Here is a 57122-nt window from a genome sequence, read left to right on the forward strand (position 1 = left end):
CTCTGCGTCACGACGTTAAGAGCGGACGCAGAGCGCCCAGAGCGGCGTTCCCACGCGGAGTGGGAACGATCATCGAGGGCAAGCCCTCTCCCACATTGTGATCTCTCCTTGGATCAGAGGCCGGTGATCAGGTGGACCACTCCTCCCGCCAACACCATCACACCCTGCACACCCGTCGCTTTCAATGCCGCCTCATCCAACCGGCCCGCATCCTGCAAGTGCACCCTCACCCGCTGTTGCGATTCTGATCGTTCCCCACGCTCCGCGTGGGAATGCATCCGGTGACGCTCTGCGTCACGACTTTAAGAGCGGACGCATAGCGTCCAGAGCGGCGTTCCCACGCGGAGCGTGGGAACGATCATCGAGGGCAAGCCCTCTCCCACATTGTGATCTCTCCTTGGATCAGAGGCCGGTGATCAGGTGTACCACTCCTCCCGCCAACACCATCACACCCTGCACACCCGTCGCTTTCAATGCCGCCTCATCCAACCGGCCCGCATCCTGCAAGTGCACCCTCACCCGCGTCAGCGCCACACGCTGTTGCGATTTGAGGTTATTCGCACCGCCCAACGCACTCAGCACATCGGCCGACAAGAGCCCCAGCGTCGGTGTCGCCACCGTTTCGGCGACCAGATCCGGGGTCAGGGCTTTCCAGAACGCCCGCTGCAATTTCTCGAACATGTTCAGTGCTCCATGACAGGTGAGGTTTCAACGGCGGTTGCCTGATACAGGCGCAGCGCCTCGCGCACCTGACTGGCACCCTCCAGGCCCAGCACGTGGGTTGCAAGGGTTTGGCAGCCATGCAGATCAAGGTCGCGCACCGCGGCCTTGATGGTGGGAATCAGCGGCACACTGACCGACAGCTCATCCACCCCCAGCCCGACCAGCACCGGCACCGCCAACGCTTCGGAGGCCAGGGCGCCGCACACGCCGACCCACTTGCCATGGGCGTGGGCGGCCTTCACCGTGGTAGCGATCAGGCGCAGCACCGCCGGGTGAAAACTGTCGGCCTGGCCGGCCAGGCGCGGATGATCGCGGTCCATGGCCAGGGTGTATTGGGTCAAGTCATTGGTGCCGATGGAGAAAAAGTCCACGTAGGGCGCGAACACGTCGGCCATCAGGGCGGCAGATGGCACCTCGACCATGATCCCCAGTTTCGGCAGTTCTTCAAGCCCGAGGGCCAGCGCTTCCTCCTCAAGGATTTGGCGGGCCAGGTGCAACTCCGACAGCAGGCTGACCATCGGCAACATGATGTGCAGGCGTGCGAAACCGGCGCAGGCGAGGATCGCGCGCATCTGTTCGCGCAGCAGCTGCGGACGTTCCAGGCACAGGCGAATGCCGCGCAAACCCAGAAAGGGGTTGGCCTCGGCCGCCATTGGCACGTAGGCCAACGGTTTGTCGCCACCGACATCCAGAGTTCGCACGACCAGGTTGCGCTCGCTGCCCAGAGCGCGCGCGATGGCCGTGTAGGTGCCGGCTTGCTCCTGCGGGCTGGGCGCACGGTTACGGTCCAGGTAGAGAAATTCCGAGCGCAGCAACCCCACGCCGTCGCCGCCCAAGGTCAGGGCCTGCTCGACTTCCTGCAACGAGGCGACGTTGGCCGTGACTTCAAAGTGATGGCCGTCTCGGGTAATGCTGGGTAGCGCAGCCTGTGCCATTTCACGCTCGCGCCGTTGAATCTGCCGTTGGCGCGCCGCTTCCAGTTGTTCGATGTCGGCCAGGTTCGGCTGCAGATGCAACTCACCTTTGTCTGCGTCGAGCAAAACCTGTTGGCCATCGGGCAGCGCCAGTACCCGCGCAGGCACGCCGCAGATCGCCGGCAGGCCAAGGGCACGCGCCAGGATCGCAACGTGGCTGGTGGCGCCACCGCCGACGGTGACGAAGCCGAGCACCTTATGGGTGTCGAGGCTGGCGGTCTGCGAGGGGGTCAGTTGTTCGGCGATCAGAATCGCGCGTTCCGGCAGCTCCCAGGCGCGATCCTGGATACCGAGGATCAGTTTGAGCACCCGCTGGCCGACATCGGCCAGGTCGGCTGCACGCTCGGCCAGCAGGGCATTGCCCAGGCCCAGGAACAACTCGGCGGTGGCGAGCGTGGCGCGCTTCCAGGCGAATGCGGCACTCTTGCCTTCGGCCAGTAGCCCGTAGGCTTGCTCCAGCAGGGTCGGGTCTTCAAGCAGTTCCTGATGGGCCCGGAAAATTTCCGCCTCCGCAGCGTTGGCGGCCTTGGCTTGCAGCGTTTGCAAGGCCTCGGTGGCCGCCCGCAGGCCTTGTTCCAACATCGCGCGTTCGGCCACTTGACCGGTGCCGTGTTCAACAATGTCCAGCTCCGGCTCGGCCACTTGCACCACTTGGCCGAACGCCGAGCCCGGCGACGCGCAGACGCCCTGCAGCACGCCGGCTGACGATAAGGATGCGACCGGCTCAATCCCAGCGGCCACAGTGGCAACCTGTTCTCCACAGCCTTCAGCCAACAGCGCCACCAATGCCTGGATCGCCGCCGCGGCCTCTTCACCTGCCGCGCTCACCTGCAGCGTATCGCCCTGCACCGTCTGCAACGCCATGATCGCCACCAGCGACTTGGCATTTGCGCTCTGGGTCTGCTTGTGCAGATAAATACTCGCATTGAAGCCTTTAGCCGCCTGGGCCAACACCGCCGCCGGGCGCGCATGCAGGCCGTTGGCGTTGGGCAGCGTCAATGGCTTGGAAAACAACGCATTGCCCTGCGCGTCGATTGCGGCCTCAGCTGTGTCGACAGGCGATACCTGCATCAGCGGCTGGCCCGCCTCCACCAGCCCGCTCGCCAGCAGGCTGAACGGCTCGCCACTGACCACCAGCATCAGGGTCAGCAAACTGCGGGCGTGGAGCGCCACGTAGTCGGCATCGAACTCGATCAACGGCTGCCCCGCCTCCACCCGCTGCCCCTCCTCAACCAGGCGGGTGAAGCCTTTGCCTGCCAGGTTCACGGTGTCCAGGCCAATATGCATCAGCACCTGCACGCCGCTGTCGGCGGTGATGCTGACCGCATGCCCGCTGTCCTGGATAGTGCTGATTACGCCGGCCAGCGGCGCGCACAGAGTCTGCGAGGTGGGATCAATGCACAGGCCGTCGCCGATCATGCGGCTGGCGAACACCGGGTCCGGCACCTCGTCCAGTGACAGCAGGACACCCGCTAAGGGCGCCAGCAGTTCCAGGGGTTCAATTGCGGTCATGACTTCACCTGCTTTTTGTTCTGTAAAAATCATTGGGTGGATGCACATCCCACGGATGGCGGTTATTTCCACCAGTATTCGACTTGCACGCCCACATTCGACCCATGCCGCGCGGTGCCGTAGGAACCGGTGTCGGACAACGCCGAGCCCGCCGCCAGTTCATTCGCGGCGCGTTTGGCCGCTTCGTTCCAGGTCGCATAGGTGTAGTACACACGCACTTCCGGCCGCGCCCAGAAATCCGGGCCTTTGGGCGACCACGTGGGCGCGAAGGTAAATTTGCTCAGCTTGCGCGTACCGCCGCTGGCGTCGACCTGATCATGACCAAGCTCGGTAACCAGTTTGAATTGTTCACTGATGGCATACGCCGGGCGCACGCCAAGGGACATCCAGGTCTGGTCCTGGCTGCCGGGGCGAATGTCCTTCTGGTACACCGCTTCGATCTGCCCACCAAAGCGCGGCGTTACCTGCCAATCGAAGAACTCCACGGCGCGATAACTTTTGCTGCTGTCATCCAGGAAAGTGTTGCCGGTGTAGCCCAGGCCGGTGCCGGGGCCTTCGCCGTACTGCAAGGCGAATTTGTTCTTGCCACCGAGGAAAGGCGTTTGCACATGCTGCGCGGTGAGTGCCCAGCCGCTGTGGGTGTCACGCCCGCCGGCCTTCTCGATGTAGCTCAAGCCCAGCTCCAGCTCGCCACCAGGGTTGGTCTTGAAGCCCGCAACGTTGAAGTCGTGACGGGTGGCATATTCCTTCTGGTAGAGATTGTCTTTGCGCGAAATGGCGTAGCTGTACTTGAGGTCGCCGATCCGCACGTCCTCGATGCCGCCGCCAGTGGCACTCTGGTTCCAGTAGTAGAAGTCGGAGATATGGATGTCATTACGCTTGTAGTAACGGCGACCGGCCCACAGCGAACCACCGTTGAGGCTGGGCAGGTTGGACCACTGCGCATACATCTGCGGCATGCGCGCGGTGCCGTTGTTTTCGCCCTGGAATTTCAGCTCACGGTCGTACTTGTTATAGAGCGAGGCCATGGCATCGACGCTGAGCACCGAGCCGTCATCGAAGGTCAGCAGGTCCTGGCGCAATTCCAGCTCGGCGTATTGCTCGCATTCGTTACCCAGCCGGTATTTGGTCTGCGCCCCCGGCAATTGGAAACACTGCTGGGGACCGCTGCCGGTGGATGTGCCGGCACCACTGCGCAGGTAACCGGCAAATTCCAGAGCCTGGGCACCCAACGGCAGGCTCAGGCAAGACGCGACGACGCCCAGCTTTATTGTGGTTTTCATGAACGCTCCTTCTATTTTTATTGTTGTATTGCTTCTGTTGCACAACGCGGTTCGCTGGCGGGGAGTTTCAGTCGATCAGGTGCAGCACAAACGATTCGTAGGGGCGCAACGCAACCGTTGCGGTACGTGGCGGGCAGTCGGGGTAGTTACTGATCAGCAGGCGTTGCTTGCCCGCCGCGTGGAGCACGTCGTCGGGCAATTGGATTTCGCAGGGCCAGCCATAGAAGTTGTTCAGCACCAGCAGGCGCTCGCCCTGGCCCTCACGCAGATACGCCCAGACCTGACGGTGGTCCGCCAGCAGCTGGCGATAAACGCCGTGCTGGATCAGCGGTTCGCTACGGCGCAAGGCGATCAGTGCTCGATAGTGATGCAGCACGGAATCCGGATCTTGCCGCTGGTATTCGACGTTGATCTGCGCGGCATTGGCCGGCAGCCCGATCCACGGTTCGCCAGTGCTGAAACCGGCATTGGGTTGTGAATTCCACTGCATCGGCGTGCGCCCGTTATCGCGGGATTTCTGCATGATCGCCGCCATGCTCGACGCTTCGTCCTCTCCCGCATCCCGCTTGAGACGGAAGATGTTGAGTGTCTCTACATCGCGGTACTGCTCGATTCGGTCGAAGCCCGGATTGGTCATGCCCAACTCTTCGCCCTGGTACACAAACGGCGTGCCCTGCAAAAAATGCAGCGCCGTGGCGAGCATCTTGGCCGAAACCTCGCGGTACTCACCGTCGTTGCCAAACCGGGAGACCACCCGCGGCTGGTCGTGGTTACACCAGAACAGCGCGTTCCAGCCGCCACCGGCCTGCATGCCTTGTTGCCAGTCGGAAAAAATCCGTTTGAGCTGCAGAAAATCGAAGTCGGCCTTCACCCACTTTTGCAGATTGGGGTAATCGACTTTCAGGTGATGGAAATTGAAGGTCATCGACAGCTCTTTCGAGTCCGGGTTGGAATAGCGGATGCAGTGCTCAAGGCTGGTGGACGACATTTCGCCGACGTTGATCAGGTCATACCCTTCGAAGACCTCGCGGTGCATTTCCTGCAGGTATGCATGCACATTCGGACCGTCGGTGTAGAAGCGTCGACCGTCACTGTTGTCTTCGGGGAAATCGGCGGGCTTGGAGATCAGGTTGATCACGTCCAGGCGAAACCCGCCGACGCCTTTGTCGCGCCAGAAGCGCATCATCTTGAACACCTCGGCGCGGACCTGAGGATTGTCCCAATTGAGGTCGGCCTGGGTGTGGTCGAACAGGTGCAGGAAGTACTGCCCGGTTTGCGCCTCGTACTCCCAGGCCGAGCCGCCGAACTTGGACTCCCAGTTGTTCGGCTGGTCACGCCAGATGTAGAAGTCGCGGTAGGGGTTGTCGAGGCTACTGCGTGCCTGCTGGAACCATTCATGCTCGATGGAGGTGTGGTTGACCACGATGTCGAGCATCAGCTTGATGCCGCGCCTGGCCGCTTCGCTGATCAACCGCTCACAGTCGGCCATGGTCCCGTAGCTGGGGTCGATGGCGTAGTAGTCGCTGATGTCGTAGCCATTGTCGCGCTGCGGCGAGCGCAGGAACGGCGTGATCCACAGGCAGTCCACGCCCAGCCATTGCAGGTAGTCGAGTTTGTCCACGATGCCCAGCAGGTCACCGGTGGCGTTACCCGCGTGGCTATGGAAGCTTTTGGGGTAGATCTGGTAGATCACCGAGTGCTGCCAAGTCTGCATGGTGGGGTTCCTTCAATTAATGGTGTGCTGGCTTTGGGGCCGCCTCGGGCGGTAGATCAGGCAACCCTGAATCCGGGCCGAACGATCTTCATGCTCAACGCACAGGTCAGCACAAACGGCACGACCATCGCGATGACCATCCCGATCACAAACATCGCAATGGATTGCGGCACGATGGAGATAAATCCAGGTAAACCACCGACGCCGATGGCCGAGGCCTGCACCTTGTTCAGCGACAGGAAAATGCTGCCCAGCGCCGAGCCCACCAGGGCCGCGTAAAACGGAAACTTGAAGCGCAGGTTCACCCCGAACATCGCCGGTTCCGTGATGCCGAAGTAGGCGGAAATCGCTGAAGTCGAAGCCATGCTTTTATCCCGCGCATTTCGGGTGGTGTAGAACACCGCCAGCGCCGCGCTGCCCTGGGCCAGGTTGGACATCACGATCATCGGCCAGATAAAGGTGCCGCCCTGTGTGGAGATCAGTTGCAGGTCCACGGCCAGGAACATGTGGTGCATGCCGGTGATCACCAGCGGGGCATACAGAAGACCGAAAATCGCGCCACCGAGCATGGGCGCCAGGTCAAACAGGGTGACCATGCCCTCAGTGATCAGGATGCCGATGTGGCGCGTGACCGGGCCGATGATCGCCAGGGCAAGCACGCCGGTGACGACGATGGTGGTGATCGGTACGACCAGCAGTTGAATTGCATTGGGCACGCGCGCGCGCAGCCACTTCTCGATCACGCTCATCACGTACGCGGCCATCAGGATCGGCAGGATCTGCCCCTGATAGCCGACTTTTTCGATCTGGAACCAACCGAAAATATCGAAGTACGGCAGGCTCTGGCCATCGAGGCCGGCGACTGCCTTGCCGTAGTTCCAGGCATTCAGCAGGTCCGGGTGCACCAGCATCAGGCCAAGCACAATGCCAAGGATTTCGCTGCCGCCAAAACGCTTGGCCGCCGACCAGCCCACCAGCGCCGGCAGGAATACGAACGAGGTGTTGGCCATCAGGTTGATCAGGCTCCACAGGCCATCCAGATTCGGGTAGGCCTCCAGCAGCGTCTTGCCCTCGATGAACATGCCCTTGGCGCCCATCAGGTTGTTGATGCCCATGAGCAGGCCGGCAATGATCAGTGCGGGCAGGATCGGCATGAACACATCGGAGAACACCCGCACCAGACGCTGCAGGGCGTTGGTCTTGTCGGCGCCCTTCTTCTTCACGTCGGCGATGGTGGCGGCGGCCAGGCCGGTGATTTCGCGCAGGGCGGCGTAGACCTTCTCGACTTCACCGGGGCCGATCACCACCTGAAACAGGCCGCCGGTAAAGAACGAGCCCTTGACCAGGTCGACCTGGTTCAACGCGCTGTTATTGACCAGGCTCGGGTCCTTGAGCGCCAGGCGCAGGCGGGTTACGCAGTGGGCAGCTTGCTCGAGGTTATCGCTGCCCCCGAGGTGCTCGAGAATCTCGCGGGCAATCGTCGAATAGTCGTGGCTCATGCTTGGTTTCCACTTTGATTTTTTTATTGGAGGGCAGTCATTGGCAGCACGCCGAAAGCAAAAGTACTCGTACAGACGAGTTAAAGCAACAACTCGTCTGTACGAGTTACAAATTGTTTTCTTTTCTGATTCAGAGGTCAGACATTTCGCTTCTTACGCGCGCGCTCAATGGACAAACCCCACCTCTGCCACTAAGGTTCCTGCCTTGAACGCGCCGTTCACCTTACTCAAGCCGCGCACAGAGCCCTCTCCATGAGCAAATACAACCAGATCTATACCGATCTGCTTGCCAGCATCACCACCGAACGCCTGCAACGCGGCACGCGCCTCCCTTCCGAAACCGAATTGATGGACAGCTACCAGGCCAGCCGCGGCACCGTGCGCCGGGCGATCGAGCAGCTTCAGGAGCGCGGGTTTGCGCAAAAGATCCATGGCAAGGGCACCTTCGTGCTATCGCCCAACCCGATCGAGTTCCAACTGGGCGGCATCGTCAGCTTCCATGAAACCCACGCCGACCTGGGCGATGACGTACATACCGAAGTGGTCGAGTTCACCCAACTCCCACTCGAAGGTGCGCTGCTGCAACACATCGAGGCCGAGCCCGGCACCCTGATCACCCGCATCAAACGCGTGCGACGCATCGGCGGCAAACGGGTGATTCTCGACATCAACCACTTCGTCGCCGACCTGATCCCGGGCCTGGACCCGACAATCGCCGAGCAGTCGATCTACGCGTTCATCGAACAGACTCTGCAGCTGCAGATCAGCTACGCCCAACGCACCATCGAAGCGCTGCCGCGCAGCAAGGACGACCAGACGCACCTTGACCTCGACGGACAAAGCCATGTGATCGTGGTGAGCAACCAGACGTTTTTGCAGGATGGGCGGCAGTTCGAGTACACCGAGTCGCGGCATACGCTGGATAAGTTTTACTTTTCGGATATTGCGCGGCGGTGAGGGCGAGCAGCGACTAAACGGTTGATCGCTCATTCATTCTGATCGATTTATCGAGCTCAACCACATGCTCAACCATCAGATAAAAATATTACCCGCCCCCTGCGGCAATGGAGCTGGCTCCCGCGGGGTCGAGAAACGGCCCCTCTTCTTCTGGCGAAGCAGCTTGTTACCGTTGAGACACACAGCGACCCTGACAAACAGATTCAACCTTACGTAGAATCCCCCCTGTGGCTATGGAACACCTTCCTTCTAACCTCCTGTGACCTAGGGGTTTCGCTCTCCACACCGCGCCTGCTTCTTGCAGGCGTTTTTATGTCAGCTGTAGAACCATGCTGCACCTCATCCACGACGGCGGCCAAGGGAGAAAATCAAGTATGAATCAGGCGCTGTTCCTGCGTCGCCGTAGCAAAGTTTACGTCCCGATGGGCACCGGCGGAGCCACGCGCGCTCAGGTCGCGTCGGCTGTTCGTGAAGTCACGGCGTTCCGATGCGTACTGTCAGAGCCTTTGATTGAACAACTCGGTCTGTTGTCAGCGACAGAGCTCAAGTACTGGTTGCGCGAAGTTGTCGGAGTCCTTCGGCGGGAAACCGGCGCCCATGTCCACCACAGGCCTTTTTATCCTGACTTTCCAGAGCAGGTTCTGACGGCCTTAGAGGCGGAGTTATACCTCAACGCAGTCATTCACTACCTCACGCTTCGGCGTTTAGAACCGACTGATGACCCTCGGCCTGCACTGCTTGAAGGCAACTTCATATCCCGGGTTATCGAACCGGGAAGTATCTCTGAGTTCGAGTCACTCCTCGAACCGCTGATTTCATCGCGCACCTCTCTCGGAAGAGGAGACTGCCGATGTCGTCTGGTTTATCCGAAACTATAAAAGCGATGTGTTCCGTCTGCTGCCTGAGACCGTCCCGTTTCGCGAGATTCGTGCACAGGTTGGCGGTGCACTTATCCTGTATGTCGCCGGTGATGCACGAGTGGACGCATTCCTAGAGAGAAACGTCGAAACGGCGACTGACGTGCTACGACTCGCGGTCGCGCTGACGGGGGGAGACGTATCACTGACGACAGCTTCGACACGTTTCACTGCGATGAAACGATCAATGCGCCGCCTGCTGTTGCGCCTGCTCGACCACATACCCAACGCTGCAGAAGACGTGATGCGGCATGCCGAGCGGTGGAAACGCCTGGCTGAAGTACTTCATCCGGGCGACTACGCCGATAAGTACCCACGAGCGCTGGCCGCCATCACGGCAGCCCGTCGCAACGAAGCACCAGGCTCATTTGGATCACGCGTCGAAACATTGCTTGCCCAGCGTCACATCGACACGCTTATGCCCATATTGCAAAGCCGTCCTGGCGAGTTCGCACGGCGCCTGGACGTGACCCTGCGACGCTCGACGGAACCAGAATCGGTTCTTGATGCGTTCGAGGCGGTAGCAACACAAGTTTCCTCACCTGTACTGTTGCAACTGCTGGCCCAGGTACGCGCGCCGCGCCCCCTCCCCCTGCGAGCCTTCACACCAAAAGGTGCATTCGCCAAAATCTATGGCATCAAGGATCGACGCGAACCTCTCGCTCCCGACGTACTGGCTCGTGCAGCCAGAATCTGCCAGGGCGCACTCGTAACGCGTTTTGCGGCGCTACCACCACTAGGCCGCTGTTTCATCGATCCCGCATTACGCGACTACAGAGTGCCGCTGGCACAGCGTGCCGCATCGAAGTCGCTGCGCACGCTGGTGCGGGGCAGTCGCTTGCCCATGCCTGACACCCGTTTCATTCGCCTGTTCCTGTGGTGGAAGAACGGCCGTGAGCGCACGGACATCGACTTGTCCGCAGCATTTTTCGACGCCAACTTCGCCTTCAAACAAACGGTCGCGTACTACAACTTGAAGAGCTTCGGCGGCTACCACAGTGGCGACATCGTCGACGCGCCCAAAGGGGCGTCGGAGTTCATCGACCTGGACCTCAATGTCCTTGTCGAGAAGGGTGTGCGCTATATCGTCACCTCTATCAATTCATTCACCGAGCAGCCGTACTGTGATCTTCCAGAATGCTTCGCCGGTTGGATGGCGCGCATCGACGTGGCGTCGGGTGAAGTATTCGAACCGCGCTCCGTATTCGACCGTATCGACATCGCATCCAACACAGGGATCTGCTTGCCTTTCGTGATGGACTTGCAGGAACGACACATGATCTGGGCCGATCTGGGGCTCACTTCAGTTCCTCGGTGGAACAACGTCCAGAACAACCTCAGTGGCGTATCGTTGATGCTGCAAGCTTTGGTACATACACCAAGGCCGGATCTGGAGACTCTGTTCGATTTACATGTTCGAGCACGCGGAGAACGAGTGGTTTCACCGCAGCAGGCACAGCAAGTGTTTGCGCCGGATCAAGGGATAACACCGTTCGATACGGATTTGATTCGATCACAGTTTCTCTAATACCTACGCCAGCGTTTGCCGCTCATTGAAAACGACAGCGCTTGCTCAGGAGCTTTCTACCCAAAAACGAAAATGCCAGTCAGCATGGCTGACTGGCATTGATTAAAACCCTTCCTGCGCGACTTCGAATCTAGCGCTGCACTGTAATCAGTGCCGGGCGGCCTATTACTCCCACTCAATCGTCGCCGGCGGCTTGCTCGACACGTCATAAGTAACGCGCGAAATACCTTCGATCTCATTGATGATACGGCCGCTGACAGTCTCCAGCAGTTCGTACGGCAGATGCGCCCAACGAGCAGTCATGAAGTCGATGGTTTCCACCGCACGCAGGGCCACAACCCAGGCGTAACGACGGCCATCGCCGACCACGCCAACCGATTTCACCGGCTGGAACACCACGAAGGCCTGGCTGACTTTGTGGTACCAGTCGGCCTTGCGCAGTTCTTCGATGAAGATGTGATCGGCGCGACGCAGCAGGTCGGCGTATTCCTTCTTCACTTCACCGAGGATGCGCACGCCCAGGCCCGGGCCTGGGAAGGGGTGGCGGTAGACCATGTCGTATGGCAGGCCCAATTCCAGGCCCAGACGACGGACTTCGTCCTTGAACAGTTCGCGCAACGGCTCGACCAGCTTAAGGTTCATTTCCTCCGGCAGGCCACCCACGTTGTGGTGGGATTTGATCACGTGGGCCTTGCCGCTCTTGGCGCCGGCCGACTCGATCACGTCGGGGTAGATAGTGCCCTGGGCGAGGTACTTGATGTTGTCCAGTTTGCTCGACTGGGCATCAAACACGTCGATGAAGGTGCGACCGATGATCTTGCGCTTCTTCTCCGGGTCGGACTCGCCGGCCAGGTTGTTGAGGAACTGCTCCTCGGCGTTGGCGCGGATCACTTTGACACCCATGTTCTCGGCGAACATGGCCATCACTTGCTCGCCTTCGTGCAGGCGCAGCAGACCGTTGTCGACGAACACGCAGGTCAGTTGGTCGCCGATGGCCTTGTGCAGCAACGCAGCAACCACGGAGGAGTCAACGCCGCCGGACAGGCCGAGCAGCACGTTGTCGGTGCCGACCTGGGCGCGTACTTGGGCGATGGCGTCTTCAGCGATCTTCGACGGGGTCCACAGGGCTTCACACTCGCAGATGTCGAGGATGAAGCGCGACAGGATGCGCCCGCCTTGCTTGGTGTGGGTCACTTCCGGGTGGAACTGCACGCCGTAGTAACGACGCTCGTCGCTGAACATGCCGGCGATAGGGCAGCTCGGGGTGCTGGCCAGGATGTGGAAGTCTTCCGGCATCTTGGTGACTTTGTCACCGTGGCTCATCCACACGTCGAGGCCGAACAGGCCGTCGGCGTCGATGTGGTCTTCGATGCCGTCCAGCAGGCGGCTCTTGCCGACCACGTCGACACGGGCATAACCGAATTCACGCAGCTCGGAACCTTCAACCTTGCCGCCCAGTTGCTCGGCCATGGTCTGCATGCCGTAGCAGATACCGAAGACCGGCACGCCCAGGTCGAATACCGCCTGCGGGCAACGCGGGCTGTTGGCTTCGTGTACGGACTCGGGGCCGCCGGCGAGGATGACGCCTTTAGGGGCGAATTCGCGGATCGCTTCGTCGTCCATGTCGAACGGATGCAGTTCGCAATACACACCGATTTCACGCACGCGGCGGGCGATCAGTTGGGTGTACTGGGAACCGAAGTCGAGGATCAGGATGCGGTGGGCGTGAATGTCGAGGGCCATGAGAGAAACTCTGAAGAGCAGTTGCAAGCTTCAAGCTGCAAGCTGCAAGTAATCGGAAGCCGCGCGGTAGCTGTACGAATACAGCCCCGCTTGCAGCTTATAACTTGTGGCTTATAGCTGTCGGCATCAGCCGACCCGATAGTTTGGCGCTTCCTTGGTGATCTGCACGTCGTGGACATGGGATTCAGCCATGCCGGCGCCGGTGATCCGTACAAACTCTGGCTTGGTGCGCATTTCTTCGATGTCGGCGCTGCCGGTGTAGCCCATCGAGGAGCGCAGGCCACCCATCAGTTGATGGATGATGGCGCTCAGGGTGCCCTTGTACGGCACACGGCCTTCGATGCCTTCCGGTACGAGCTTCTCGGCGCCTGCCGAGGAGTCCTGGAAGTAACGGTCGGAAGAACCTTGCGCCTGGGACATGGCGCCCAGCGAACCCATGCCACGGTAAGCCTTGTACGAGCGCCCCTGGAACAGCTCGATTTCGCCCGGCGCTTCTTCAGTACCGGCGAACATCGAGCCCATCATCACGCAGGAAGCACCGGCTACGATGGCCTTGGACAGGTCACCGGAGAAACGGATGCCGCCGTCGGCGATCAACGGCACGCCGGTGCCTTCAAGGGCAGCGGCGACGTTGGCGATGGCGCTGATCTGCGGCACGCCTACACCGGCAACGATACGGGTGGTGCAGATCGAGCCAGGGCCGATACCGACCTTGACGGCGTCGGCGCCAGCTTCGGCCAGGGCCTTGGCGGCAGCGCCGGTGGCGATGTTGCCGCCGATCACCTGCACGTCAGGGAAATTCTGTTTGACCCAGCGCACGCGGTCGATCACGCCTTTGGAGTGACCGTGGGCGGTGTCCACCACGACTACGTCGACACCGGCAGCGACCAGGGCTGCAACGCGGTCGCCGGTGTCTTTACCGGTGCCGACGGCGGCGCCGACCCGCAGACGACCTTGGTCATCCTTGCTGGCCAGTGGGTAAGCCTTGGCTTTCTCGATGTCGTTGACGGTCATCATGCCTTTGAGGGCGAATTTGTCGTCGACGATCAGCACGCGCTCGATGCGGTGCTTGTGCAGCAGTTCGCGCACGTCGTTCTTGTCGGCGCCTTCCTTGACAGTCACGAGGCGCTCTTTCGGGGTCATCACTTCGCGGACGGTGACTTCAAGACGGTTCTCGAAACGCACGTCACGGGAAGTGACGATGCCGACCAGGTCGCCATCGTGCAGTACCGGAACGCCGGAGATGTTGTGCAGGCGGGTCAGGTCGAACAGGTCACGCACGGTAGCGTCGGCTTCGATGGTGATCGGATCCTTCACCACACCGGCTTCGTAACGCTTGACCTTGCGCACTTCGGCAGCCTGCTGCTCGATGGTCATGTTCTTGTGGATGATGCCGATGCCGCCTTCCTGAGCCATGGCGATGGCCAGACGGGCTTCGGTGACGGTGTCCATGGCAGCGGAAACCAGGGGAATATTCAGCTCGATGCCACGGGTTAGGCGGGTCTTGAGACTGACTTCGTTAGGAAGCACCTCGGAATAACCGGGCACTAGGAGAATGTCGTCGAATGTCAGAGCTTCTTGGCTGATACGCAGCATCGCGGGGGCTCCCGAGCGGGAAAATGGAAGCGCGCCATTATATACATGCACCCTGCCCGGCTCAATGTAAAACTCTGACAAACTTGGTAATACTGATAGATGGATTAAAGCTCGACCTTGACCCAGCTGATCTTCTGATCCAGCCAATCGGCAAACTCGTCGATAAAACTCTGCTTGAAGCCTGCTTCGGCCCAGTTATTGAAGATGAAACCCAGGTTGGAAAATCCGCATTCCTGCAGGAACAGAAACCCGTTGATGTCATCTTCATGCCCGCACAGCGGGCAAGTGAAGTTGTCGGTATGGCCGGGCATCCAGTCTTCCAGGCTCTCGAACAGCGCCTCCCCTACCTCACGACGGCATTCAGGGCAGCCGGCTTCTCCAAGAAAGCCCTTGGCGGGCGTGTAGATACAACGTTTGTAGATGATCTCCAGGCCATTGACCGGCTCGTTGAACGGCAGTGCTTCGGGGTACAGCACCACGGCACGCGCTCCATCGGCCAGGGCATAACCCATGCGGTTGCCGGTACGGCCACAGGTGGTCAGTTCTTCCTTGACGATGTTCTTGCGCACCAGCCAGCGCACAATCGCCCGGGCGCGGGGCTCGTGCACGGGCAAAGTGGAGATTTTCGGAACAAGGATGCTTTGGGAGTTCATGGGAGTCCTGCGGTGTGGCTTCTGGCCTCATCGCGGACAAGGCCGGCTCCCACAGTTGATTGCATTCCTAGGTGGGAGCCGGGCTTGCCCGCGATGACGCCCGGGAGGACGGCAGCTTAATCCCTGAAGAAATCAGGTCAAGTACTCAAATACCGACCAATCAACGCAATGCCGCTGGCCAGCACCAGCCACGTCACCAACCGCACGAACGCTTCCCGTGACAGACGCATCGTCAGTCTGCGCCCCGTCCACAACCCCAATGCCATCGCCGGTAACAAGCACACCGCCAATAGCAACAACGGTAAGTCCGCATACACCCCGGCCACCAGGAACAGGCTCAGGCGCACCACAGTGCTGCAACTGATCAACGCGCTCTGGGTGGCGCGCGCCGCGTCCTTGGGCAAACGACTGTTGAGATAGATCGCATACAAAAAACCGCCGCTGCCAAACAGCGCACCGAACAGCCCGCCGACCGTGCCCATCGGGATCGACCAGCCCGTCGCCAACTGTGTCGGGCGCGCCTTGATCGCCAGGCTGTAGAGGGCGTAAGCGCTGATAAACACCCCCATCAACAGTAAAAGCAGGTCGGAATGCAGATTGAGCAAAAACACCACGCCCAGTGTGCACCCGATGGCCATGCACGGCAGCAGGCGCAGTAACTCAGGCTTGCTCACATCGCGTCGGGTTTGCAGCAAACCGCCAAACGCCGCGACAAAGTCCAGCAGCACCAACAGCGGGATGATCTTCGACAGCGGCATGAACACAATCAGTACCGGCCCGGCTACCAGCGCCGTGCCAAAGCCGGCGATGCCGAACACGATATAGGCAACCGCCACGCCCAGGCCGATGACCAACCACTCCAAACCGCTGAACGACCACTGACTCATCAGCTCGACCGGGCCCATGGGAGATTCCTTGCAAGAGATGGCGTTCACTTTAGCCATCGACGAGCGTTGCGACTAATATCTTCAAAACCTTTCAGTCATCTCAAAAAGGCATGACGTGTGATTTCCACTCGCCAATTGCGCTACTTCGTTGAAATCGCCGACAGCGGCAGCTTCAGTGCCGCGGCCGAACGCCTGTTCGTCGCGCAGTCGGCCTTGAGCCGACAGATCAAGGCGCTCGAGACCCAACTGCAGACGCCGCTGTTCGAGCGCACGGCGCGCCAGCCAAAGCTGACGGCAGCGGGCGCGGCCTTCTATCCGCGAGCGCGCAACTTGCTGAGCGAACTGCACAAGGCCGGTGAAGTGGCGACCCAGATCGGCAACGGCCAGGTCGGCACACTGCGTCTGAGCCACTCGAGCACCGTGCCGATGAGCGGAGCGCTGCTGCGCGGCATCAGTACCTGGCTGGAACGCTGCCCTGGGGCGTCGGTGGATATCGTCAAGATGTCCTCCGAGGCGCAATTGGCAGAGATCGCCGACGGTCGCCTGGACATTGGCCTGCTGCGCTTGCCGGTGTTGCGCCAGCGCGAAGGTGTGCGCGTAGCGCCTTTATACAGCGAGCCCTTGATGCTGGCGGTGCCGGCGGGCCATGCGCTGGCGGGCTGTGATGCGCCCATTGAGCTGGCGCGGTTGCGGGATGAGGCGTTTATCTCAATCCCCCATCCGCAACGCGGTGGCCTGAGTTATCTGTCAGCCGAACTGTGCATGCGCGCAGGATTTTTCCCCAAGGCGGCTCGGGTGATGTCGCGCAAGACCACGCAGTTGCAGTTGATCCAGGCCGGGTTCGGTATTGCCCTGTTACCAAAATCCATGCAGGACATTGCCCCCGCCAACCTGCACTTTTTAACCCTGGCCGAGCCGGACAGCCTCAGCACCGTGGCTCTGGCCTGCCAGCAGGCGCCGAGCGCGCTGGTTGAGCAATTCTGCCAAACGCTGCACGAATGCCTATAAACTGCCGTCCATGATTAAAGACCTCCTGCCATGATTAAAGACCCGTTTGCCCGCCTGGGCCTGGACCGCGAAGTCCTGACAGTCAGCCAGCTCAACGGCCGCGCGCGGGTGTTGCTGGAAGATGTGTTCACCAATATCTGGGTCGAAGGTGAGATCTCCAACCTCGCCCGCCCGGCCTCCGGCCATGTGTATTTCACCCTCAAGGACAGTGGCGCCCAGGTGCGTTGCGCGTTGTTTCGCAGTAACGCCGCACGGGTACGCCAGGCATTGAAGGACGGCCTGGCGGTGAAGGTGCGTGGCAAGGTCTCGTTGTTCGAAGGCCGTGGCGACTACCAATTGATTCTCGACACCGTGGAGCCCGCCGGTGACGGCGCGCTGCGCCTGGCTTTCGACGCGCTGAAGGAAAAACTCAGCGCCGAAGGCCTGTTCAGCGCCGAGCGCAAAGTGCCGCTGCCGGCGCACCCGCAGCGCATCGGCATTATCAGCTCGCCCACCGGTGCGGTGATCCGCGACATCATCAGCGTATTCCGCCGCCGAGCGCCGCAGGTGCAACTGACGTTGATCCCCACCGCCGTGCAGGGCCGCGAAGCGATCCCGCAGATTGTGCGGGCGCTGAAGCTGGCCGATTCACGCGGCTTCGACGCACTGATCCTGGCCCGTGGTGGCGGTTCGCTGGAAGATCTCTGGTGCTTTAACGAAGAAGCCGTGGCCCGCGCGGTGGATGCCTGTGTGACACCGATTGTCAGCGCCGTCGGCCATGAGACCGATGTGTCGATCAGCGACTTCGTGGCTGACGTACGCGCGCCCACACCGTCCGCTGCCGCCGAATTGCTGGCACCGGATTCAAGCCATCTGGTACGCCAGGTCGAAAACCTGCACCGGCGCCTGGTGATGCTGATGCGCAACCGCCTGCGGCACGACCGCTTGCGTGTCGAGGGGATGGCCCGCCGCCTGCGTCACCCCGGCGAACGCCTGCGCCAGCAGGCCCAACGCCTGGACGATCTGGACATGCGCCTGCGCCGCGCTTTCGAGCGCAGCCTCAACACCCGTCGCGAGCGCTTGATACGCCTGGAAACCCGCCTCGCCGGCCAGCATCCGGGGCGCCAACTGGCCCTGTTGCGCCAGCGCCTGGACAGCCTCGCCGAACGCTTGCCGCGCGCCATGCGCGAAGGCCTCAAGGCGCGTCGCCTGCAGCTGCAAAGCCAGGTGCAGACGCTGCAGGTGGTCAGCCCGCTGGCCACCCTGGGCCGTGGTTACAGCATCCTCCTGGATGAGCGCGGCCAAGCCATTCGCAGCGCCGCGCAAACCCACACCGGCCAACGCCTCACCGCCAGGCTCGGTGACGGCCAATTGCAAGTGCGGGTGGAAGACAACCACCTGACACCCGTTACCCTTTCGCTATTGGATTGATCGATGCCACGTCTTTTTAGCCTGTTGATGCTGCTGTGCCTCGCCTTTAACGCCCACGCCGACAGTTACATCAGCCGCACCCTGAACAAGCCGGTGCCGGGGGGCGTCGCGGTGGTCGAACTGGGCCCTTCGGCGGCGGCGCCCAAAGCCACGTATCAAGGCAAGCCGGTGCTGGTGATCAAGGAACAGGACAGCTGGCTGGCGATTGTCGGCATCCCGCTGACGGTCAAGCCCGGCAACGAGCGCATCAGCAGCGGCGGACGCAGCCTGCCGTTTATCGTCGGCTATAAAAAGTACCCGGAACAGCGCATCACCTTGAAAAACAAAAGCCAGGTCAACCCTGCTCCGGCGCAGCTCAAGCGGATCGAAGCCGAGCTTGCGGTGCAGATCAAGGCTTACCGCAGCTTCAGCCCGAACCTGCCGAGCAATTTGATACTGGACAAGCCGGTCAACGGTCCATTGTCGAGTAAGTTCGGCGTGCGCCGCTTTTTCAACGGCGAGGAGCGCAACCCGCATTCGGGCCTGGACTTCGCGGTGCCCGCCGGTACGCCGATCAAGACACCGGCCAATGGCAAGGTGATCCTGGTGGGCAATTACTTCTTCAATGGCAATACGGTGTTCGTCGATCACGGCCAAGGTTTTATCAGCATGTTCTGCCACATGTCGGCGGTGGACGTGAAGGTCGGCCAGCAACTGGTGCGAGGTGCGGTGGTGGGCAAAGTCGGATCAACCGGCCGCGCGACCGGGCCTCACATGCACTGGAACGTCAGCCTGAACGACGCGCGGGTGGACCCGGCGATCTTTATCGGCGCGTTCCAGCCTTGAGGGCATCGATTGCGCGCATGATAATCGGCGCGCAATAAAAACCAGATCATTCAATTATTACAACCATAAAATCTTGTATTCATCCTCAATCGAAGAACTTCTATCAATTTTTTTCGACTGCTTGCCATCATTCACCTCGACGGTTAGGGTTGAGCCTATGAAAACCTCTCACACCCTCATCCAGCTCCGCCAGCACCGCAGCCTGTGCCTTGTCAGCGCACGACTGCCAGGCTGAATCGATCTGCCTCGTCTTGTGCTTTATCTCCAATAACAGTTCCACGGCAGGCCGCCTCTTTTCGGCCCCGACACAAAGGATTCCCCGATGAGCATGCTCAAAGACCCGTCTTCGAAATACCGCGCGTTCCCGACCATCGATCTCCCGGACCGCACCTGGCCGTCGAAAACCATCACTGCCGCGCCGATCTGGTGCAGTTCCGATCTGCGTGATGGCAACCAGTCGCTGATCGAACCGATGGATGCAGTGAAAAAGCTGCGCTTCTGGAAGACGCTGGTCGCCGTGGGCGTCAAGGAAATCGAGGCATCGTTCCCGGCCGCTTCGCAGACCGACTTCGATTTCGTGCGCACCCTGATCGAAGACAACCATATCCCCGAGGACACCACCATCCAGGTGCTGACCCAGGGCCGTGAAGACTTGATCGCGCGCACCTTCGAATCCCTGCGCGGGGCCAAGAAAGCCATCGTGCATTTGTACAACGCCACCTCGCCGTCGTTCCGCCGCATCGTGTTCAACCAGGACAAGGACGGAGTCAAGGCGATTGCGGTCAATGCCGCCAAGCTGTTCGTCAAATACGCCGCCCAGCAGCCGGAAACCCAGTGGACGTTCGAGTATTCCCCCGAGACGTTCAGCGCCACCGAATTGGAGTTTGCCAAGGAAGTCTGCGATGCCGTGATCGAGGTGTGGAACCCGACGCCGGAGCACAAGGTGATCCTCAACCTGCCGGCCACCGTGGAATGCGCCACGCCGAACATCTATGCCGACCAGATCGAGTGGTTCGGTCGCCATATCAATCGTCGCGACAGCGTGATCATCAGCCTGCACACCCACAACGACCGTGGCACCGGCGTGGCGGCTACCGAGCTGGGCCTGATGGCTGGCGCGGATCGTGTCGAAGGCTGCCTGTTCGGCAACGGCGAGCGGACCGGTAACGTCGACCTGGTCACGGTGGCCTTGAACATGTACACCCAGGGACTCGATCCGCAACTGGACTTCTCCGACATCGACGGCGTGCGCAAAGTCGTTGAGGAGTGCAATCAGATCCAGGTACATCCACGCCACCCGTACGTTGGCGATCTGGTGCACACCGCGTTCTCCGGCTCTCACCAGGACGCAATCCGCAAGGGCTTCGCCCAGCAGAAAGACGACGCCCTGTGGGAAGTGCCGTATTTGCCGATTGACCCGGCCGACATCGGCCGCAGCTACGAGGCGGTGATTCGCGTAAACAGCCAGTCGGGCAAAGGCGGCATTGCTTACCTGCTGGAGCAGGAATACGACATCAGCCTGCCGCGCCGCATGCAGATCGAGTTCAGCCAGGTGGTACAGGCCGAAACCGATCGCGTGGGCCTGGAGATGACCGCACCGCAGATCTACGCCTTGCTGCAACGTGAATACCTGCAAGCCAACACGCCGTATGCGTTGGTCAGCCATCGCCTGCAGGAAGAAAACGGCAACAGCTTTGTCGAAGTGGAAGTCTCGGGCAAAGGCCAGGGCGAAACCAACCTGCACTGGAAGGGCAAGGGCAACGGCGCACTGGAAGCCCTGGTGGCTGGTCTGCCGATTGGCGTGGAAATCATGGACTACAACGAACATGCAATCGGCGCAGGCACCAACGCCAAGGCGGCGGCCTACATCGAACTGCGTGTGAACGGCGAACGCCCGGTGCATGGCGTGGGCATCGATGAGAACATCACCACGGCCAGCTTCAAGGCGCTGTTCAGTGCGCTGAACCGCTCGTTGAGCCAGCAGGAAGCAAAAGCGGCGTAAACGATGGCCGCTGAGTGCCGAAGGCCCCTGGGTGTGAATCCAGGGGCCTTTTTATTGAGTAGCAAATTTGGGTTGATTGCCGGGGACTCATCAGGGGCAAGCCCTCTTCCACATTTTGAACGGTTCACAGCTCAACCTGTGGGAGGGGGCTTGCCCCCGATAGCGGTCCGTCAGACGAACTGAAAACTATCGGCATCCAGGTTCGCCGGAAACCGGGTGCGATATGCGGCCAACTCCGCCGCATCCAGCTTCACCTCAAACACCCCGTCAGCCTCTCCCGCACTGAGCAGAGTCTCGCCCTGGAAGTCCAATACCTGGCTATCGCCGGTGTAGGCGAAGCCTTTGCCGTCGGTACCCACTCGATTCACCGCCGCCACGTAACACAGGTTTTCGATGGCCCGCGCCGGCAATAATCGATTCCAGTGCTGACGCCGCGCTCCCGGCCAATTGGCGGTGTACAGCAGCAAGTCAGTGTCCTGGGCGTCGCGGCTCCACACCGGGAAGCGCAAGTCGTAGCAAATCAATGGGCGAATACGCCAGCCCTTCAACTCGAACTGCACCTGGCGCTCGCCGGGCGTGTAGTGATTGTGCTCACCGGCCATACGGAACAGATGACGCTTATCGTAGTGCAGCACTTCACCATCCGGCCGCACCCACAGCAGGCGGTTACGATGGCTGCCGTCAGCCGCCTGGATAATCACGCTGCCGGTAATCACCGCGTTGTGTTTCGCCGCCTGGGCTTGCAACCAGCGCTGAGTGGGGCCGTTTTCCGGCTCGGCGAGGGCGTGCGAATCCATGGAAAAACCAGTGGTGAACATCTCCGGCAGTACGATCAGATCGGCGCTGCCGGCCTGCGCCAGGAGCGGCTCGAAATGCTCAAGGTTGGCCTGGCGGTCGTGCCAGGCCAAGGTGGTCTGGACCAGAGCGATATTCAGATCGGGCAGTGCGGTCAGATCACGCATAGTTTTTCAGCTGCATGGCGCAGCGTCTCCTCGCGTTTGGCAAAGCACAGGCGCACCAGGCGCTGCTCTTTGGGCGGGTTCTGGTAGAACACCGAGATAGGTATGCTCGCCACGCCATGCTCGCGGGTCATCCACAGGGACATGGCGACGTCGTCCAGGTCGGGGCGTATCCGGGAGTAATCCACCAGCTGGAAGTAGGTTCCGGCTACCCGGGTAAAGGTGAAACGCGACGGTGCCAGCAGATCGCAGAACAGGTCGCGCTTGGCCTGATAGAACCCCGGCAATTCGTCGACATGCTCTGGATGATCGGCCATAAAGTCGGCCAGCGCGAACTGCAACGGCGTCACGCAGCAAAAATTGACGTACTGATGCACTTTGCGCAACTCGGCCGTGAGGTCGGGTGGCGCTACCACATAGCCGGTTTTCCAGCCGGTCACGTGGTAGGTCTTGCCGAATGAGCTGATCACGAAGGCACGCGCATACAGCTCTTCGTGAGCCAGCACGCTGACGTGGGCCGCGCCATCGAATACCAAATGCTCGTAGACTTCGTCGCTGAGCAGGTAGATATCGCGGTCGCGGATTAATTCAGCCAATTGGTCCAGCTCAGCGCGGCTGATCAGCGCACCGGTTGGGTTATGCGGGGTGTTGAGGATGATCATGCGCGTGCGTGGCGAGAGTGCGGCCTTGATCCGCTCAAAGTCGAGTGCAAAGCCCTGCAGGTTCAATTGCACCCGCACGCACCGGCCGCCGGCCAGTTCCACAGAGGGCACGTAGCTGTCGTAGCACGGGTCGAACACAATGACTTCATCGCCGTTGCGAATCACCGCCTGAATCGCGCAGAAGATCGCCGCGGTGGCCCCGGGGGTGATGGTGACCTCAGTGTCAGGATCGACCGTGGCGCCATAGCTGCGGGCGATCTTGGCGACCACTTGCTGGCGCAGGGCTGGCAGGCCAGTCATGGGAGAATATTGGTTGTGCCCGGCCCCCACGTGCCTGCCCACGGCGTCGAGCAGGCCTTGAGGCGCATTGAAATCGGGAAAACCCTGGGACAGGTTGAGCGCGCCCGTTTCGGCGGCGAGTTGCGACATGGTGGTGAAAATGGTCGTGCCGACCGTTGGCAGTTTGCTGATGATCATCGTAGGCCCCTGCGGATAAGTCCCAAGTTTTAAGCTGCGAACCCCATGGGGTCAAGGCACAAACCGACGCGCACAAAAAAGGGCTCATCAAGAGCCCTTTCTGCGAAGTCGATATCAGCGCTTGTCGCGGCGCTTTTTGTCGGCTTTCTTGTGGTGAGTCATCAAACGACGCTTCTTGTTCACCTGACGGTCAGTCAGTGTGTTCTTGTTGCCTTCGTATGGGTTCTCACCGCCCTTGAACTCGATGCGAATCGGCGTACCAACCAGTTTCAAGACCCGACGGTAGGTGTTCTCCAGGTAACGCACGTACGACTTGGGCACCTTCTCGATCTGGTTACCGTGGATCACGATAATCGGCGGGTTGGCACCCCCCAAGTGGGCATAACGCAGCTTGATCCGGCGGTTGTTGACCATCGGCGGCGCATGCTCGCCTACCGCGTCTTCCAGGATCTGGGTCAGACGGTTGGTCGGCCAGCGGGTGACCGCAGACTTGAACGAGTTCTGGACGGAGGCGTAAAGGTTACCCACGCCGGTGCCGTGCAACGCCGAGATGAAGTGAATATCCGCGAACTCAACGAAGAACAGGCGACGCTGCAGCTCGATCTTGACGAAATCGCGCTCGCTGGGCGTCATGCCGTCCCACTTGTTGATTGCGATAACCAGAGCACGACCGGCCTCCAGGGCAAAACCCAGCAGGTTGAGGTCGTGGTCCACCACGCCTTCACGGGCGTCCATCACAAAGATCACCACGTTGGCGTCCTTGATGGCCTGCAGGGTCTTGACCACGGAGAACTTTTCAACTTCCTCGTGGATCTTGCCGCGCTTGCGCACACCGGCGGTGTCGATCAGCGTGTACTTCTCGTCGTTACGCTCGAACGGGATGTAGATACTGTCGCGGGTGGTGCCGGGCTGGTCGTAGACGATGACGCGGTCTTCGCCGAGCATCCTGTTGACCAGAGTCGACTTGCCGACGTTAGGGCGACCGATGATGGCGATCTTGATACCGTCTTTTTCGCTCGGACCAGGAATGCGCTTGGCTTCCTCGCCTTCTGCAACAATCTCTTCTTCGCCGTCCTCTTCCTCGACATCATCCTTGGGGAAATCGCGCAGAGCGATTTCCAGCATCTGGGTGATACCGCGACCGTGGGCGCCGGCGATCGGGATCGCATCGCCCAGACCCATAGGGCTGAACTCGGCACGAGCCTGCTCAGGATCGATGTTGTCGATCTTGTTAGCGATCAAGTAGGAGCGTTTATTGCGCTTGCGCAGGTGCTCGCCGATCATCTGGTCGGCAGCGGTGTAGCCCGCACGGGCATCCACCAGGAACAACACGACATCGGCTTCTTCGATGGCCAGCAGCGACTGCTCGGCCATTTTTTCGTCCATGCCATGCTCGTCACCGGAGATACCACCGGTGTCGACAATAATGTAGGAGCGCCCTTGCCACTTTGCCTCACCGTATTGGCGATCACGGGTCAGACCGGACAAGTCGCCGACAATGGCGTCGCGAGTCCTGGTCAGGCGGTTGAACAAGGTGGACTTGCCGACGTTAGGTCGGCCCACCAGGGCGATTACGGGAACCATGCGGCTCTCCACTTCGTTATTTCAGAAAATACAAAAGCCGCTGCAGGGCAGCGGCTGGTGCTCGGGGCGGCATTTGATATGCCGCATGCCCTGCCGAAGCAGGGCCGCCTGGGGTTAACCCCAAGCATAGTCAAACCTTTACTTGATGGTCAGGGCTTCCAGCTTGCCGCTGTTGCCATACACATAAAGCATGTTACCCACCACCAGCGGACGCGCACGCAGGCCGTCGCTGTCGATACGCTCGCGACCGACAAAGCGACCGTCCACCTGGCTCAGCAGGTGCAGGTAGCCTTCGAAGTCGCCGACCGCTACGTAGCTGGAGAACACTTCCGGTGCCGACAGCTGGCGGCGAGCCAGCGAGTCATTGCTCCAAAGTGCGGTGGTGGTGCGCTCGTCGACACTTTCAACGGTGCCCGACGCCAGGCTGACGTAAACGCTGCCAAACCCTTGCGCAACACCGGCGTAGCTGGAAGCATCACGCTGCCAGTTCACACGACCGCTCTGCAGGTCCAGCGCAGCGACACGGCCCTGATAAGTGGCGACATAGAGTGTTTCACCCGACAGCAGCAAGCCACCATCGATGTCCACGACGCGGTCCAGCTCGGAACGACCTTGAGGAATCGCCACACGGGTTTCCCAGGCCGGTACGCCATTCTGGGTATCGAGGGCGACCACTTTACCGGTCGACAGGCCTACCACGGCCAGATTGTTGGTCACAATCGGACCACTGGTACCGCGCAGCGTCAGCACCGCCGGGGTGCTGTCGTACAACCAACGCTGTTCGCCAGTGCTGGCGTCCAGGCCAATCACACGGTCGTCCTGGGTCTGTACAACCACCACGTCACCATTGGTGGCAGGCGGTGCGAGCACTTCACTGGTCACGCGAGCGCGCCATTTCTCTTCACCGGTACTGGAATCCAGGGCCACGACTTCGCCCTTGAGCGTGCCGAGCATCACCAGGCCATAGCCCACGCCGACCGCACCGGATACCGGCAGTTCGAGGTCTTTCTTCCACTTCACGTCGCCGTTCATGCGATCCATGGAGATCACCACGCCGGTGACGTCCGCGGCCACGATGTTTGCACCGTCGATGGCCGGCACCAGCATGTTGTAGGTTTCACCCTGGCCGTCACCGATGGAGCGGCTCCACTGCTTTTGCAGGACCACTTCTTCCTTGAAGCTGGTCAGCTCGGCCGGAGGCAATTCTTTCTTACTGTTGCTGCTGCAACCCGCGGCCAGAACGGCCAGAGCCAGCAATGCTGCATGTTTCCAACGGATCACGTCACGCATCCCCTTTGGCCAAGTCGTCGAGCTTGATTTGTAAGCCACCGACCGCCGCTTCATCAGACAGCGCCGCCTTGGCTTTCTGGTACGCAGCATTCGCTTCGTCGGTACGACCCAATTGGACCAGCAGGTCGCCCTTGAGCTCTTCGCGAGTGGCTACAAATGCCTTGTCTGCATCGCCGTCGAGCAGTTTAAGTGCATCGTCAGGCTTGTTCTGTGCCGCCATCACCTGAGCCAGGCGCTGACGTGCGATTTCACCCAGGGTCGGGTTGGTCGGCTTGTCGACGATGGCTTTCAGCTCGGTGGCTGCCTCATCCAGCTTGCCGGCATCCACCGCAACCTTCGCGACGAACAGGCTGCCGTACTGGGCATAGGTACTACCGCCGAAGTCGCTCTTGAGCTTACCGGCCAGGTAGATGACTCGAGCCTGATCAGGCTTGCCGTCCGGCGTCAGGGAGGTTTCCAGCAATTGCTGATAGAGAATCGAGGCGCCTTGGGACTGGTTGGCCTGATACTTGGTCCAGGCTTGCCAGCCGAACACCACCACTAAAGCCAGCAGGCCGCCGGTAACCAGGGGCTTGCCATTACGCTGCCACCAGTCCTTGAACTCGGCCAACTGCTCATCATCAGTACTCGACACCCCAATACTCCTTTAATCGCTAAATTCGGCTGTTCGACAGCTTCAACCCTGCACGACGCAGGTGGCCAAGTGCGCAGCGAGCGCATCAAAGGCAATGTTCTGTTGCTCACCCTGACCACGCAGGGGTTTGAAACCTATCACTTGCTGGGCCAGTTCCTCGTCGCCCAGAATCAATGCGTACAACGCACCGCTCTTGTCGGCTTTCTTGAACTGGCTCTTGAAGCTGCCGGCGCCGGCGTTGATCTGCAGGCGCAGGTTGGGCAACTGATCGCGCACCTTTTCGCTCAGGGTCAGGGCCGCCAGTTCGGCAGCCTCGCCGAAGGCGCACAGGTACACGTCCACCTGCCGCGAAATGTCTTCCGGCACCTGCTCCAGGGTTTCCAGCGTCAGGATCAGCCGCTCGATGCCCATGGCAAAACCTACGCCGGTGGTCGGCTTGCCGCCCATCTGCTCGACCAGGCCATCGTAACGTCCACCGGCGCACACGGTGCCCTGGGCACCGAGCTTGTCGGTGACCCATTCGAATACGGTCTTGCTGTAGTAGTCCAGGCCGCGTACCAGCTTAGGGTTGATCACGTAGGGAATACCGGCCGCATCCAGGCGAGCCTTGAGCCCCTCGAAGTGCGTGCGGGATTCGTCGTCCAGGTAATCGGCCATTTTCGGCGCATCGACCAGAACTGCCTGGGTATCGGCGTTTTTGGTGTCCAGCACACGCAGCGGGTTGGTTTTCAGGCGGCGCTGGCTGTCTTCGTCCAACTGATCCAGGCGCGCCGACAGGAACTCGACCAGGGCTTCGCGGTAGCGGCCCCGGGACTCGCTGGTGCCCAGGCTGTTGAGTTCAAGCTTGACCGCATCGCGAATTCCCAGCATGCCCCACAGGCGCCAGGTCAGCACGATCAGCTCGGCGTCGATGTCGGGGCCATCGAGGTTGAACACTTCAAGGCCGATCTGGTGAAACTGACGATAACGGCCTTTCTGCGGGCGCTCGTGACGGAACATCGGGCCGATGTACCACAGTTTCTGCGGCTGGCCGCCACCGGTGAGACCATGTTCGAGCACCGCGCGCACGCACGCGGCCGTGCCTTCCGGACGCAGGGTCAGGGAGTCACCGTTGCGGTCTTCAAAGGTGTACATTTCTTTTTCGACGATGTCGGTGACTTCACCGATGGAGCGCTTGAACAGCTCGGTGAATTCCACGATCGGCATGCGGATCTGCTTGTAACCGTAGTTATCCAGCAGGCGCGCGACGGTCCCTTCGACGTAGCGCCACAGCGGCGTCTGGTCGGGCAGGATGTCGTTCATGCCACGAATGGCTTGCAGAGACTTGCTCACATCAAATCCTTAAATTCGTTCTTAGCCGCGCGCGATCAGCGCTGCGTCAGCCGCGACCTTCTCGGCCGCTTTCTGGCGAATCAGCCTTTCGAGCTCATCCACCAGATTGTCATTCGTTAACTTCTGCGACGGCTTGCCGTCGATGTAAATCAGGTTCGGTGTACCACCGGTCAAGCCGATATGCGCTTCCTTGGCTTCGCCAGGTCCGTTGACCACACAACCGATCACCGCCACATCCAGCGGAACCAGCAAGTCTTCGAGACGCCCTTCCAGATCGTTCATGGTTTTCACCACGTCGAAATTCTGCCGCGAGCAACTTGGGCAAGCGATGAAGTTGATGCCACGGGAACGCAAATGCAGGGACTTGAGAATGTCGTAGCCGACCTTCACTTCCTCTACCGGGTCTGCCGCCAGGGAGATGCGGATAGTATCGCCAATCCCTTCGGCGAGCAGCATACCGAGACCCACCGCAGATTTCACTGTGCCTGAGCGCAAACCGCCCGCTTCGGTGATACCCAGGTGCAGCGGCTGTACAATTTCCTTGGCCAGCAAACGGTAGGCTTCTACCGCCATGAACACGTCGGAGGCTTTTACGCTGACCTTGAAGTCCTGGAAATTCAGGCGCTCCAGGTGCTCGACATGGCGCAGCGCCGATTCAACCAGGGCCGCCGGGGTGGGCTCGCCGTACTTCTTCTGCAGGTCTTTTTCCAGGGAACCGGCGTTGACGCCGATACGGATCGGGATGCCACGATCACGCGCAGCATCCACCACCGCGCGCACACGGTCTTCGCGGCCGATGTTGCCTGGGTTGATGCGCAGGCAATCCACACCCAATTCGGCGACGCGCAACGCAATGCGGTAGTCAAAGTGGATGTCGGCCACCAACGGCACCTTGACCAGTTGCTTGATACGGCCGAACGCCTCGGCGGCGTCCATGTCCGGCACCGACACGCGAACGATGTCAACGCCGGCGGCTTCCAGGCGGTTGATCTGGGCAACCGTGGCGGCCACGTCATTGGTGTCGCTGTTGGTCATGCTCTGCACCGCGATGGGAGCATCGCCGCCCACCGGCACCGAGCCGACCCAGATCTTGCGCGATACGCGACGTTTGATTGGAGATTCGCCGTGCATGACTATTGTCCCAACTTGAGGCGAGCGGTCTCGCCACTGGTGAACGGCGCCACGTCCACAGGCTGGCCGTTGTAGGCCACTTGCGCGCCACGGGCATAGCCCAGACGCAGCGTCAAAGGAGGCTTGCCGCCCTGGTCAAGCGTATCTCCCTTACGCTTGAGACCGCTAAACAGCACTTTGCCATTGCCATCGGTGATCTGCGTCCAGCAATCAGCGATGAAGGTGATCTGTACTCGCCCGTCACCGGCAATCAGCGCAGGCGTGGTGGGCGGTGAAATCGCCGGGGCTGCAGGAGCGACGGGCGCGGTCGTTGCCGGGGCCTGTACCGGAGCAGCGGGAACATGGGCCTGTACCGTCGGAGCAGCCGGCGTCGCGGAGTTCGCCGGCGCGGGCGCCGGGGCGTTTGCAGCAGGGGCCGGGGTGGTTTGCGGCGCGGGTTGCTCAGTGGCCGGCGGCGCCTCAGCGACGCCCTGCCCTTCTACAACGGCCTGGTCTTCCGGCTCGTCCAACGGATGAATCTGGGTGGTGCCGTCGGCGCTTTCGACTTCGACGTGCTCCATGGCATTACTGGTCATGTCCTTGGTGCGCTGGGACGTTTGGTCCTGCCACCAGACAAAACCACCGCCGATAACGGCGATCAGCAGCAACAGGCTGACAATTCGCAAAATAGTGTGGGAAACGCGCACCGGCTCTTCGATTCGCCCCAGGCCATGCACGCTGCTGCCCTGAGAGTCGGTACCGGTAAACTGATCGAATTCCTGGACCAGCACGGCCTGGTCGATGCCCAGCAATTTGGCATAAGCGCGGATATAGCCACGGGCAAAGGTGTGCCCTGGCAGCTTATCGAACGCGCCGGCTTCCAGGTTGGCCAGGGACGTTGTGGTCAAATTGAGCTTGAGGGCCACTTCCGCCAGCGACCAACCATTGCTTTCGCGGGCCTGACGCAAGGTCTCGCCTGGGTTTACGCGATTAGCTGCTACAACTTCCGGGTGCGCCGCTTTCATCATTGCTCCGACAGGTATTGCTGATATTCCGGGGTACCGGGATAGAGTCGTTCGAGTTGCTGGCCAAATCGTGCGGCCGTGTCGCGTTCTTCATGAACCGTCGCCAGGCGCACGCCGAGCAATAGACTACGTGCATTTTGCCCGCTGAGCAGGCTAAAACGCTCGTAATAGTCACGCGCCGGCACATAATGCCTGTCTTCGTAAGACAACTCAGCCATTTCAAGCAAGGCACGGGGCTGAAGAGCGTTCAAATGCAGGGCTTTTTCCAGGTGCTGGCGAGCGTTTTCACGCTGGCCGAGGCGCATCGAGGCGACTCCAAGGTTTTCGAACACCCGCGAACGTTCAGGATAGAGGGTATCGGCACTCGCTTGCTGAAAATAACGCGCAGCTTGCTCATAGCGTTTCTGCTCGAACAGGAAGCTGCCGTAGTTGTTCAGTAGCCGCGGGTCGGCAGGACGAGCAGCCAATGCCTTGTGGAAATACCCGTCGGCCAGTTCCAGCTCGGCCTGGGCCTGAAACACCAGTGCGAGCGCGGCGTTGGCGTCGGCATCGTTGTCGTCCAGCTCCAAGGCCCTTCTCAACGGCACCTTGGCTTGCTCGCTCATGCCCTGGCGCAAGTAGCCCAACCCCAGCTGTACATAAGCGACTCGCGCTTCATCACGGCCCTTGCCGGTTTGCAACGGGCTGTCATGGCCCGATGAAACACACCCGGCCGCAAGACCGAAAATCAACAGAAGCAGCGCAAGGCGCAAGGGCATAGAGATCCTCTCTCAGGTTCGATTCACAGCGCTTTGCGGCATATCGTCGGCGGCGCTCAGCTCGCGTACCGCGATATAACGTTCGCTGCGTCGGGTGCGATCCAGCACCTGTCCTACCAATTGGCCACAGGCGGCGTCGATGTCTTCACCACGGGTGGTGCGTACGGTGACATTGAAGCCGGCCTGGTGCAGTTGATCCTGGAAACGACGGATGGCGTTGTTGCTCGGCCGCTCGTAGCCAGAATGGGGAAACGGGTTGAACGGAATCAGGTTGATCTTGCACGGGATGTTCTTAAGCAGCTCGATCATCTCGACGGCGTGTTCGACCTTGTCGTTGATGTCCTTGAGCAAGGTGTACTCGATGGTCAGCACGCGCTTTTCGCCCAGGGACGACATGTAGCGCTGACAGGATTCGAGCAGCATCTTAAGCGGATACTTCTTGTTGATCGGCACCAATTGGTTACGCAATGCGTCATTAGGTGCGTGCAGCGACAACGCCAGGGAGACGTCGATGTGCTTGGACAGCTCATCGATCATCGGCACCACGCCGGAGGTCGAGAGGGTCACACGGCGCTTGGAGATGCCGTAGCCCAGGTCGTCCATCATCAAATGCATGGCCGAGACGACGTTGTCGAAGTTCAGCAGCGGCTCGCCCATGCCCATCATCACCACGTTGGTGATGGCACGGTCGACAGTCGCCGGGACGCTGCCAAAGGATTTGTTGGCAATCCACACCTGTCCGATCACTTCGGCGGCGGTGAGGTTGCTATTGAAACCTTGCTTGCCGGTGGAGCAGAAACTGCAATCCAGGGCACAGCCTGCCTGGGACGAAACGCACAGTGTGCCGCGCTTGCCCTGGGGGATATAAACGGTCTCGACGCAGCTGCCGGACGCCACGCGCACCACCCACTTACGGGTGCCGTCGCTGGAAATGTCCTCGCTGACAACTTCGGGACCACGCACCTCGGCAATGGCCTTGAGCTTGTCGCGCAAGGCTTTGCTGACGTTCGTCATGGCGTCGAAATCGTCGACGCCAAAGTGGTGAATCCACTTCATTACCTGACCGGCACGGAAACGCTTCTCCCCGATTGAGTCGAAGAATTTTTCCATTTCCTGTTGAGTCAGACCCAGCAGGTTGGTTTTTACAGTCGATGTAGTCATGGATTCACCTTCACTCTTAAGCCGATGCTTAGCGAGTGGTTACTTCGGTAGCGGCGAAGAAGTACGAGATTTCGCGAGCAGCAGCGGCTTCGGAGTCCGAACCGTGTACGGCGTTGGCGTCGATGGATTCAGCGAAATCGGCGCGGATGGTACCGGCAGCAGCTTCTTTAGGGTTGGTAGCGCCCATCAGCTCACGGTTCAGAGCGATAGCGTTTTCGCCTTCCAGAACCTGGACGACCACTGGACCGGAGATCATGAAAGCAACCAGGTCGCCGAAGAAACCACGCTCTTTGTGTTCAGCGTAGAAGCCTTCAGCTTCAGCCTTGGACAGTTGCTTGAGCTTGGAGGCTACAACCTTCAGGCCGGCTTTTTCGAAACGAGTGGTGATCTCGCCGATGACGTTTTTTGCAACAGCGTCAGGCTTGATGATGGAGAAAGTACGTTGAACAGCCATGGTGTAACTCCAGAAACGGTAATTTACGAAAAATTAAACCCGCGAATTATACGCGGGTTATTGGGTATTGCCTAACTGCGTAAAAAGGCGACTCAGTCTGCTTCTTCGATCCACAGGCCTTGAATGGCCTCCAGAACCTTTTCGCCGCCCCGGTCCGGGACGTCGTCAAAGTCAGGCAGCTCCAACACCAAATTGCGCAACTTGACGAAGTTGACCGTTAGAGGATTGACCTCAGGGTGAGCTTCAGCAAGTTGTATAGCGATTTCTTGTACATCAACCCATTTCAGGCTCATGACATTTCCTTGAATCAATGCGGTGCTTCGGCCGCATGGTTGAGCGAATATTTCGGGATTTCCACGGTGAGGTCTTCAGTTCCCACTTTTGCCTGGCAGCTCAGGCGCGATGTCGGTTCAAGGCCCCACGCCCTGTCAAGATAGTCTTCTTCCAGGTCATCGGCCTCGTTGAGGCTATCAAAACCTTTACGAATGATGCAGTGGCAGGTGGTGCACGCGTTGACGCCACCACAGGCACTTTCGATCTCGATATGGTTGTCATGCGCGACATCGAGAAGGGACTTGCCGGTCTCAGCCTCCACGACCATGCCGTCCGGGCAATGCTCGGCGTGCGGTAGAAAAGTGACCTGCGGCATCAGTTATTCCTCAATTTCATTCAGGTTGCGGCCCGCCAGCGCGGCTTTGACCGTCTGATCCATACGGCGGGCGGCAAAGGCATCGGTGACTTGCGACAGACGCTTGGTCTGCTGCTCGATGGCATAACCATCGTTACCCTTCATCAGTTCGGCCAGTTCCTGCATCTGCAGGTCGATGACCATGCGCTCTTCGGCGTCCAGCAGGCGCTCGCCATCGGCGTCCAGCGCCCCCTGCACCGCTTCGAGCAGGCGCTGGGCATCCACTTGCTGCTCGCGCAGCACACGGGCGACCTTGTCGTCGCCGGCGTGCTGGAACGAATCCTTGAGCATCTTGGCGATTTCGCCGTCGGTGAGGCCGTAGGACGGTTTGACCTGGATACTGGCTTCAACGCCCGATCCCAGTTCGCGCGCGGCCACGTTCAGCAGGCCATCGGCGTCGACCTGGAAGGTCACGCGAATCTTGGCAGCTCCGGCGACCATCGCCGGAATGCCGCGCAATTCGAAGCGCGCCAGGGAGCGGCAGTCGCTGATCAGTTCGCGCTCGCCCTGGAGCACGTGAATCATCATGGCCGTCTGGCCGTCTTTGTATGTGGTGAAATCCTGGGCGCGGGCGACGGGGATGGTGGTGTTGCGCGGAATCACCTTTTCCATCAGCCCACCCATCGTTTCCAGGCCCAGCGACAACGGAATCACGTCAAGCAGCAGCAATTCGCCGCCATCGCGCTTGTTGCCTGCCAGGGTATCGGCCTGGATGGCGGCGCCGATGGCGACCACCTGGTCCGGGTCGATTTCGGTCAGTGGCTGGCGGCCAAACGCCTCTGCTACGGCGTCACGGACCCGTGGAACGCGGGTGGAGCCGCCAACCATCACCACTGCGCCCACGTCTTCGAGCTCGATACCAGAATCACGTACGGCGCGGCGGCAAGCCTTGAGGCTGCGGGCAACCATCGGCTCGATCAGCGCATCGAAGGCCTCGCGAGTCAGTTGAGCCGACCAGGCGCCGTAGGAAACTTCAACGGATGCGGCGTCAGTCAACGCTTCTTTTGCCGCACAGGCCGTTTGCAACAGGTTGCGTTGCGCGCCTGGATCGAGATCGGCGGACAAGCCAGCGCTGGTGATGATCCAGCCCGCAATCGCGTGATCGAAGTCATCGCCGCCCAGGGCACTGTCGCCGCCGGTGGCCAGCACTTCGAAGACACCGCCGGTCAGGCGCAGGATCGAGATATCAAAGGTGCCGCCGCCCAGGTCATAAATGGCGACCAAGCCTTCGGCGTGCTGGTCCAGGCCATAGGCAACGGCCGCCGCGGTCGGCTCATTGAGCAAACGCAGCACAGTGAGACCGGCCAACTTCGCCGCATCCTTGGTGGCCTGACGCTGCGCGTCATCGAAGTACGCGGGCACGGTGATCACCGCGCCGACCAACTCGCCGCCCAGGGTTGTTTCCGCGCGCTGGCGCAGTACCTTGAGGATTTCTGCCGACACTTCCACCGGGCTTTTCGGCCCCTGGACGGTGTCGATGAATGGCATATGGGACTCACCGCCAACAAACCGATAAGGCAGTTGGTCACCCAATTGTTTCACATCGGACAGACCACGGCCCATCAGGCGCTTGACCGACAGCACGGTATTGAGCGGGTCGGCCGAGGCCGCGAGCTTGGCGGATTCGCCGACCTCGACGCGATCGGCGTGGTAACGCACGGCAGACGGCAGGATCACCTGGCCATCGGCATCGGGCAACGGCTCGGACAGGCCGCTGCGCAAGGCAGCAACCAGGGAATTGGTGGTGCCCAGGTCAATCCCCACCGCCAGGCGTCGCTGGTGCGGTTGAGGGCTTTGGCCGGGTTCGGCGATCTGCAGTAGAGCCATGGTAATCAGGTCTTATCTGTCAATCAGGCGTGCAACGGGGCAGCGCTGGGTTAATCGTCGAGGCGCTCTTCCAGCTGGCGCACTTCGTAGGAGAGCTTGTCGAGGAACTGCATGCGCCGCATCAGGCGTTCGGCCTGTTCACGTTGCGCTGCATCATCCCAACAGGCTGCGAAGCTTTCGTTGAGCTCATCCTGGGCCGTTTTCAGACGACGCTTGAAGACCGCGACACCCGCCAGATCGGCTTCGTCCTGCAACTCTTCGAGCTCTTCGCGCCACTGCATCTGCTGCATCAGGAAGTCGGGATCGTGCACCGTGACTTCCAGGGGCAACTCGCCACCGTTCATCGCGAGCAGATAGCGCGCGCGTTTCGGCGGACTCTTGAGGGTCTGATAGGCTTCGTTGAGGCTGGCCGATTGCTCCAGCGCCAGGCGTTGCTCGCGCTCGGAAGCGTCGGCAAAGCGGTCCGGATGCACCCCACGCGCCAACTCTCGGTAGCGCGTGGCAAGCTGCTCAAGGTCCAACCGAAAGCTCGGCTGCAACTCGAATAAAGCGAAATGACAAGGAGTACCCACGAATAGCCTCAGATGTTGAAGCTTTCGCCGCAGCCACATTCACCGCGGACGTTGGGGTTGTTGAACTTGAAACCTTCGTTCAACCCTTCCTTGACGAAATCGAGTTCGGTGCCGTCCAGGTAGGTCAGGCTCTTGGGGTCGATAATCACTTTCTCGCCGTGACTCTCGAACACCTGATCTTCCGCAACCACCTCGTCGACAAACTCCAGCACGTAGGCAAGGCCGGAACAGCCCGTGGTGCGAACACCCAGACGAATCCCCTCACCTTTACCGCGCCCATCCAGGGAGCGTCGCACGTGCCGCGCAGCCGCTTCTGTCATGCTGATAGCCATCGTTGACTCCTTACTCGTCGCCAAATGCTTAGATCAAGCCTTTCTTCTGCTTGTAGTCGCGAACGGCCGCCTTGATGGCGTCTTCAGCGAGTACCGAGCAGTGGATTTTCACGGGCGGCAAGGCCAGTTCTTCGGCCAGCTGGGTGTTGCTGATGGTTACAGCCTCATCCAGGGTCTTGCCTTTCATCCATTCAGTCGCCAGGGAGCTGGAGGCGATGGCCGAACCGCAACCGTAGGTCTTGAACTTGGCGTCTTCGATGACGCCGGCATCGTTAACCTTGATCTGCAGGCGCATGACATCGCCGCACGCCGGAGCGCCGACCATGCCGGTGCCTACATCCGGGTCTTCCGCGTCCATCTTGCCGACGTTGCGGGGGTTTTCGTAGTGGTCGATGACCTTTTCACTGTAAGCCATGGTACTGAATCCTCACTCATCAGGGCCGCTCTGGAACCCTGTAGAAACGCCTGCGGTATGCGCCACGTTCCTACAGAGCCTGGGTGGCGGCTTCTATAGTTAGTGTGCCGCCCACTCGATCTTGGAAATGTCGACACCGTCTTTGTACATGTCCCACAGCGGCGACAAGGTACGCAGTTTGTTGACGGCTTCGCAGACTTTCTGCGCGGCGTAGTCGACTTGCTCTTCGGTGGTGAAACGGCCGAACGTAAAGCGGATCGAGCTGTGCGCCAGTTCGTCGTTGCGGCCCAGGGCGCGCAGTACGTACGAAGGCTCAAGCGAAGCCGAGGTGCAGGCAGAACCCGAAGAAACCGCCAGGTCCTTGAGCGCCATGATCAGCGACTCGCCTTCGACATAGTTGAAGCTCAAATTCAGGTTGTGCGGGACGCGGGCGGTCATGCTGCCGTTGACATACAGCTCCTCGAGGTTTTCGACCTGCTTGTAGAAGCGATCGCTCAAGGCCTTGATGCGCACGTTTTCGGCAGCCATGTCTTCCTTGGCCACACGGAAGGCTTCACCCATGCCGACGATCTGGTGGGTCGCCAGGGTGCCCGAACGCATGCCGCGCTCGTGACCGCCGCCGTGCATGGTGGCTTCGATACGTACGCGCGGCTTGCGGCTTACGTAGAGCGCACCGATACCTTTGGGACCGTAGGTCTTGTGAGCGGAGAACGACATCAGATCGACTTTCAGCTTCGACAGGTCGATGTCGACCTTGCCGGTGGACTGAGCAGCGTCGACGTGCAGCAGAATGCCTTTGGAGCGCGTCAGCTCGCCAATGGCTGCGATATCGTTAATGGTGCCGATTTCGTTGTTCACGTGAATCACGGAAACCAGGATGGTGTCTTCACGCAGCGCGGCTTCGATCATGGCCGGGGTGACGATACCGTCGGTGGTTGGCTCAAGGTAAGTCACCTCGAAACCTTCACGCTCCAGTTGGCGCATGGTGTCAAGGACAGCCTTGTGCTCAATCTTGGTGGTGATCAGGTGCTTGCCTTTGCTCGCGTAAAAATGCGCCGCGCCCTTGATTGCCAGGTTGTCGGACTCGGTGGCACCGGAGGTCCAGACGATTTCACGCGGGTCCGCGCCAACCAGGTCGGCAACCTGGCGACGAGCGTTCTCGACCGCTTCCTCGGCTTTCCAGCCGAATACGTGGGAACGGGAGGCCGGGTTGCCGAAGTTTCCGTCAACCAGCAGGCATTCGCTCATCTTTTGCGCGACACGCGGGTCAACCGGGGTGGTCGCTGAGTAATCAAGGTAAATCGGCAATTTCATGGACTTTCTCCTAAATCAGGCTGGCTGGCGTGCCGTTAGCTCTGCGGCTGTCAATCGACGGCGGACGCTTCAATCTTGTCCAGACGCGGCGCCTTGGTGTTGCAACGGCGCTGGTCCTGACGCTGGGCTACTTCTTGCACCTCACGGCGAGTCACAAGATCAGCCAAGCTGATACCACTCAAAAACTCATGGATCTGCAGGCTCAAGTCACACCAAAGGTGGTGTGTGAGGCAGGTGTCGCCGGCATGGCAGTCACCCAACCCCTGGCATTTGGTGGCATCGACCGATTCGTTGACCGCGTCGATCACCTGGGCTACCTGGATACCCTGCATATCGCGGGACAACTGGTAGCCACCGCCTGGCCCACGTACGCTTGAGACCAGATTGCTGCGGCGCAATTTGGCGAACAGCTGCTCAAGGTAGGACAGGGAAATGCCTTGGCGCTCGGAGATATCGGCCAGGGACACCGGCCCGGTTTGCGCGTGCAAAGCCAGATCAAGCATGGCGGTTACCGCGTATCGGCCTTTTGTAGTCAGTCTCATGGACAAGTACCAAGGTGCTTCAGAATGGGAGCAAGTATGCGATTCCCGAGTATTTAAGTCAACTATAAGACCTAGTACTTTAGTCAGGATTACCCGTAAAAAGGGCGCGCGAATCATAGCAGGATGGGGTGGGGACGAACAGCGGCAGCCGGGCGATGGCTCGATATCGAGACCAATGGAGATCAAATGTGGGAGGGGCATGCCCCCTCCCACATTGAACTTGCCGCGAATGTAAGATCTCAGCCAGCCTTGGTGGCAGGCTCACTCTTGATCTCGGCGAAGTCTTCTTCGCGCAGTTCAGGCAGCTCTTTCGCACAGTAGCTGCTGCCCAGCTCCTTCAGCGCACCGCACATACCGTCCAGCTTGCCGTCCACCGCTTGCAGGTGGTCGAGCAACTGGCCGATGGCGCGCGCCACTGGGTCGGGCATGTCTTCGCTGACACCGTAGGCGTCGAAGCCGATTTTCTCGGCCATGGCCTTACGCTTGGCCTCCTGCTCGTCGCCGACTTCCGGCTTGACGATGATGCGCCCCGGGATACCGACCACTGTGGCACCCGGCGGCACCGCTTTAGTCACCACCGCATTGGAACCCACTTTAGCCCCCGCGCCGACGGTAAACGGGCCAAGCACCTTGGCGCCCGCCCCAACTACCACGCCATCGCCCAGCGTGGGGTGGCGCTTGCCCTTGTTCCAGCTGGTACCCCCCAGAGTGACGCCCTGGTAAAGAGTCACGTCATCGCCGATCTCGGCGGTTTCACCGATGACAATGCCCATGCCGTGATCAATAAAGAAGCGGCGCCCCACCTTGGCTCCAGGATGAATCTCGATCCCGGTGAGCCAGCGACCGAAATTCGATACCAGCCGCGCCAGCCATTTCCAGCCCATATTCCACAAGGCACCGGACAGGCGATGGATCCAGATCGCGTGCATGCCCGGGTAGCAGGTCAGTACTTCAAAGGCGTTGCGCGCCGCCGGATCACGGTGGAAAACACTCTGGATATCTTCTCGCAGACGCTCGAACATTTTTAATCCTTCCGCTTAAGGAGCTCGCCACGGGCCGCTTTCTGGGTTTCCGTGAGGATGCCACGCAATATATTCATTTCCGCTCGACTGATCGAGCTGCGCCCGTACAGGCGACGCAGGCGGGCCATCAAGTGCCGCGGCTTTTCAGGATCGAGGAATTCGATGGTGACCAGGGTGTGCTCCAGGTGCTCATAGAACCGCTCCAGCTCATCCATGGTGGCCAGCTCGCCACTTTTGGTGGACGCCACTTCATCCTTCTCGACCTTGCTCGGCTGACCCTCAGCGGCCAGCCAGGCCATGCGCACTTCGTAACTCAACACCTGCACCGCCGCCCCGAGGTTCAGCGAACTGAATTCAGGGTCTGATGGAATGTGCACATGGAAGTGACATCGCTGCAGCTCCTCATTGGTCAGGCCGGAGTCTTCACGGCCGAACACCAAAGCGATTTCGGCGCCACCGGCCGCTTCTTCCACCACCTTGGTACCGCACTCGCGCGGGTCCAGCAGCGGCCAGGGGATGCGGCGGTCGCGCGCACTGGTGCCGAGCACCAGGTTGCAGCCAACCAAGGCGTCTTCCAGGGTGGCGACCATCTGGGCCTTTTCAAGGATGTCATTGGCGCCGGAGGCGCGCGCATCGGCCTCGTGGTGCGGGAACACACGCGGCTCGACCAGCACCAGGCGCGTCAGCCCCATGTTCTTCATGGCTCGCGCCACCCCACCGATGTTGCCGGGATGACTGGTATTGACCAAGACGACACGAATGTTTTGCAGCAAGGGAGGCGCTCTCGGACACAGGAAAGGGGAGCAAATCTTACAGAACAGCCTAAGGTTATGCCATGAAAGCGAACGTCGTCCTTCACCTGAACAAAGTTTCTGCTAGAATGCCCGGCTTTCTTTAACAACCTTAGGTGACACATCCATGCAGCCCATGCTGAATATCGCGCTGCGCGCCGCCCGCAGCGCCAGTGAATTGATCTTCCGCTCCATCGAGCGCCTGGATACCATCAAGGTCGACGAAAAAGACGCCAAGGATTATGTATCCGAGGTGGATCGCGCCGCCGAACAGAAAATCATTGACGCACTGCGCAAGGCCTACCCTACCCACGGCATCCTCGGCGAAGAAACCGGTTTGCACAAAGGCAGCGGCGAAGGCGAAGACTATCTGTGGATCATCGACCCACTGGATGGCACCACCAACTTCCTGCGTGGCATCCCGCACTTTGCCGTGAGCATTGCCTGCAAATACCGTGGTCGCCTTGAGCACGCGGTGGTACTCGACCCGGTTCGCCAGGAAGAATTCACCGCCAGCCGTGGCCGTGGCGCTCAACTGAACGGTCGTCGTCTGCGCGTCAGCGGTCGCACCAGCCTGGACGGCGCTCTTCTGGGCACTGGCTTCCCATTCCGCGACGACCAGATGGATAACCTGGAAAACTACCTGGGCATGTTCCGCGCCCTGGTTGGCCAGACCGCCGGCATCCGTCGCGCCGGCGCGGCAAGCCTGGACCTGGCCTACGTGGCTGCCGGTCGTTTTGATGCGTTCTGGGAGTCGGGCCTGTCCGAGTGGGACATGGCTGCAGGCGCCCTGTTGATTCAGGAAGCCGGCGGCCTGGTGAGCGACTTCACCGGCGGTCACGATTTCCTGGAAAAAGGCCACGTGGTTGCCGGGAACACCAAATGCTTCAAGGCAGTACTGACGGCGATCCAGCCGCACCTGCCGGCGTCGCTGAAACGCTAAGCGAACGAGCACAAAAAAAGCACCCTTCGGGGTGCTTTTTTATGCCTGGGATTTGGTGCGAGACTGAATACCAGCAGCGCCACAAATCAAATGCGGGAGAGCGCAAGCCCCTCCCACATTCTGAAAGCACAGACCTTTTGAATCTGCGCCCGGGCCAGTATTACTGCTGGTTTTGACCGAGCACGAGACGCCCTTCCTTGTCGACTGGAATCTGGCCGCCTGGATCACGATCCATACGCACCGAACCTTCCTTGCCATCCAAGGTGTACCGCACGTCATAGCCTACGACCTTATCGCTGATGTCGTTGACGGTGTTACAGCGGGTTTGCGTGGTGGTGTAGGTATCGCGGTTCTGCATACCTTCCTGCACCTTGTTGCCGGCGTAACCGCCACCGACCGCGCCGGCCACGGTGGCCAGTTTCTTACCGTTGCCGCCGCCGATCTGGTTACCCAACAGGCCGCCTGCGAGGGCGCCTACGACGGTACCGGCGATTTGATGCTGATCCTGCACCGGACGCTGCCGGGTCACGGTGACGTCCTTGCAGACCTCACGCGGGGTTTTGATCTGGGTCTTGACCGGCTGCACCGCCAGTACTTGCGCATACTCAGGGCCGCTTTTTACCAGGCTGTAGGTGGCGACAGCACCCCCGGCAGTCACACCGACAGCACCCAATACCGCACCAACCAGTAACGACTTGTTCACGTTGAACCTCCTGACCATCACAAACGGACCGAAAGGTCCGCGCTATACCCAGCCTTGGAGCAAAAAAAAAGGCGCGAGTTCAATACTCGCGCCTTCTTTGTAACAGCGATCAACAAGCGCCCATCAAGGACGGTCGTCGACCTCCTTGCCTGTGGTGGTCGGAGGGATCAGGTCTTCGCTGTTGAGGTTCAGCCAGATCAGCACCACGTTGGCGATGTAGATCGATGAGTAGGTGCCCGCCAGAACGCCGATGAACAGCGCCAGGGAAAAGCCCCACAGGTTGTCGCCACCGAAGATCATCAACGCCGCGATCGCCAGCAAGGTGGAGATCGACGTAGCCATGGTCCGCAACAGGGTCTGGGTGGTGGAGATGTTGATGTTCTCGATCAACGACGCCTTGCGCAGTACGCGGAAGTTCTCGCGAACCCGGTCGAATACCACGATGGTGTCGTTAAGGGAGTAACCGATGATTGCCAGCACCGCCGCCAGCACGGTCAGGTCGAAGGTAATCTGGAAATAGGCCAGGATACCCACGGTCACGATCACGTCGTGGATCAGCGACACGATGGCGCCGACACCGAACTTCCACTGAAAGCGGAACGCCAGGTAGATCATGATGCCGACCAGCGCCATCAGCATGCCGAGGCCGCCCTGGTCGCGCAGCTCTTCACCGACCTGCGGCCCCACGAACTCGACGCGCTTGACCGATGCTGGGTTATCGCCACCGACCTTCTGCAAGGCCTCGGCGACCTGATGACCCAGTTGCGGGTCTTCGCCAGGCATGCGCACCAGCAGGTCGGTGGTGGCACCGAAGTTCTGCACGATGGCTTCGTGATAACCGGCCTTGACCAGCTCGTTGCGCACCAGGGTAACGTCGGCCGGCTTCTCGTAGGTCAGCTCGATGAGCGTACCGCCGGTGAAGTCCAGCCCGTAGTTCAGCCCCTTATGGAACCAGCTGAACAATGCCAGAACGGTAAGGAGCACTGTGGCGCCGAACGCAATGTTGCGAACGCCCATGAAGTTGATTGTACGTAACATGGCAGCCCCTTAAATCCACAACTTCTTGAAGTCACGCCCGCCAAAGATCAGGTTGACCATTGCGCGGGTCACCATGATGGCCGTGAACATCGAGGTAAAGATACCCAGGGACATGGTCACCGCAAAACCTTTGACCGGGCCGGTGCCCATGGCAAAGAGAATCCCGCCGACCAGCAAGGTGGTCAGGTTGGAGTCGAGAATCGCGGTAAATGCCCGGCCGAAGCCTTCGTTGATTGCGCGCTGCACGGTCATGCCGGCGGCGATCTCTTCACGAATACGCGAGAAGATCAGCACGTTGGCGTCCACCGCCATACCCATGGTGAGTACGATACCGGCGATACCTGGCAGGGTCAGCGTAGCCCCCAGCAGCGACATCAGCGCCAGCAGCATCACCATGTTGCCCGCCAGGGCCACGGTGGCAATGATGCCGAAGAAGCGGTAGATGGCGATGATGAACAGCGACACGAACAGCATGCCCCACAAGGCCGCGTCGATACCCTTGGTGATGTTGTCCGCACCCAGGCTCGGGCCGATGGTACGTTCTTCGGCGAAGTACATCGGCGCCGCCAGGCCACCGGCGCGCAGCAGCAGCGCCAGCTCGGACGATTCGCCCTGGCCGTTCAGGCCAGTGATGCGGAACTGAGCACCCAGCGGCGACTGGATGGTCGCCAGGCTGATGATCTTCTTCTCTTCTTTGAACGACTGCACCGGCACGTCTTTCTCGACGCCGTTGACCATTTGCTTGGTGTAGGTGGTGATCGGACGTTGCTCGATGAAGATCACCGCCATGCTGCGGCCGACGTTGCTGCGCGTGGCGCGGCTCATCAGTTCGCCGCCGTGGCCATCCAGGCGGATGTTCACTTCAGGAGTACCGTGCTCGCCGAAACCGGCCTTGGCATCAGTCACCTGGTCACCGGTGATGATCAAGCCACGCTCGATCAGCGCTGGAGGACGGTTGCCCTCGCGGAACTCGAACTCTTCGGAAGTGGCGCGCGAAGCACCCGGCTCGGCGGCCAGGCGGAATTCCAGGTTGGCGGTCTTGCCCAGGATACGCTTGGCTTCAGCGGTGTCCTGCACGCCCGGCAGCTCAACCACGATACGGTTGGCGCCCTGGCGCTGCACGATCGGCTCGGCCACACCCAGCTCGTTGACGCGGTTACGCACCGTGGTCAGGTTCTGCTTGATGGAGTATTCGCGGATTTCCGCGATCTTGGCCGGGCTCATCGCCAGACGCAGTACAGCCTGGCCATTCAGGTCAGCCGGTACGATGTCGAAATCGTTGAAGTTCTTGCGGATCAGTGCACGGGCCTGTTCGCGGGAAGCCTCGTCGGAGAAGCCCAGCTGGATGGCACCGTTGAGCTGCGGCAGGCTGCGATAACGCAGCTTCTCTTTGCGCAGCAGGCTCTTCACGTCGCCTTCGTAGACCTTCAGGCGCGCGTCGAGGGCTTTGTCCATGTCGACTTCCAGCAGGAAGTGCACACCACCGGACAAGTCCAGGCCCAGCTTCATCGGGTGCGCGCCAATGCTGCGCAACCATTGCGGGGTGGTCTGTGCCAGGTTGAGCGCGACTACATAATCGTCACCCATGGCCTTGCGCACGACATCCTTGGCCGGCAATTGGTCTTCCTGCTTGGTCAGGCGCAGCAAGCCGCCCTTCGCACCAGCCGCCAATGTTGCCGCCTTGACCTGGATACCCGCGTCGGTGAGCGCCTTGCTCGCACGGTCCAGATCAGCCTGATTGACCTGCAGCGAAGTGCTGGCGCCAGTGATCTGGATCGCCGGGTCATCAGGGTAGAGATTGGGAGCGGAATAAATAAAACCGATCGCCAGCACCGCCAGGATCAGTACGTATTTCCACAGAGGGTATTTGTTCAGCATCACGCCGCCCGCTTATAACGCGGGGCGCCTTGCGCGCCCCGTCGATTGGTAAAGGTTGTTACTTAGATCGCTTTGAGCGTGCCTTTAGGCAGCGTGGCGGCGATGGCGCCCTTCTGGAACTTCATTTCCACGGTATCGGAGACTTCCAGTACCACGAAAGCATCGGACACTTTGGTGATCTTGCCGGCGATACCGCCGGTGGTCACGACTTCGTCGCCTTTCTGCAGGCTGCCCAGCAGGTTCTTCTGCTCTTTGGCGCGCTTGGCCTGTGGACGCCAGATCATCAGGTAGAAGATGACCAGAAAGCCGACCAGGAAAATCCACTCGAAACCACCGCCCATAGGGCCCGCGGCGGCAGGCGCAGCGGCGTCGGCCATGGCGTTAGAGATAAAAAAGCTCATTTAGCACTCCAGTTGCAAATAGTGAATCTTAGGGTCGGGAAACTCAGTCCAAGGGCGGCACAGGGAGCCCGCGCTTGGCATAGAAGGCATCGACGAAGGCGGCCAATGTACCCTGTTGAATAGCCTCGCGCAAACCAGCCATCAGGACTTGGTAATGGCGCAAATTGTGGATGGTATTCAACATGCTACCCAGCATTTCCCCGCACTTGTCCAGATGGTGCAGATAAGCACGGGAGAAGTTCTGGCAGGTGTAGCAGTCACAGGTGGGATCCAGCGGCGAATCATCATGGCGATGGAACGCGTTACGGATCTTCAGCACGCCTGTATCGATGAACAGATGCCCATTGCGGGCATTACGGGTTGGCATCACGCAATCGAACATGTCCACACCGCGGCGCACACCCTCTACCAGATCCTCCGGTTTGCCAACGCCCATAAGGTAACGAGGTTTGTCAGCCGGCATCAGGCCCGGCAGGTAATCCAGCACCTTGATCATCTCGTGCTTGGGTTCGCCCACCGACAGACCGCCAATGGCCAGGCCGTCGAAGCCGATCTTGTCGAGGCCTTCCAGCGAACGCTTGCGCAGGCTTTCATGCATGCCACCCTGGACGATACCGAACAGCGCCGCAGTATTGTCGCCATGGGCGTTCTTCGAGCGCTGGGCCCAACGCAGCGACAACTCCATGGACACCCGCGCGACATCTTCATCGGCCGGGTACGGAGTGCATTCGTCGAAAATCATCACGATGTCCGACCCCAAATCGCGCTGCACCTGCATCGACTCTTCCGGGCCCATGAACACCTTGGCACCGTCGACCGGAGAGGCGAAGGTCACGCCCTCCTCCTTGATCTTGCGCATGGCGCCCAGGCTGAACACCTGGAAGCCACCGGAGTCGGTGAGGATCGGACCTTGCCACTTCATGAAATCATGCAGGTCGCCATGCTTCTTGATCACTTCCGTGCCCGGGCGCAGCCACAGGTGGAAGGTATTGCCGAGGATGATCTCGGCGCCGGTGGCGACGATGTCGCGCGGCAGCATGCCCTTGACGGTGCCATAGGTGCCGACCGGCATGAACGCCGGGGTCTCCACGGTGCCGCGCGGGAAGGTCAGGCGGCCGCGACGGGCCTTGCCGTCGGTGGCCAGCAATTCAAACGACATACGACTCATAGTTGTTCCTCCGGGCCGCGCGGCGCCGGGTTACGGGTGATGAACATCGCATCACCGTAGCTGAAAAAACGGTACTCATTGGCGATGGCGGCCTGGTAGGCGGCCATGGTCTCGGGGTAACCGGCAAATGCCGACACCAGCATCAACAGCGTGGATTCCGGCAAATGGAAGTTGGTGACCAGGCAATCGACCACATGGAACGGCCGGCCTGGGTAAATGAAGATATCCGTGTCGCCGCTGAACGGCTTGAGCACGCCATCGCGCGCCGCGCTTTCCAGGGAGCGCACGCTGGTGGTGCCGACCGCGACCACCCGCCCGCCGCGCGCTTTGCACGCATTGACTGCGTCCACCACGTCCTGGCTGACCTCCAGCCACTCGCTGTGCATGTGATGGTCTTCGATGTTCTCCACACGCACCGGCTGAAACGTGCCGGCCCCCACGTGCAGGGTGACATAGGCGGTCTCGACGCCCTTGGCGGCGATCGCCTCAAGCAGCGGCTGGTCGAAATGCAGCCCGGCGGTCGGCGCGGCCACCGCACCCAGGCGCTGGGAGTACACGGTCTGGTAGCGCTCGCGGTCGGCGTCGTCATCCGGGCGGTCTATATAAGGAGGCAACGGCATATGGCCGACGCGCTCCAGCAACGGCAAGACCTCCTCGGCGAACTTGAGCTCGAACAAGGCATCATGACGCGCCACCATCTCGGCTTCGCCACCACCATCGATCAAGATGCTCGACCCTGGTTTCGGCGACTTGCTGGAGCGCACATGGGCCAGCACGCGATGGCTGTCCAGCACCCTTTCCACCAGAATTTCCAGCTTGCCGCCGGAGGCTTTCTGGCCGAACAGCCGCGCCGGAATCACCCGGGTATTGTTGAACACCATCAAATCGCCCGGGCTTAAATGCTCAAGCAAATCAGTGAATTGACGGTGTGCGAGGGCACCGCTCGGCCCGTCCAGGGTCAGCAGTCGACTGGCGCGACGCTCGGCCAACGGGTGGCGAGCGATCAGCGAATCAGGGAGCTCAAAAGTAAAGTCAGCAACGCGCATGATGGGGTTCGTCTAGCAGGGCCGGGAAGTCTAGCGGAAATAGTCAAAATTGACCATGAAACGTGATTGACCAACGGTAATCACCTCTCTATACTTCGCCGCCATTGAGCCCTGATGGCGGAATTGGTAGACGCGGCGGATTCAAAATCCGTTTTCGAAAGGAGTGGGAGTTCGAGTCTCCCTCGGGGCACCATCTTAAAAAAAGACCTTGAAATTCAAGGTCTTTTTTTTCGCCTGTCGAAAAGTGCGGGCCGGCCGATTTAATGTTCACCGCCCACTTTCAACCTGAAACACGATGCGCTGTGGGAGCGGGCTTGCCTTAATGCCAGTCAGTTAAGGACTCAGTTGATCCAGCCTACGCAATGACTATCAAAAAAGTGGGAGGGGGCTTGCCCCCGATAGCGATGCGTCAGTAACAGTTGGACTGATTGACCCGATCAGCGCCCTGATATTAGACAGTAACGATTAACGTTAGGATGATCCCATCAAGTGAGAAGCCAGCGTGCGAAATCAATGGCAGAATCCGCCACAGCTATCAACGACAGCGGCTTTGGTCTCAACAAGCGGCGCCGCTAAAGGAATCAAGCAGCAATGAGCACAAAGAACCCGATCAGCCGGCTCACCATCAAAGGCTTCAAGTCCATCAAGAACCTTGAGGACTTGCACCTGGGCAGCCTGAACGTGCTGCTGGGTGCCAACGGTGCGGGTAAGAGCAGCTTCGTTTCTTACTTTCGCATGCTCAGCGAAATGATGGAGTTGCGCCTTAAAAAGTGGACGACCCAACAAGGGTCGGCAGACCGAGTTGTCAGCTTCGGCGTCAAGGAAACCCAGCAGATCAGTTCTTATGTCCATTTTGGCTTGAACGGCTATGAGTTCGAGCTGGAACCGACCGTGGAAGGTGACTTTGTTTTTTCCAATGAACGACTCTTTTTTGACGGCCCCATGTATGGATCAGAGTGGATTACGCTGGGCTCCGGGCATCAGGAGACCAAGCTCAAAAAAGCCTACGACACCAAACAGTTCCAAGCCCCCTACAAAAACAACGTTGTGGCGTACTGCTACGAATCGATTTCCAGTTGGAAGGTTTTCCACTTCCACGACACCAGCGAAACCGCGAGCGTCAAACGCTACGGACCGGCCCATATCGATGACTATCTGCGTCCAGACGCGTCGAACCTGGCGGCCTATCTGCATCGGTTATGCACCGAAACGCCTGAGGTGTATGAACATATCCGCAAAACGATCCAACTGGCGATTCCGTTCTTCGATGATTTTGTGCTGAAGCCTGTGCGGCTGGACAGCCAGGAAGAACTGATCAACCTGCAGTGGCGTCAGAAGGACAGCGACTACACCTTCTGGCCGAGCCAGCTCTCGGACGGGTCGATCCGCTTCATCTGCTTGGTCACCGCCCTGCTTCAACCCGATCCGCCATCGACCATCATCATTGATGAGCCGGAACTCGGCCTGCATCCCTACGCCATCACCTTACTGGGCTCGCTGCTGCGCTCAGCCTCCACGCGAATGCAGGTGATTGTCTCAACGCAGTCGGTACCCCTGGTGAACGAGTTCTCAATCGACGACCTGATCATCGTCGAGCGGGAGAAAGGCGCAACTGTCTTCAAGCGACTCGACGAAAAAGCCTTCGAAACATGGCTGGACGATTATTCGGTGGGCGAGCTGTGGGAGAAAAACATTCTGGGCGGGAGGCCGCGTAAATGATTCGAGTCCACGTGATCTGCGAGGGCCAGACAGAAGAGATGTTCATCAACGAGGTGCTGGCGCACGCCTTCCAGCATTTGGATATTTACCTGATGCCCGCGCTGATCGGAAAACCCGGCCACAAGGGCGGCAACTTTCGTTTCGAGCGTCTGCTCAGTGATGTTGAAAAGCGCCTGTTAGGTGACCGGCAGGCATATTGCACTACGTTTTTTGATTTCTATGGCCTGCCCGAAGAATTCCCTGGCAAAGCGAATGCCGGTGGCAAGAACACCATGGATGAAAAAGCTGATTGCCTGCTGAAAGCTATGACGCAAAGGTTGGCAAACAAACTGGGTGATGAAGCCATGCGCCGATTCATTCCCTATGTGCAAATGTACGAATTCGAGGGCCTCCTATTCAGTTGCCCCACAGGGTTAGCTGTCGGGATCAACCAGCCCGCCCTAGAAGACCGTTTTTTGCACATACGAAATGAGTTTGAAACGCCGGAAGCCATCAACAATAGTCCGATGACCGCGCCGAGCAAAAGACTGCAAAAGCTTTACGCTGGCTACGACAAACCGCTGCACGGTTCACTCGCCGCGATTGAGATCGGCCTGCCGATCATTCGGCAACAATGCGCTCGATTCGATGCCTGGATCAGGCAGATGGAAACGCTGCAGAAAATCACCCAACCATGACCAATCCGACCAACATCCCCCGCTCTACGAACGCATGGACGAAGCCCGGCGGGCACTGAGCATGGATGCCTCCGCCGACTGCTGGAAAACCCTCGACCTTTCGGCCACGGCTGACGAGCGCACCCTCAAACGCCACTACGCCAAGTTACTCAAGCTAACGCGCCCGGATGACGACCCCGTCGCCTTCCAGCGCCTACGCGAAGCTTACGAGCAGGCACTCAACAGCGTACGCGCCAGAGCATCCGCCCCCGTTCAAACCGAGGACATGATGTCGTCGCGGTTTGCCACGCACCTTGCGCCCGGCCCGACGCCCTCCTCCCTGGAACACGCCTTCGCACTGTTATCCGACTTCGACGACTCCCGTGTGGACGACTACTGGTCCCGAGCCCAGGCTCAAGGTTGTGCCGCCGAGTTCGAACAGATGTTGTTCCAGCGTTGTGTCGATGCACCGAGCGGGCATTTGGGGTTGCTGACCTGGGGCGTGGAGCAGCGTCAATGGCTCACCCCGTGGCAGCAGATCAACAGCGGTGGCTTCCCCCATCAGCGGTTGGTGCATGCGCTGACCACAGCGCTGTACGACGCGCTTGAACAACTGATGAAGCCGGGCGAGCAGGCGTTTTTCTATTCGCATCTGGAGCGTGCCAGTCGGCAGGGCTGGTTGCTGGATTTCGAGCATCGCCAGGCATTGCAGGTGCACGTGCTGAACTTGTTCATGAGCCATGAGCGTTGGTCGCCGCAACTCTTCCAGCGCGTGTGCCGGCTGTTCGCCTGGGACGCTGAAGGCGCGTCCGTCCCTATCGACACGGCGCAGTGGCGAGCCTTGGTCAGGCGCTGCGAGCAACAGGATTGGTTGCACCAGCTGCAGACCCTGGCGCAGCAACGTGAGCTACACCCCAGCGCCGCGGCCAACGCGGCGGCGTTGTTTCTGATGTCGGCGCAGCCTGCACGGCAAGCGCAGCTGGCGGCGACCTTCGGCGAGGCCGATTGGTTGGCGTGTGAGCAGTTGTCAACGGCATTCTCCACGCACTTTGCCGATCTGCTGGGGCTGTTTCCCAATCACAATTCATGGTTCTGGCAAGAACTTGTCGGCCATCGCCCGTTGCGCCATGGCGTCAAACGCGCGGCCTGTGTTTTGGCAATCTGCCTGGCGCTCAGCCAACTTTCCAGCGAGTCCAGCCTGGTTCCCCTGCTGCTGATGCTGCCGCTGTATGCGCTCGGCGGTTACGTGATGGCGCAGGTCGGCAAATGGCTGCTCACCTACTGGGCGGCCATTGCGCAAAGCCTGCACGACGTCGACCAACGCCTCAGCCGCTGGTGTGTGCGCCACAACCTGACCTCGGACCGTCGCGATTTGCTGATTCGTAACAGCGGTCCGTTACTGGGGCTTGGCTTTGTGATTTGGCAATGGCTCGGGTGGCTCGGACTGGGCACTTATGCGATCACCGGGCTGATTGGCGTGTTGCAGCCGGAAAGTGCTGTGCCCGCCGAACGCGAATACCGCTGGCGCAGGCCGCTGCAGGCGATTTATCGGATCGCCGGCCTGAGTAGGTTGCAATGGCTGTTCTGCGTGATGATGATCGGTGTCATCGTCTACCTGCGGCTTGAAAGCCCTGGCACGCTGCTCGCCCTGGGCTTGCGGCCTTAACTCACGACGATCAAACCCTCGAATTCAAAACTTGGTTAGAGCAAGTTGAAGAGTGACGGCAAGCATTTAACGCAGGTTTACTCACTGTAATGATGCTGGCGAATTTCTAGGTAAGGCGGGCCATGCGGCGTTGCTCCACGTCGCAAGCGTGCCGGGCTGGCACTACCGAGCGGCGGGAGCGGACCTGATCGTGACATCACGTATCGCGTGAGCCTCGAACCAGTTGAAACCCGACCGCCCTTACCGAGCGGCCGGTAGCTTTACTTGAACAGCGCAATCACCACGCAGACGACCATTAACACCAGCGCCGGCCACTGCATGGGCAGGAAAAAGAAGTGGTGGCGCACGCCATCTTCATGAACCTCCCGATTCAGCACAAAACCCAGCACGGCGTTGATGGCCGAGCCGATCCCCGCGCCCACCAACAGTTGCATCAAGGAGGTGTTGCCGGGCTTGACGCTGGGGTCGGGCCACAACCACATCAGCAATAAAATCATCGCCACCGGAGTGAACAACGTCAGCCAGCCTGCACCACGATAAATCATCGTTTAATCCCTTTATTCACAATCAATGACCACGCGACTGGCTTACGCCAACTCGCGCGCTTGAGCCTCTTTGGTAAACACTGCGTCGAGCGTATGCAGGAACAGGTCGTAGCTGAGGATGCCGGTGGCGATGGTCGACAGGACCGACTTGCCGTTTTCGTCCTTGACCACCACTTTTTCGGTCCAGGCGTTGAGGTCGACGCTGCGCAGTATCGACATCGGCACCTTGCTCCCCTGGTATTCCAGGCACTGCGCACTCACCAGGATGGGCGCCGTGGTGATCTTGAGGAAATTGCCGCTCATACGCTTGCCCCACACCTGCCCGGAGCTGATGCAATTGAACCTCACTGCCTCGCCCGACTCCAGCGTGCTCAGCACACCCGGCATGCGCGCACGTACGTGCAGCTCGCGCACCATCTGCTGGAATTCCTGGAAGCCCTTGAGGCTTTCAATCACGCGATGGAAGGGCTCGGCGGCCGTGCGGCGGTAGGCCAGGTTAGTGATCAAGCCCGTCATCACCGTTTGCCCGGAGCTGAACAGGTACAGGTCCTGGATCTCTACAAACGGAGTGTATTCGCGCTGGCCTTGGTTGATGCGCGCAATGCCATGCTCGTACACCTCGTAAGAGGTACTGCGCAATTTCTTGTGCCAAGCGTAGAGGCCGAACACGCACAGCCCAAGAATGGCCAGAAGGCCACTGGTGAAGTTGATCACCGATTGCGCGCTGCTGAAGTTCATTGTCATGCCCCGTGACGTCGTAATGCCGACAGGGCCTTCATTGCCCGGCGGCAGGATCGTGCCCAGGTACAGCACGAACGCGGCGAGCGCCAACAGCGCGACGCCGAATATCAGGCTGAAAATCAGAAAACCCTTGCCGTGGCGAAAGCTCGCGATCAGCTCGCCCGTGTCGGACGAAGCAGGAGTGGAGGATGACTGCATGATTATTTGCGTCCCTGTAAGTGAATGAAGTGCGCCGGTTCAACTTCGCACCGGTCCATTTATGGCTGCGCGAGCTTGGCACGGCGGTTTGGAACATGGCTAATTAATATCGTTCCTTGGAGGCCGTGTCACTCAAACGTCTGGGTCCTTTTTTTTCGGCGTCAGAACAGTGATCATCGCGCTCCGCCCGAACACCGAGGAAGCCCCACCATGGAATTGACGCTGGAAGCTGTTGCGCTCTTTGCCCTCAAGCTGGTGCACGAAACCGACGACGGCAGCCCGATAGTGCGCGACGACCCGGTGATGGCTACGTATGAGCGTGAAGTGTTCGGTCTGCTGATGCGCCAGGGTGATCTTCGTGCGATTCAAACTAAGCTGGACGAATGCGTGGCGCAGGCGCTGGTGGCGCTGGGCGGAAAGGAGACGGTGTTGGGACGGGAGTTGGAACGATTGGCCGTCGACACCCGAAAAGCCTCGACACTGGAGGAGCTCGACGCCCCGCTCGACGCACTCAGGCATTACCTCAAAGCGGTCCAGTAACAGCGCTCTTGTGCGAGCGCGCTTGACCGCAGTAAGCACACCTCGTTGATGCTTCCACGAAATGCATCGCTGTATTTGGCGTGCGATGCGCAATGTTGACGTTTTTACTTACTCAGCTCATTGCCACTTATAAAGCAGCCCAAGGACGACGATGAAAAAACCCCTCCTCTACCGCTCCGTCAACACCCGCACCCACGGTGTGACCGCACAAATGCCTACTTGGGCTGAAACGTCTCAAGATACGCCAGGATATTTTCTATCTTCTCCTGATCGCTGATGCCCCAGAAAATCATCCGCGTACCGCTTACCACCTTCTTGGGGTTCTCGATGTACGCCGCGAGTTTTTCGCGGGTCCAGACCACGCCGGAGTTTTTCATCGCGTCGGAGTACTGGTAGTCCTCAGTGGTGCCGGCGGGGCGGCCGATGATGCCATTGAGCTGTGGGCCGAAACCGCCACGCGCGCCTTCGCCGATGCTGTGGCAGCCGCCGCAGGTTTTCGTGAAGAGTCTGCCGCCGGCTTCGGCATCCCCGGCGGCGAAGGCCGGGGCGCTGTTGAGGATCAGGGCGAGGGTCAGAAAGGCGTACTTCATGGGCGACTCCACATCGGCGGTTGCAAGCGATTATGCCTGTTTGTCAGCCATGCACACCCATCCGGATTATCGCTGTGCTGCAATTGCCTCGGCATGAACCCCCAACCTAGACGCCCTGGACGACCACCCATCGCTTGGGACACATCCAATCGAACCTATACCGCTGCGCTCCACTCCACCTAACTGAACCCTGATGGTGGAGTAAGGATCATGGCTCAGCCATCGATTTTAGTATTGGAAGACGACGAAATTATTCGGGCGTTGATGGTGGATGTGCTGGAGGATTTCGGCGCGATTGTGACGTCGTTTCCTTCAGCCGATGAAGGGATGATTTACCTCGAACGCGAGAACGACCCTGTGGACCTGATAGTCAGCGATATTCAAATGCCAGGGTTGCTCAATGGTTATGACTTGAGCCGCGTGGTTGCCCATCGGTGGCCTTCGGTGCGCGTGGTACTGACGTCGGGTAATACAAAAATGGCGGAAGAACTGGGCGGTTCCGTGCGTTTCCTGCCCAAGCCATGGAGCACCGAGCATCTGATCGAATGTGTGCAAACGGCGCTGACCCAGCAGGGTTCGTCGCTGCACTGATAGCGTTGCAATATCACCTAAACCGAACTTACCGGTACGCCTTACGGTCAGTCATGAGGCAGGGAGCGACTCTTCTGATCCGCTGGTCAGGCTTTTCGCCTTGCGCGTACAGTCAATGGCCATGACTTGTGTAGAATCGTCGCCCATTTCCACGCGTCATTCATGGCCGGCAGGCCCACAGTTCGAGCTTATTGCATGCTTTCTCAGGCCCATGACGTTGGTGCGCCCTCCTTGCTTGACGCGTTACGCACAGGCACTGCCCTGCTGCATGTGGCGCTGGAGAAGCGCATGCCGTTTTTTTCCGAGCGCCTCGACGCCGACTGGTATCAGCGCCTGCTGCAGGCCTATCACGGGTTTTACGCGCCGATGGAAGCGGCGCTGTATGCCAGCGCCCGTATTCCTAACGGATTTGATGCCGCCTCGCGTGTGAAAACCCCGACACTGCTTTCTGATCTGCACGCATTGGGCCTGAACGACGCCGCGATCCACGCCCTGCCGTATTGCACCGCGCTGCCTCGCCTGGATACCCCGGCGGCCTGTCTCGGCACGCTCTACGTACTCGAAGGCGCAACCCTGGGTGGCCAGGTGCTGCGCCGGGAAATGGCTCGTCGCCTGGGCATCGACGCCGATAACGGTGGCGCGTTTCTGGATGTGTACGGCGCCGAGACGGGCCGACGCTGGAAAGATTTTCTCGACTATCTGGGCAACCAGGCGCTGGACGCCAAGGCCCGACAGCGCGCGGTTGACGCCGCGCGTTCGACATTCAGCTGCTTCGAGCGATGGCTCGACAGCCAGGAGGTACTGCTATGAAACCCGACGATTTTGAAGAGCTGCTCGCCAACTGCGCTGACGAACCCATTCGTTTCCCAGGGGCGATCCAGCCTCATGGTGTGCTGCTGACCTTGTCTGAGCCGGACCTGAAGATCATCCAGGCCAGCGCCAACGTCGCCACGCTGTTCAACCACGCACCCGAAACGCTGTTGGGCCAGCCGCTTCACAGCCTGCTCGGCGCCGAGCATGCCCAGGCCGTGCAGGCCATGGCTGAACACAACACCTTTGTCGATGCGCCGCCGTTGCACGTCACGCTTAACGGCGCGCAATTCGAAGGCTTGCTGCACCGCCATCAAAACGTGCTGGTCCTGGAATTCGAACCGCGTCTCAAGGATTTCCAGCCACGCGCCCTGAACGGTCGCACCAGTGATTTGGGCAAGATGCTGCGCCGCTTGCAGTCGGCAAAAACCCTGGCGGCGCTGTACGACATCAGCGTGACCGAAATCCAGGCCATGACCGGTTACGACCGCGTACTCATTTATCGCTTCGAAGAAGAAGGTCACGGCCAGGTAATCGCCGAAGCATCCGCCCCATCCATGGAACTGTTCAACGGGCTGTTCTTCCCCGCGTCTGACATCCCCGAGCAGGCCCGCGAGCTGTACCGCACCAACTGGTTGCGCATTATCCCGAACGCCGATTATGAGCCGGTGCCTCTGGTACCCAAGCTGCGCCCGGACACCGGAGAGCCGCTGGACTTGAGCTTCGCCACCCTGCGCAGCGTGTCGCCGATTCACTGCCAATACATGAAGAACATGGGCGTGTTGTCTTCCATGAGCATCTCGCTGATGAAGGGCGACAAGCTGTGGGGGCTGATCAGTTGCGGCAATCGCACGCCGCTGCTGGTGCCGAACGAGCTGCGTACCGCCTGCCAGACCATCGGCCAGGTGCTTTCGTTGCAGATCAGCGCTATGGAAGCCCTGGACCTGAGCCACCAGCGCGAAGAAAAAGTCGAAGCCCTGGCGCGGCTGGACAAGGCGATGAAAGCCTCGGACAACAATGTGTTCGACGGCCTGGCCCAACAGCCGCAAGTGCTGATGGACCTGACTCTGGCGGGCGGCGTGGCGATCATCGAAGACAAACAGCTGCACCGCTACGGCAATTGCCCGGAGCCGGCACAGATCCGTGCCTTGCACAAATGGCTGCAGGCAAGTGGCGAGCCGGTGTTTGCCAGCCATAACCTGGCGGCGGTGTACCCGCCGGCGGCCGAGTTCCAGCAGGTGGCCAGCGGAGTCTTGGCCATGGCCCTGCCCAAGCCGGTGGACAACGGCGTGCTGTGGTTCCGCCCCGAAGTCAAAGAAAACATCAACTGGAGCGGCGACCCGAAAAAACCGCTGGACCTGGAAAACTCCGACGCCGGTATGCGCCTGCGTCCGCGCACGTCTTTTGAGATCTGGAAAGTGGAGATGGCCGGTATCTCGACCAAATGGAGCCATGGCGACCTGTTCGCCGCCAATGACCTGCGTCGCTCAGCGCTTGAGAACGACTTGGCTCGCCAGGTCAAGCGTGAGCAAAAGGCCGTGCGCGCCCGTGATGACCTGGTGGCGGTGGTGTCCCACGACCTGCGTAACCCGATGACGGTCATCTCCATGCTCTGCGGCATGATGCAAAAAGCCTTCAGCTCCGAGGGCCCACACACTTCGCGGCGAATTTCCACGGCCATCGACACCATGCAACAGGCAGCCGGGCGC

The 57122-nt window shown here is 60.0% G+C and carries 54 protein-coding genes, 1 tRNA gene and 1 pseudogene (1 of these 56 running past the window's edge); 16 read left to right on the plus strand and 40 right to left on the minus strand.

The features are described 5' to 3' along the window. Positions 1–113: 113 nt before the first annotated feature. The 6 genes and pseudogenes from G7025_RS26760 to treP all read right to left on the minus strand — a co-directional run. Positions 114–233 (minus strand): annotated as a pseudogene (locus tag G7025_RS26760) (PTS transporter subunit EIIB); the annotation flags it as partial. 169 nt (positions 234–402) lie between these two features. Then, a complete protein-coding gene (locus G7025_RS09975; protein ID WP_181078624.1) occupies positions 403–681 on the minus strand; it encodes a PTS transporter subunit EIIB in 279 nt (92 codons plus the stop codon). Between the two features lie 2 nt (positions 682–683). After that, positions 684–3209, minus strand: coding sequence for a phosphoenolpyruvate--protein phosphotransferase (ptsP, locus tag G7025_RS09980; RefSeq protein WP_181078626.1), 2526 nt, complete (start codon positions 3207–3209; stop codon positions 684–686). Between the two features lie 62 nt (positions 3210–3271). Then, positions 3272–4492 carry a maltoporin gene (locus tag G7025_RS09985; RefSeq protein ID WP_181078628.1) on the minus strand — a complete coding sequence of 407 codons (1221 nt, stop codon included), beginning with the start codon at positions 4490–4492 and terminating at the stop codon, positions 3272–3274. A 67-nt stretch (positions 4493–4559) separates the two neighbouring features. Then, positions 4560–6206 (minus strand): alpha,alpha-phosphotrehalase, encoded by a 1647-nt coding sequence (gene treC, locus G7025_RS09990; RefSeq protein ID WP_181078630.1) that lies wholly within the window; start codon positions 6204–6206, stop codon positions 4560–4562. A gap of 56 nt (positions 6207–6262) precedes the next feature. Further along, positions 6263–7705 (minus strand): PTS system trehalose-specific EIIBC component, encoded by a 1443-nt coding sequence (treP, locus tag G7025_RS09995; RefSeq protein ID WP_181078632.1) that lies wholly within the window; start codon positions 7703–7705, stop codon positions 6263–6265. A gap of 252 nt (positions 7706–7957) precedes the next feature. Here treP and treR point away from each other — a divergent pair, with 252 nt between their 5' ends. The 3 genes from treR to G7025_RS26770 all read left to right on the plus strand — a co-directional run bounded on the left by treR (position 7958) and on the right by G7025_RS26770 (position 11107). Then, entirely contained in the window at positions 7958–8662 is a 705-nt protein-coding gene (treR, locus tag G7025_RS10000) for a trehalose operon repressor (protein ID WP_181078634.1), read from the plus strand. A 329-nt stretch (positions 8663–8991) separates the two neighbouring features. Then, entirely contained in the window at positions 8992–9540 is a 549-nt protein-coding gene (locus tag G7025_RS26765) for a hypothetical protein (protein ID WP_258197667.1), read from the plus strand. 226 nt (positions 9541–9766) lie between these two features. Then, positions 9767–11107: a TerD family protein gene (locus G7025_RS26770; protein ID WP_258197668.1), complete on the plus strand. Its 1341-nt coding sequence runs from the start codon at positions 9767–9769 to the stop codon at positions 11105–11107. Between the two features lie 165 nt (positions 11108–11272). Here G7025_RS26770 and guaA read toward each other — a convergent pair whose 3' ends face one another. From guaA to G7025_RS10025, 4 genes are all read right to left on the minus strand, one after another. Continuing rightward, on the minus strand, positions 11273–12850 hold the full coding sequence (gene guaA / locus G7025_RS10010; RefSeq protein WP_181078636.1) for a glutamine-hydrolyzing GMP synthase: 1578 nt from the start codon (positions 12848–12850) through the stop codon (positions 11273–11275). Between the two features lie 126 nt (positions 12851–12976). After that, positions 12977–14446, minus strand: a complete 1470-nt coding sequence (guaB, locus tag G7025_RS10015; protein WP_003209646.1) for an IMP dehydrogenase — start codon at positions 14444–14446, stop codon at positions 12977–12979. A gap of 104 nt (positions 14447–14550) precedes the next feature. Then, positions 14551–15099 carry a hypothetical protein gene (locus G7025_RS10020; protein WP_034100393.1) on the minus strand — a complete coding sequence of 183 codons (549 nt, stop codon included), beginning with the start codon at positions 15097–15099 and terminating at the stop codon, positions 14551–14553. A 137-nt stretch (positions 15100–15236) separates the two neighbouring features. Further along, positions 15237–16004 carry a sulfite exporter TauE/SafE family protein gene (locus G7025_RS10025; RefSeq protein ID WP_181078638.1) on the minus strand — a complete coding sequence of 256 codons (768 nt, stop codon included), beginning with the start codon at positions 16002–16004 and terminating at the stop codon, positions 15237–15239. A gap of 99 nt (positions 16005–16103) precedes the next feature. Here G7025_RS10025 and G7025_RS10030 point away from each other — a divergent pair, with 99 nt between their 5' ends. The 4 genes from G7025_RS10030 to leuA all read left to right on the plus strand — a co-directional run bounded on the left by G7025_RS10030 (position 16104) and on the right by leuA (position 21231). Beyond that, the gene (locus G7025_RS10030; protein ID WP_181078640.1) at positions 16104–16994 is read left to right on the plus strand and encodes a LysR family transcriptional regulator; all 891 of its coding nucleotides are present in this window, start codon (positions 16104–16106) and stop codon (positions 16992–16994) included. 30 nt (positions 16995–17024) lie between these two features. Continuing rightward, positions 17025–18404, plus strand: a complete 1380-nt coding sequence (gene xseA / locus G7025_RS10035) for an exodeoxyribonuclease VII large subunit (RefSeq protein ID WP_181078642.1) — start codon at positions 17025–17027, stop codon at positions 18402–18404. A 3-nt stretch (positions 18405–18407) separates the two neighbouring features. Then, on the plus strand, positions 18408–19229 hold the full coding sequence (locus G7025_RS10040; protein ID WP_181078644.1) for a peptidoglycan DD-metalloendopeptidase family protein: 822 nt from the start codon (positions 18408–18410) through the stop codon (positions 19227–19229). Between the two features lie 322 nt (positions 19230–19551). Then, the gene (leuA, locus tag G7025_RS10045) at positions 19552–21231 is read left to right on the plus strand and encodes a 2-isopropylmalate synthase (RefSeq protein WP_181078646.1); all 1680 of its coding nucleotides are present in this window, start codon (positions 19552–19554) and stop codon (positions 21229–21231) included. A gap of 170 nt (positions 21232–21401) precedes the next feature. Here the strand turns inward: leuA and G7025_RS10050 are convergent, their stop codons facing one another. The 21 genes from G7025_RS10050 to trmJ form a co-directional block, all read right to left on the minus strand. Further along, positions 21402–22193: an amidohydrolase gene (locus tag G7025_RS10050; protein WP_181078647.1), complete on the minus strand. Its 792-nt coding sequence runs from the start codon at positions 22191–22193 to the stop codon at positions 21402–21404. Next, positions 22181–23329 (minus strand): pyridoxal phosphate-dependent aminotransferase, encoded by a 1149-nt coding sequence (locus tag G7025_RS10055; RefSeq protein ID WP_181078649.1) that lies wholly within the window; start codon positions 23327–23329, stop codon positions 22181–22183. The genes G7025_RS10050 and G7025_RS10055 overlap by 13 nt, the downstream gene beginning before the upstream one ends. A 114-nt stretch (positions 23330–23443) precedes the next feature. Further along, positions 23444–24913: a ribosome biogenesis GTPase Der gene (der, locus tag G7025_RS10060; protein WP_181078651.1), complete on the minus strand. Its 1470-nt coding sequence runs from the start codon at positions 24911–24913 to the stop codon at positions 23444–23446. 138 nt (positions 24914–25051) lie between these two features. Beyond that, positions 25052–26203: an outer membrane protein assembly factor BamB gene (gene bamB, locus G7025_RS10065; protein WP_181078653.1), complete on the minus strand. Its 1152-nt coding sequence runs from the start codon at positions 26201–26203 to the stop codon at positions 25052–25054. Next, positions 26196–26837, minus strand: a complete 642-nt coding sequence (locus tag G7025_RS10070; protein WP_181078655.1) for a YfgM family protein — start codon at positions 26835–26837, stop codon at positions 26196–26198. The genes bamB and G7025_RS10070 overlap by 8 nt, the downstream gene beginning before the upstream one ends. Positions 26838–26879: 42 nt before the next feature. Beyond that, on the minus strand, positions 26880–28169 hold the full coding sequence (gene hisS, locus G7025_RS10075) for a histidine--tRNA ligase (RefSeq protein WP_181078657.1): 1290 nt from the start codon (positions 28167–28169) through the stop codon (positions 26880–26882). 21 nt (positions 28170–28190) lie between these two features. Further along, complete coding sequence (gene ispG, locus G7025_RS10080) at positions 28191–29300, minus strand: flavodoxin-dependent (E)-4-hydroxy-3-methylbut-2-enyl-diphosphate synthase (RefSeq protein WP_181078659.1); 1110 nt, start codon at positions 29298–29300, stop codon at positions 28191–28193. A 2-nt stretch (positions 29301–29302) separates the two neighbouring features. Beyond that, positions 29303–30304: a RodZ domain-containing protein gene (locus G7025_RS10085; RefSeq protein ID WP_181078661.1), complete on the minus strand. Its 1002-nt coding sequence runs from the start codon at positions 30302–30304 to the stop codon at positions 29303–29305. Then, the gene (pilW, locus tag G7025_RS10090) at positions 30304–31062 is read right to left on the minus strand and encodes a type IV pilus biogenesis/stability protein PilW (protein WP_181078662.1); all 759 of its coding nucleotides are present in this window, start codon (positions 31060–31062) and stop codon (positions 30304–30306) included. The genes G7025_RS10085 and pilW overlap by 1 nt, the downstream gene beginning before the upstream one ends. 12 nt (positions 31063–31074) lie before the next feature. Beyond that, complete coding sequence (gene rlmN / locus G7025_RS10095) at positions 31075–32223, minus strand: 23S rRNA (adenine(2503)-C(2))-methyltransferase RlmN (protein ID WP_034100424.1); 1149 nt, start codon at positions 32221–32223, stop codon at positions 31075–31077. A gap of 28 nt (positions 32224–32251) precedes the next feature. Beyond that, a complete protein-coding gene (ndk, locus tag G7025_RS10100) occupies positions 32252–32677 on the minus strand; it encodes a nucleoside-diphosphate kinase (protein ID WP_034100426.1) in 426 nt (141 codons plus the stop codon). A 92-nt stretch (positions 32678–32769) separates the two neighbouring features. Then, positions 32770–32970, minus strand: a complete 201-nt coding sequence (iscX, locus tag G7025_RS10105) for a Fe-S cluster assembly protein IscX (RefSeq protein WP_034100428.1) — start codon at positions 32968–32970, stop codon at positions 32770–32772. 14 nt (positions 32971–32984) lie between these two features. Next, complete coding sequence (fdx, locus tag G7025_RS10110) at positions 32985–33326, minus strand: ISC system 2Fe-2S type ferredoxin (RefSeq protein WP_005791182.1); 342 nt, start codon at positions 33324–33326, stop codon at positions 32985–32987. 3 nt (positions 33327–33329) lie between these two features. Continuing rightward, positions 33330–35192, minus strand: coding sequence for a Fe-S protein assembly chaperone HscA (gene hscA, locus G7025_RS10115; RefSeq protein WP_181078664.1), 1863 nt, complete (start codon positions 35190–35192; stop codon positions 33330–33332). A gap of 50 nt (positions 35193–35242) precedes the next feature. Further along, complete coding sequence (gene hscB / locus G7025_RS10120; RefSeq protein WP_181078666.1) at positions 35243–35764, minus strand: co-chaperone HscB; 522 nt, start codon at positions 35762–35764, stop codon at positions 35243–35245. Between the two features lie 8 nt (positions 35765–35772). After that, positions 35773–36096: an iron-sulfur cluster assembly protein IscA gene (gene iscA / locus G7025_RS10125; protein WP_010565230.1), complete on the minus strand. Its 324-nt coding sequence runs from the start codon at positions 36094–36096 to the stop codon at positions 35773–35775. A 28-nt stretch (positions 36097–36124) separates the two neighbouring features. Beyond that, positions 36125–36511, minus strand: a complete 387-nt coding sequence (gene iscU / locus G7025_RS10130; RefSeq protein ID WP_028617851.1) for a Fe-S cluster assembly scaffold IscU — start codon at positions 36509–36511, stop codon at positions 36125–36127. Positions 36512–36610: 99 nt separating this feature from the next. Then, a complete protein-coding gene (locus tag G7025_RS10135) occupies positions 36611–37825 on the minus strand; it encodes an IscS subfamily cysteine desulfurase (RefSeq protein ID WP_181078668.1) in 1215 nt (404 codons plus the stop codon). A gap of 50 nt (positions 37826–37875) precedes the next feature. Further along, positions 37876–38367, minus strand: coding sequence for a Fe-S cluster assembly transcriptional regulator IscR (gene iscR / locus G7025_RS10140; protein ID WP_181078670.1), 492 nt, complete (start codon positions 38365–38367; stop codon positions 37876–37878). Between the two features lie 239 nt (positions 38368–38606). Then, positions 38607–39389, minus strand: coding sequence for a serine O-acetyltransferase (gene cysE / locus G7025_RS10145; RefSeq protein ID WP_181078672.1), 783 nt, complete (start codon positions 39387–39389; stop codon positions 38607–38609). A gap of 2 nt (positions 39390–39391) precedes the next feature. Next, a complete protein-coding gene (trmJ, locus tag G7025_RS10150) occupies positions 39392–40162 on the minus strand; it encodes a tRNA (cytosine(32)/uridine(32)-2'-O)-methyltransferase TrmJ (RefSeq protein WP_181078673.1) in 771 nt (256 codons plus the stop codon). Positions 40163–40307: 145 nt separating this feature from the next. On the opposite strand from trmJ, the gene suhB reads away from it, so the two are divergent. After that, positions 40308–41123: a type III secretion system regulator SuhB gene (gene suhB / locus G7025_RS10155; protein WP_003175971.1), complete on the plus strand. Its 816-nt coding sequence runs from the start codon at positions 40308–40310 to the stop codon at positions 41121–41123. 160 nt (positions 41124–41283) lie between these two features. Here suhB and G7025_RS10160 read toward each other — a convergent pair whose 3' ends face one another. The 6 genes from G7025_RS10160 to queA form a co-directional block, all read right to left on the minus strand. Further along, complete coding sequence (locus G7025_RS10160; RefSeq protein WP_034100446.1) at positions 41284–41826, minus strand: glycine zipper 2TM domain-containing protein; 543 nt, start codon at positions 41824–41826, stop codon at positions 41284–41286. Positions 41827–41949: 123 nt separating this feature from the next. Continuing rightward, positions 41950–42864, minus strand: a complete 915-nt coding sequence (gene secF / locus G7025_RS10165) for a protein translocase subunit SecF (RefSeq protein ID WP_181078675.1) — start codon at positions 42862–42864, stop codon at positions 41950–41952. A 9-nt stretch (positions 42865–42873) separates the two neighbouring features. Next, positions 42874–44742, minus strand: a complete 1869-nt coding sequence (secD, locus tag G7025_RS10170; RefSeq protein ID WP_181078677.1) for a protein translocase subunit SecD — start codon at positions 44740–44742, stop codon at positions 42874–42876. A 62-nt stretch (positions 44743–44804) separates the two neighbouring features. Further along, entirely contained in the window at positions 44805–45143 is a 339-nt protein-coding gene (yajC, locus tag G7025_RS10175; protein ID WP_003175975.1) for a preprotein translocase subunit YajC, read from the minus strand. Positions 45144–45186: 43 nt separating this feature from the next. Beyond that, positions 45187–46302 (minus strand): tRNA guanosine(34) transglycosylase Tgt, encoded by a 1116-nt coding sequence (gene tgt / locus G7025_RS10180; protein ID WP_181078864.1) that lies wholly within the window; start codon positions 46300–46302, stop codon positions 45187–45189. A gap of 5 nt (positions 46303–46307) precedes the next feature. Beyond that, positions 46308–47357 (minus strand): tRNA preQ1(34) S-adenosylmethionine ribosyltransferase-isomerase QueA, encoded by a 1050-nt coding sequence (gene queA / locus G7025_RS10185; protein WP_181078679.1) that lies wholly within the window; start codon positions 47355–47357, stop codon positions 46308–46310. A 108-nt stretch (positions 47358–47465) separates the two neighbouring features. Between queA and G7025_RS10190 the strand changes: the two genes are divergently transcribed. From G7025_RS10190 to G7025_RS10205, 4 genes are all read left to right on the plus strand, one after another. Then, positions 47466–47550: transfer RNA gene (locus G7025_RS10190), tRNA-Leu, on the plus strand. A 398-nt stretch (positions 47551–47948) separates the two neighbouring features. Beyond that, positions 47949–49076: an AAA family ATPase gene (locus tag G7025_RS10195; protein WP_181078681.1), complete on the plus strand. Its 1128-nt coding sequence runs from the start codon at positions 47949–47951 to the stop codon at positions 49074–49076. Further along, positions 49073–49753 (plus strand): DUF4276 family protein, encoded by a 681-nt coding sequence (locus G7025_RS10200; protein ID WP_181078683.1) that lies wholly within the window; start codon positions 49073–49075, stop codon positions 49751–49753. Before G7025_RS10195 ends, G7025_RS10200 begins: the two co-directional genes overlap by 4 nt. 61 nt (positions 49754–49814) lie before the next feature. Next, on the plus strand, positions 49815–51398 hold the full coding sequence (locus G7025_RS10205) for a J domain-containing protein (protein WP_181078685.1): 1584 nt from the start codon (positions 49815–49817) through the stop codon (positions 51396–51398). A gap of 260 nt (positions 51399–51658) precedes the next feature. Here G7025_RS10205 and G7025_RS10210 read toward each other — a convergent pair whose 3' ends face one another. Next, positions 51659–51943 carry a hypothetical protein gene (locus G7025_RS10210; protein ID WP_181078687.1) on the minus strand — a complete coding sequence of 95 codons (285 nt, stop codon included), beginning with the start codon at positions 51941–51943 and terminating at the stop codon, positions 51659–51661. Positions 51944–51985: 42 nt separating this feature from the next. After that, entirely contained in the window at positions 51986–52882 is an 897-nt protein-coding gene (locus G7025_RS10215; RefSeq protein WP_181078688.1) for a hypothetical protein, read from the minus strand. Positions 52883–53092: 210 nt separating this feature from the next. Between G7025_RS10215 and G7025_RS10220 the strand changes: the two genes are divergently transcribed. After that, on the plus strand, positions 53093–53422 hold the full coding sequence (locus G7025_RS10220) for a hypothetical protein (protein WP_181078690.1): 330 nt from the start codon (positions 53093–53095) through the stop codon (positions 53420–53422). A 215-nt stretch (positions 53423–53637) separates the two neighbouring features. On the opposite strand, the gene G7025_RS10225 is transcribed toward G7025_RS10220, so the two are convergent. Further along, positions 53638–54012, minus strand: coding sequence for a c-type cytochrome (locus G7025_RS10225; protein ID WP_181078692.1), 375 nt, complete (start codon positions 54010–54012; stop codon positions 53638–53640). 210 nt (positions 54013–54222) lie between these two features. On the opposite strand from G7025_RS10225, the gene G7025_RS10230 reads away from it, so the two are divergent. The 3 genes from G7025_RS10230 to G7025_RS10240 form a co-directional block, all read left to right on the plus strand. Then, on the plus strand, positions 54223–54603 hold the full coding sequence (locus G7025_RS10230) for a response regulator (protein WP_181078694.1): 381 nt from the start codon (positions 54223–54225) through the stop codon (positions 54601–54603). A 195-nt stretch (positions 54604–54798) separates the two neighbouring features. Then, positions 54799–55413, plus strand: a complete 615-nt coding sequence (locus G7025_RS10235) for a biliverdin-producing heme oxygenase (RefSeq protein WP_181078696.1) — start codon at positions 54799–54801, stop codon at positions 55411–55413. Then, on the plus strand, positions 55410–57122 hold the 5' portion of the coding sequence (locus G7025_RS10240; RefSeq protein WP_181078698.1) for an ATP-binding protein. It continues 531 nt past the right edge of the window; only the first 1713 of its 2244 coding nucleotides appear in the window; its start codon is at positions 55410–55412; its stop codon lies off the right edge, out of view. Before G7025_RS10235 ends, G7025_RS10240 begins: the two co-directional genes overlap by 4 nt.

The sequence above is a fragment of the Pseudomonas lurida genome, from assembly GCF_013522705.1.
In the GTDB taxonomy this organism is placed as follows: Bacteria; Pseudomonadota; Gammaproteobacteria; order Pseudomonadales; family Pseudomonadaceae; genus Aquipseudomonas; species Aquipseudomonas quebecensis.

Excerpts from the sequence above, each read along its gene's own strand:
- G7025_RS10215 (WP_181078688.1), bottom strand. The coding sequence starts at position 52,882 with ATGCAGTCATCCTCCACTCCTGCTTCGTCCGACACGGGCGAGCTGATC.
- ndk (WP_034100426.1), bottom strand. The coding sequence starts at position 32,677 with ATGGCTGTTCAACGTACTTTCTCCATCATCAAGCCTGACGCTGTTGCA.
- secF (WP_181078675.1), bottom strand. The coding sequence starts at position 42,864 with ATGTTACGTACAATCAACTTCATGGGCGTTCGCAACATTGCGTTCGGC.
- G7025_RS26765 (WP_258197667.1), top strand. The coding sequence starts at position 8,992 with ATGCTGCACCTCATCCACGACGGCGGCCAAGGGAGAAAATCAAGTATG.
- guaB (WP_003209646.1), bottom strand. The coding sequence starts at position 14,446 with ATGCTGCGTATCAGCCAAGAAGCTCTGACATTCGACGACATTCTCCTA.
- iscA (WP_010565230.1), bottom strand. The coding sequence starts at position 36,096 with ATGGCTATCAGCATGACAGAAGCGGCTGCGCGGCACGTGCGACGCTCC.
- G7025_RS09975 (WP_181078624.1), bottom strand. The coding sequence starts at position 681 with ATGTTCGAGAAATTGCAGCGGGCGTTCTGGAAAGCCCTGACCCCGGAT.
- ispG (WP_181078659.1), bottom strand. The coding sequence starts at position 29,300 with ATGCACGGCGAATCTCCAATCAAACGTCGCGTATCGCGCAAGATCTGG.
- G7025_RS10235 (WP_181078696.1), top strand. The coding sequence starts at position 54,799 with ATGCTTTCTCAGGCCCATGACGTTGGTGCGCCCTCCTTGCTTGACGCG.
- G7025_RS10195 (WP_181078681.1), top strand. The coding sequence starts at position 47,949 with ATGAGCACAAAGAACCCGATCAGCCGGCTCACCATCAAAGGCTTCAAG.
- G7025_RS10210 (WP_181078687.1), bottom strand. The coding sequence starts at position 51,943 with ATGATTTATCGTGGTGCAGGCTGGCTGACGTTGTTCACTCCGGTGGCG.
- G7025_RS10230 (WP_181078694.1), top strand. The coding sequence starts at position 54,223 with ATGGCTCAGCCATCGATTTTAGTATTGGAAGACGACGAAATTATTCGG.
- ptsP (WP_181078626.1), bottom strand. The coding sequence starts at position 3,209 with ATGACCGCAATTGAACCCCTGGAACTGCTGGCGCCCTTAGCGGGTGTC.
- G7025_RS09985 (WP_181078628.1), bottom strand. The coding sequence starts at position 4,492 with ATGAAAACCACAATAAAGCTGGGCGTCGTCGCGTCTTGCCTGAGCCTG.
- queA (WP_181078679.1), bottom strand. The coding sequence starts at position 47,357 with ATGCGCGTTGCTGACTTTACTTTTGAGCTCCCTGATTCGCTGATCGCT.
- leuA (WP_181078646.1), top strand. The coding sequence starts at position 19,552 with ATGAGCATGCTCAAAGACCCGTCTTCGAAATACCGCGCGTTCCCGACC.
- tgt (WP_181078864.1), bottom strand. The coding sequence starts at position 46,302 with ATGTCGTTTGAATTGCTGGCCACCGACGGCAAGGCCCGTCGCGGCCGC.
- G7025_RS10040 (WP_181078644.1), top strand. The coding sequence starts at position 18,408 with ATGCCACGTCTTTTTAGCCTGTTGATGCTGCTGTGCCTCGCCTTTAAC.
- G7025_RS10025 (WP_181078638.1), bottom strand. The coding sequence starts at position 16,004 with ATGGGCCCGGTCGAGCTGATGAGTCAGTGGTCGTTCAGCGGTTTGGAG.
- G7025_RS10020 (WP_034100393.1), bottom strand. The coding sequence starts at position 15,099 with ATGAACTCCCAAAGCATCCTTGTTCCGAAAATCTCCACTTTGCCCGTG.
- iscX (WP_034100428.1), bottom strand. The coding sequence starts at position 32,970 with ATGAGCCTGAAATGGGTTGATGTACAAGAAATCGCTATACAACTTGCT.
- rlmN (WP_034100424.1), bottom strand. The coding sequence starts at position 32,223 with ATGACTACATCGACTGTAAAAACCAACCTGCTGGGTCTGACTCAACAG.
- G7025_RS10085 (WP_181078661.1), bottom strand. The coding sequence starts at position 30,304 with ATGAAAGCGGCGCACCCGGAAGTTGTAGCAGCTAATCGCGTAAACCCA.
- treP (WP_181078632.1), bottom strand. The coding sequence starts at position 7,705 with ATGAGCCACGACTATTCGACGATTGCCCGCGAGATTCTCGAGCACCTC.
- suhB (WP_003175971.1), top strand. The coding sequence starts at position 40,308 with ATGCAGCCCATGCTGAATATCGCGCTGCGCGCCGCCCGCAGCGCCAGT.
- pilW (WP_181078662.1), bottom strand. The coding sequence starts at position 31,062 with ATGCCCTTGCGCCTTGCGCTGCTTCTGTTGATTTTCGGTCTTGCGGCC.
- G7025_RS26770 (WP_258197668.1), top strand. The coding sequence starts at position 9,767 with ATGCGCCGCCTGCTGTTGCGCCTGCTCGACCACATACCCAACGCTGCA.
- iscR (WP_181078670.1), bottom strand. The coding sequence starts at position 38,367 with ATGAGACTGACTACAAAAGGCCGATACGCGGTAACCGCCATGCTTGAT.
- treR (WP_181078634.1), top strand. The coding sequence starts at position 7,958 with ATGAGCAAATACAACCAGATCTATACCGATCTGCTTGCCAGCATCACC.
- G7025_RS10135 (WP_181078668.1), bottom strand. The coding sequence starts at position 37,825 with ATGAAATTGCCGATTTACCTTGATTACTCAGCGACCACCCCGGTTGAC.
- cysE (WP_181078672.1), bottom strand. The coding sequence starts at position 39,389 with ATGTTCGAGCGTCTGCGAGAAGATATCCAGAGTGTTTTCCACCGTGAT.
- G7025_RS10050 (WP_181078647.1), bottom strand. The coding sequence starts at position 22,193 with ATGCGTGATCTGACCGCACTGCCCGATCTGAATATCGCTCTGGTCCAG.
- fdx (WP_005791182.1), bottom strand. The coding sequence starts at position 33,326 with ATGCCGCAGGTCACTTTTCTACCGCACGCCGAGCATTGCCCGGACGGC.
- G7025_RS10220 (WP_181078690.1), top strand. The coding sequence starts at position 53,093 with ATGGAATTGACGCTGGAAGCTGTTGCGCTCTTTGCCCTCAAGCTGGTG.
- treC (WP_181078630.1), bottom strand. The coding sequence starts at position 6,206 with ATGCAGACTTGGCAGCACTCGGTGATCTACCAGATCTACCCCAAAAGC.
- hscA (WP_181078664.1), bottom strand. The coding sequence starts at position 35,192 with ATGGCTCTACTGCAGATCGCCGAACCCGGCCAAAGCCCTCAACCGCAC.
- secD (WP_181078677.1), bottom strand. The coding sequence starts at position 44,742 with ATGCTGAACAAATACCCTCTGTGGAAATACGTACTGATCCTGGCGGTG.
- yajC (WP_003175975.1), bottom strand. The coding sequence starts at position 45,143 with ATGAGCTTTTTTATCTCTAACGCCATGGCCGACGCCGCTGCGCCTGCC.
- bamB (WP_181078653.1), bottom strand. The coding sequence starts at position 26,203 with ATGCGTGACGTGATCCGTTGGAAACATGCAGCATTGCTGGCTCTGGCC.
- xseA (WP_181078642.1), top strand. The coding sequence starts at position 17,025 with ATGATTAAAGACCCGTTTGCCCGCCTGGGCCTGGACCGCGAAGTCCTG.
- G7025_RS10200 (WP_181078683.1), top strand. The coding sequence starts at position 49,073 with ATGATTCGAGTCCACGTGATCTGCGAGGGCCAGACAGAAGAGATGTTC.
- iscU (WP_028617851.1), bottom strand. The coding sequence starts at position 36,511 with ATGGCTTACAGTGAAAAGGTCATCGACCACTACGAAAACCCCCGCAAC.
- der (WP_181078651.1), bottom strand. The coding sequence starts at position 24,913 with ATGGTTCCCGTAATCGCCCTGGTGGGCCGACCTAACGTCGGCAAGTCC.
- G7025_RS10205 (WP_181078685.1), top strand. The coding sequence starts at position 49,815 with ATGGATGCCTCCGCCGACTGCTGGAAAACCCTCGACCTTTCGGCCACG.
- guaA (WP_181078636.1), bottom strand. The coding sequence starts at position 12,850 with ATGGCCCTCGACATTCACGCCCACCGCATCCTGATCCTCGACTTCGGT.
- G7025_RS10055 (WP_181078649.1), bottom strand. The coding sequence starts at position 23,329 with ATGATCATCAGCAAACTGCCAACGGTCGGCACGACCATTTTCACCACC.
- G7025_RS10225 (WP_181078692.1), bottom strand. The coding sequence starts at position 54,012 with ATGAAGTACGCCTTTCTGACCCTCGCCCTGATCCTCAACAGCGCCCCG.